Source organism: Paraburkholderia franconis (genome assembly GCF_009362735.1).
GTDB lineage: Bacteria > Pseudomonadota > Gammaproteobacteria > Burkholderiales > Burkholderiaceae > Paraburkholderia > Paraburkholderia franconis.
Window position 1 is genome coordinate 222,224 of record NZ_WHNP01000006.1, and the last position, 55,323, is coordinate 277,546.

Here is a 55,323-nt window from a genome sequence, read left to right on the forward strand (position 1 = left end):
AGCGGGTGGAGAAGTTCGACGCGTCGAACTTCGTGATGTTGGCGATGCCGGACTTGCCTGCGACCAGATTGGCCCAGCCGTCGGCAACATTATTGCCAACAGGCGAAATAAGCCCCAGGCCTGTAACAACAACACGACGACGGCTCACGGTAACCCCTTTTCCATAGATGACAAAACAAAAGCCACGGTCGCCACAGGAAAGCGCCCTGTGAGTCCTGTGGCTGTTAACCTGACGAACGCTGACCTGCGCGCTGACGAATACGCTGACCGATACAGTGGCGCGAGCACCAGAAACTGCATCAGTAAGCGCAATGACGAAAGAGCCGACCGTCGCTGCATCGGCCAGTGCGCCTTGGACGGCGCCGTCGGGCTAGCGCGCATGCGCATGGATGTCGGCGCCTGCCCTGCTTGCGCCGCCCCGCGGCGCGACAGGGCGTCCGCTACGGCGGGCGCTGCGACGTTCGCAGCAGCCGAGGCAACCAGGCGGGCGCGAATGACCTTAGGCCTTGACGTTAGCGCGAGCGTAGTCGATCGCCTGCTGAACCGTCGTGATCTTCTCGGCTTCTTCATCCGGAATTTCCATGCCGAATTCGTCTTCGAGAGCCATCACCAGTTCAACCGTGTCGAGCGAGTCAGCGCCGAGGTCGTTCACGAACGATGCTTCGTTCTTGATTTCCGCTTCGGCAACGCCGAGTTGCTCTGCAACGATCTTCTTGACGCGCTGTTCGATATTGTCCATTACCCCTCCAAGGGAAAAAAGTTCATAAATACAGGTGCGCGCATTTTATCAGGTTTGCATCTGTAGAAAAGCGACGCACAAGGTTGCTGTAAAGCCGTCCTATTGGCGCTTTGAATTGCATCAAGGCGCGGATAGTAACCGAATTTGATTACGACATATACATGCCGCCGTTCACGTGCAACGTCGTGCCGGTGATATAACCGGCCTGCGGCGATGCAAGGAACGCCACGGCGTGTGCGATGTCTTCCGGGCTGCCGAGACGGCCGAGCGGAATCTGCGCCTTCAGTGCCGTCTGCTGCTCTTCGGGGAGCGTCTTCGTCATGTCGGTATCGATGAAGCCCGGCGCGACGCAGTTCACGGTGATGCCGCGGCTGCCAATTTCACGTGCAAGCGCACGCGTCATGCCCGCGACGCCCGCCTTCGCGGCCGCGTAGTTCGCCTGACCGGGATTGCCCGCCGAGCCGACCACCGACGTGATGTTGATGATCCGGCCGCCACGCGCTTTCATCATCGGGCGCAAGACGGCGCGCGACAGACGGAACACGGACTTGAGGTTCGTGTCGATCACGGCGTCCCAGTCTTCGTCCTTCATGCGCATCGCGAGCTGGTCTTGCGTGATGCCCGCATTGTTCACCAGCACGTTGAGCGCGCCGAATTCCTTCACAGTGCCTTCGATCAGCGCTTCCGCCGCTGCCGCATCGTTCACGTTCAGCACGGCGCCGCGGCCGTTCAGACCTTCGGCCTTGAACGCTTCCGTGATCGCATTCGCGCCGCTTTCGCTCGTTGCCGTACCGATCACCGTCGCGCCCTGGCGCGCGAGTTCGATGGCGATTGCACGGCCGATGCCACGCGAAGCGCCCGTCACGATCGCGATCTGTTTATCGAGAGTCTTTTCCATCATTGAATTCCGCAGTGTCCTGCAAATGCAGAGCTATTTGATTCGTTGCCGCCTCGCAAGGCGACGTTCAGGCCGTGACGAGTTTCAGCACTTCGTCGAGCGTTGCCGGATCGACAATCGACGCGCCGGCCAGATTGCCGTCGATACGCCTGGTCAGGCCCGCCAGCACCTTGCCCGGACCGCATTCGACCACGTGCGTGACGCCCTGCTTCGCCATCGACTGCACGCATTCGACCCAGCGCACGGCGCCCGCCGCCTGACGAACCAGCGCATCCTTGATGCCAGCCGGCTCGTTGACCACGGCGACATCGACGTTGTTCACGACGGGGATCGACGGCACCTGCACGTCGACGCTCGACAGATACTCGCGAAGCTGATCCGAAGCGGGCTTGAGCAGCGACGAATGGAACGGCGCGGACACGGGCAGCGGCAGCGCGCGTTTCGCGCCCTTTGCCTTCGCGACCTCGCACGCCTTTTCGACAGCAGCCTTGTGGCCTGCGATCACCACCTGCGCGGGCGCGTTGAAATTGACCGCTTCGACGACGCCCGCCGTCGACGCTTCCTTGCACACTTCGCGCACCGAGTCGTCATCGAGGCCGAGAATCGCGGCCATGCCGCCCTGACCGACGGGCACCGCGTTCTGCATGGCCTGCGCGCGAAAACGCACGAGCGGCACGGCTTCGCGGAATTTCAGCGCGCCGGCTGCGACGAGCGCCGTGTATTCGCCGAGGCTATGGCCGGCGACGATGGCGGGCGCCGGACCACCCGCCGTCTGCCACGCGCGAAAGATCGCGTAGGCAGCGGTCAGCATCACGGGTTGGGTGTTAGTCGTCAGGTTCAGGTCTTCAGCCGGCCCTTCGGCGATCAGTTTGCCGAGGTCCTGGTTGAGCGCGTCGGAGGCTTCCTGGAGGGTTTCGCGCACGATTGCGTGATCGGCGAACGCATTGAGCATCCCGACCGACTGAGAGCCCTGCCCCGGAAAAACGAACGCAAATTTCATATCGTCCCCAATTCGATGAATTCAGTTTGTGCGTGGCGCGCGCAGGCCGGCGCAGCCGCTAAGCGGCGCACAGGCACGGTCGCCCGGTCGTCGTCAGAAGCGGATGACCGACGCGCCCCACGTAAAGCCGCCGCCCACGCCTTCGATCAGCACGTTGTGGCCGCGCTGGATGCGTCCGTCGCGAACCGCGACGTCGAGCGCGAGTGGAATCGACGCCGCCGACGTATTGCCATGTTCGTGCACGGTGACGATCATCCGCTCCTGCGGCAGGCCGAGCTTGCGGCACGTGCTCTGCATGATACGGATATTGGCCTGGTGCGGAATCAGCCAGTCGATCTGCTCGGGCTTGAGATCGGCCTTCTGCAGCGCTTCGATAGCGACCTTTTCGAGCACGTTGACGGCAAGCTTGAACACCGCCTGGCCGTCCATATGCAGGAACGCGCTGCCTTGCACGATGCCGCCATGCACATTGCCCGGCGTGCAGAGAATGTCCGAGTGGCTGCCGTCCGCATGCAGAGCGCTTGCCAGCACGCCCGGCTCGTCCGATGCCTGCAACACGACAGCACCCGCGCCATCGCCGAACAGCACGCACGTGGTGCGGTCGTTGAAATCGAGGATGCGCGAGAACGTTTCAGCACCGACCACCAGCGCAGTACGATGTTGCCCGCTTCGAATGAAGCTGTCAGCCGTCGCAACGGCATAGGCAAAACCTGAGCACACGGCCTGCACATCGAACGCGGCGCCGTTGTTCTTGATGCCCAGCTTCTTCTGCAGCAGACAGGCGGTGCTCGGGAACACGAAGTCCGGCGTCGACGTGGCGACGATGATGAGATCGATCGATTGCGGATCGACGTCGGCGGCTTCGATCGCGCGTTGCGATGCGATCAGCGAGAGTTCGCTCGTCGTGACATCGGGATCGGCGAAGTGGCGCGCATGGATGCCCGTGCGGGCCACGATCCATTCGTCGCTCGTCTCGATGCCCTGCTTCGCGAGACGATCAGCCAGTTCCTGATTGGAAACGCGGTTCGGCGGCAGATAGCTGCCCGTGCCCAGCACGCGGGAGTAGATAGTGGATTGAGCCATTATGCCTTCGGGGATAGTGCGCTGTAGGGCTCGGCCGGCTGGCCAGAAATCGGACCCGCGATCGGGCTCGCCATCTGGCTTGCGGAACCCGCGCCGCCCGCTTCGCGCGTCGCCTGTTCAAGTGAACCCGCGTTCTCCTCCATCGCGCGGGCAAGACGTTCCAGAACGCCATTTTTGACGGCATCATACCCGCGTTTGATTGCCCACTCAAACGCGTAGGCGTCGGCCGAACCGTGACTCTTGATCACGAGCCCGCGCAGGCCGAGGAGCGCCGCGCCGTTGTATTGCCGATGATCGACACGCTTCTTGAAACGCAGCAGCACGGGCAGCGCGAGCAATGCCATCACCTTGGTCATCCATGAACGGCCGAATTCTTCCTTGATGATGTCAGAGAGCATCTGCGCAAGACCTTCTGACGTCTTCAGCGCAACGTTACCGACGAAGCCATCGCAGACGATCACGTCGACGGTGCCTTTGTAGATATCGTTGCCTTCCACGTTGCCGCGGAAGTTCAGCGTGCTGGTGCGCAGAAGCTCGCCTGCGCGCTTGATGGTGTCGTTGCCCTTGATGACCTCTTCGCCGATATTCAGGAGCCCGATGCTCGGGCGCTCCTTGCCTTCGACGGCCGACACCAGCGCGTGTCCCATCTCGGCGAACTGCAGCAGATGCTGCGGCTCGCAGTCGACGTTCGCGCCGAGGTCGAGCATGGTCGTGTAGCCGGTGGGATTGGGCAGCGCGAACGCGATCGCCGGACGTTCGATGCCCGGGAGCGTTTTAAGAACATAACGGGAAACGGCCATCAGCGCGCCGGTGTTGCCGGCGGAGATACAGGCCTGCGCCTCGTCTTCCTTGACGCGATTGAGTGCAACGCGCATCGACGAGTCTTTCTTCTTACGAAGCGCGACTTCAACCGGATCGTCCATTGCGACGATCTCGGATGCAGGTACGACCGTGAGTGCCGGATCGTCCGCCGCCTTCAGCTTTTTCAGCTGCGCTCGAATCGCGCTTTCGATGCCGACGAGCATCAGATGCGCATCGGGATGCGAGCGAACGAAGTTGACAGCAGCGGGAACAGTCACGGACGGCCCGTGGTCGCCTCCCATGCAATCTATCGTGAGCTTTACAGTCATGGAATGCGACGAATTTCAGGCACAAAAAAGCGGCAGTTGAATGCCGCCTTTTCGATGAACCGGGAAAATGTCAAGCGAGCCGATCGCCACGCGAAACGCCAACGCGTTGAACCCCGGATGGGAAATCCCAACTGAGCCCAACTGAGCGCATGCCGGGCGATTAGTCGTTCTTCGTCTTGACGACTTTCTTGCCGCGGTAGTAGCCGTTCGGGCTGACGTGGTGACGCAGATGCACTTCACCCGTGCTCGGCTCGACAGCCAGCGGTGCTGCGTTGAGGAAATCGTGCGAGCGATGCATACCGCGCTTCGACGGCGACTTCTTGTTTTGTTGAACTGCCATGATAACTCCTGAAAATTTTCCGAATTCTAACACAGCCCGATGCGGCAACCGCCATAGGCCGCGTGGCTGAAACCATCGCGCCTGGCGCGCCCTATCGCGCTCCCATGCAACTGTTCAGTGCTTCTTGCCGCCGGACCCGCCCGATTTCAGGCCCTCGAGCACCGCGAAAGGATTTGGCCGCTTCGGTTCTTCACCCTCGCCGACTTCGCCTCTGGCGGCATCTTCGCCTTCCACCTTCGCGGCGTCTTCGCCTTCCTGCCCGCTAGCGCCCGACGCGAGGCTCTCGTGCACTTCAGGACAGACGTCGTGCTTCGGCACGAGCGGCAACGAAAGCAGCAATTCCTCTTCGATCAAGTCGACAAGATCGAACTGGCGTGACCCAACGATCACATCGACTTCATCCTCGTCCAGAGGAAACTCTTCAGCTTCCTCTTCGGCCTTGACGATCCGGTAAGTCGCATCGACGTTGAACGCCTGCTCATACGGAGACAGGCAACGCTGACATTCGAGCCATGCGGCGCCGTGAATCGCGAGCCTCAGATACGGCTGCGGACCCTCGGTGCCATCGTCCTGCAATTCCGGCTGCATCGCCCCTTCGGCTTGCCAGGTGAACGCGGCGTCGCGATCTGGCGCTTCCTCCGGGACTTCGTTTAACATGCGCGGCAGTTGCGAGACGCGCACGGTACCCGCGGCCTGACGTCCACTTCGGGCAAATTCGAACAGGTCGAATTCGCGCGGGTCGACGAGACCAGCAGGTTTGCCAGGATGTTGAGTCATGTGCGCTCCTGCGTCGGCAAGGGTTTTAGCCGGTTAAATCGCCATGCCTTGTTTCTGCCGCCACCGACGTTTGCGTCCGCGTAGCGCGCCATACGGCAAAGCATACCGATGAAAAGCCCAAAATCATATCCGTTTTGTCTTTTCGAGTCAAACACTTAAGACCGACCATGCGAAGGCGTTCGCGCCCGCCTTTTTGCATTCGGTTTTGCCTTCAGATCGAGGTTCCATTTCAGCATGCCGGATTTCCCCAAACGCCCACCCCGCCTGATTCTGGCGTCGAGTTCGCCGTATCGCCGCGAGCTGCTCGAACGCTTGCGCATTCCGTTCGATGTCATTGTGCCCGCCATCGACGAAACGCCGCATGCAGGCGAATCGCCGGAAGCGACGGCGCTGCGTCTCGCGCAAGCCAAGGCGCACGCGGTCGCCAATGGACTCGCCGCCGGCGATCCGGCGCTCGTCATCGGCTCCGACCAGGTCGCGACCTATGACGGGCACCAGATCGGCAAACCCGGCACGCACGAGAAAGCGCTGGCGCAACTGCAAGCCATGCGCGGCCGCGAAGTGCTGTTTCATAGCGCACTCTGTCTGTTCGACAGCCGGTCGGCCACCGCGCAAGCTGCCGACGTGATCACCCGCGTACGGTTTCGCGACCTGCCGGATGCCGCGCTCGACGCATATTTGCGCGCCGAAACGCCCTACGATTGCGCCGGCAGCGCGAAAGCCGAAGGTCTTGGCATTGCGCTCCTCGCAGCCATCGAATCCGACGATCCGACCGCGCTGATCGGCCTGCCGCTGATCGCGCTCACGCGGATGCTGCTCGCCGCGGACTATCCGCTACTGGAGGCGCAATGAGCGGTGTGCTCTATCTGATTCCGAACACACTCGGCGACGGTGACGCCGCCGCGCTCGACGCCGTCCTGCCCGCGCCGGTTCGCGCACGGGCTGCAGCGCTGCACTATTACATAGGCGAAAACGCGAAAACGACGCGCGCATTCCTGAAAAAAGTCGGGACGGAGCGGCCAATCCAGGAAATCGAGATCCGCGAACTGAATGTGAACACGCCGGCCGGCGAGATCGACAAACTGCTCGCGCCCGTCCTGGCGGGAACGGACGCCGGACTAGTGTCGGAAGCGGGTTGCCCGGCCGTCGCGGATCCGGGCGCGCTGCTCGTGAGGCGCGCGCACGAGCGCGGCGTCAAGGTCGTGCCGTTCGTGGGGCCGAGTTCCATCCTGCTTGCGCTGATGGCGTCGGGACTGAACGGCCAGAGCTTTGCGTTTCACGGCTACTTGCCCGTCGACGCCAACGAGCGCGTAAAACGCCTGCGAGACCTGGAGCAGCAGTCGCGCAAAGCCAGGCAGACGCAGATTTTTATCGAAACACCCTATCGAAACCGCGCGCTACTCGATGCGCTGATCGCGACCTGCGCGCCGTCGACGCTGGTCTGCGTCGCCGTCGACCTGACACTGGAAAGCGAAACGATCGTGAGCCGGACGGTCATGGACTGGAAGAAGAAGCCCGCGCCCGATCTGCATAAGCGCCCGGCGATCTTTCTGATTCTGGCGACCTGACTTTGGGAGGATGGTGGCCAAATTCCCGGCCACCGCACTGCCGGCGCGTTATCGAAGGTTCAGCTTTCCTATCGTCGCCATCGCGTGCACGGCGCCGCTGCCGACCGCCGCGCCAAACTTGCGCGCTACGCGATCCGTGATGCTTTCCTTCACCGTGTAATCCACGACGTCCGGCGCCTTGATGATTTCCCGGGCGACGAAATCGGTGTCGCCGAAGCCGTCCGCGAGCCCCAGCTCGACGCTCTTCTCGCCCGTCCAGAACAGACCCGAGAAAATATCGGGCGCGTCTTTCAGCCGGTTGCCGCGGCCCTGCTTAACTGCGTCGATGAACTGCGCGTGGATCTGATCGAGCATCGCCTGCGCATGTTCGTCCATCTTCGGCGTGTCTGGCGAGAACGGATCGAAAAAGCCCTTGTTCTCGCCGGATGTGCGCATCCTGCGCTGGATGCCCAGCTTGTCCATCAGGCCCGTAAAGCCAAAGCCGTCCATCAGCACGCCAATCGAGCCAACGATGCTCGCCCTGTCGACGTAGATCTTGTCGGCGGCCGCCGCAGCGTAGTAACCGCCCGACGCGCACATGTCGCCGACGACGACATACAGCGGAATAGACGGATATTTGGCGCGCAATCGACGAATATCGCGGTAGATGATGCCCGCTTGCACGGGGCTGCCGCCCGGGCTGTTGCAACGCAGGACCACGCCCGCAGTGCCGGCGTCATCGAATGCGCTTTCCAGCGCCGTATCGATATCTTCTGCGTTCGCGTTCGTATCTGCGGAGATCTCGCCGTCGAGTGCGATGAGCGCCGTATGCCGTCCCGTGGTCGCGACCTTCTCGCCGCTGAAATCGAAGATTGCCAATCCGATGAGGACCAGCACACCGAGGAACATGAACCTGAAGAAGATGCGCCAGCGACGGGCGGCGCGCTGCTCCTTGATTGCGGCAAGCGCCACCCGCTCTAGCGCGCCGCGCTCCCAGTTCAGTTCGTCGGCGGCCGCGCCGCGACGGGATTCACGGCCTGCTGCAGCCGGTTCCTGGGGATCGGGAGTGAGATTGTCGGACATGCGTCGCCGCCAGATGGAACGGGGTTTGGAAATGAAGCCGAGAAATCAGGCAGATGCAGGAAGCAGATCGTGGTCCGGGAGCCAGAACACCGCGCGGCCTTCGGGCGTGTCGCGTTCGTCGACCTGCACCGGGCGAAGCCTGCCGCCCCGACACGGACCACCGACGCATTTACCCGTATCCGGCGCGTAAATCGCGCCATGCGTAGCGCACATCAAGTATAAACCGGACGATTCGAAGAACTGCCCCTCGCTCCAGTCCATCTCCATCGGCACGTGCGCGCAGCGGTTCAGATAGCCATACGCGACGCCGTCATAGCGGACGAAGAAGACGACGGCATCGCCGCCCGCGTAGGTCGCGTTGCGGCGGATGCCCATGCCGCCGTCTACGAGTTCCTCGGACGCGCAAATACGCACAGGCTCCAGCACAGCGTCCGTCATGCGTGCTCCCGCAGCCAGCCCGACAGCGAAGCGACGCTGTCCGCGACGTATTTCGGCTCGAGCGCCGCCAGCGAATCGGCGGGATGCGCACCATATGTGACGCCTATTCCCGAAACGCCCGCATTGATGGCCATCTGCAGATCGTGCGTGGTATCGCCGATCATCACCGTGCGCACGGGATCCTGCCCCAGTTCGCGCGTCAGTTCGTGCAGCATGGCGGGGTGCGGCTTCGAGAATGTCTCGTCAGCGCAGCGCGTGCCGTCGAAAAGGCTCGTGAGCCGCATCTGGTCCAGCGCCCGATTCAGCCCGACGCGGCTTTTGCCCGTCGCGATCGCGAGCAGATAGCCTTGATCGCGCAGATCGGCCAGCATTTCGCGCACGCCCGCGAACAGCTCCGTCGTCTGATCCTTCACCAGATAGTGGAAGCGGTAGCGCTCGGCGAGGCGCGGATAGTCGGACGGATCGAGCGTCGGCGCGGCAATCTGCAGCGCGTCGCGCAAGCCGAGCCCGATCACGAAGCTCGCGGCTTCGTCGGCGGGCACGGGCAGGCCGAGGTCGCGGCACGCGGCCTGGATGCTGCGGGTGATGTGGACGGTCGAATCCATCAACGTGCCGTCCCAATCGAAGACGATCAGATCAAATTGCTGCCTAGCCATGCGTTCCCGTCTCGTTTGGTGATTGTCTGCCGTGCGCGTCGTCCTGCGCTTTGCCCTGTTGCGCGCCCATTTGAGCAAGCTGCTCGACGAAGCGCCGGCAGTCGGCGGGCAAAGGCGCCTCGAACTGCAGCGTCTCGCCGGAGGCCGGGTGCGTCAGCTTCAGCCGGTACGCGTGCAGGAACATGCGCTTCAGTCCAGGTTGTGCGTTGGCGCGCGCGAGCGCCTTGTTCAGCGCGAAATCGCCGTATTTTGCGTCACCGACGATCGGCAGCCCGAGATGCGCCAGATGGACGCGAATCTGATGAGTCCGCCCCGTTTTCAGCTCTGCCTCCAGCAACGCGTAGCCGGGCCAACGGTCGACGAGGTTGAAAATAGTGTGCGATGGCAAGCCGTCCGGTTGCACGCGCACTCGCCGCTCGCCATCCGGCAGCAGATACTTGTGAAGCGGCTCCTTCACCGCGCGCCGACGGCCCCAGTCGCTCGCCCATTCGCCGTGCACGCACGCGTAGTAGCGCTTGTCCATCCGGTTTTCGCGGATCTGCTCGTGCAGATCGACGAGCGCCGTGCGTTTTTTCGCCAGCATCAGCACGCCCGACGTCTCGCGATCCAGCCGATGCACCAGTTCGAGAAACTTCGCCTGCGGGCGCGCGGCACGCAACTGCTCGATCACACCGAACGCGACGCCGCTGCCGCCGTGCACCGCGACGCCAGCCGGCTTGTCGATGACGAGCAGATGTTCGTCCTCATAGACGATGTCGAAATGCGCGGACGGCACAGGGGCGTTCACGGCCGGCTCGTCGGCCCGCGCAACTCGCACGGGCGGCACGCGCACCAGATCGCCATGAGCGAGCCGGTATTGCGCGTCGACCCGGCCCTTGTTCACGCGCACTTCGCCGCTGCGCAGAATCCGATAAATATGACTCTTCGGCACGCCTTTACAGACGCGCAACAAGAAGTTGTCGATACGCTGGCCGGCCGCGCTGTCGTCGATTTCGATCATCGACACCTGATCGCTTGCGACCGCGCTCGCGACCGATTTCTGGGATGTTTTGCCTAACTCTTTCATTCTGAATATAATTTGGCCAGCAGTCTGCGGCGGCCGACTATATAAGATCGGCGCATTAAACCGAATCGCGGGTGGATTGTGCAGGTGCAAGCTATAAAGCGCTATTTTACTTGTGCCGGGGGCTGGTTGCTCGCCCTGAAAATGAGATGCAACAAGTTGCACGCACGGATCACGACACGGCAGGGACGGCGCCCACAGGCACGTTCGGTCACTGTCGGCTCCGTCGGTAACGGAATTTTGGTCAAAAAGAATTTGACTGGCGAGCTTCGGCAGCGGACGGCTTTGATGTCTCTGATGTCCCCTTGGCGCGAAGCGGCCGGTGGCGAAAATACGGCGTGCGCCCGAGGCGTCCCGCAGAAAGTGCGGGACATGGCGACGTCAAAATGATGCGAGACACCCCGAGCGGGCGCAGCGCGCGTTGTGAGCGAGCTTCCCCGCTGCGGCAAGACTGCGGCCTTTGAACCTGTTGTCCGGACGCGCGCCCAGCTGGCGCGCCGGCGCACGTGGACAAAGGCGTATGCAAGTCGGCTGCCAGGACCCGCGGCGTGTCGGGCCATTATTTGAAGCCGTGTTCGCATGTGCCCTGCGGCTGCGCGTCCAGTTTCCGTCGGACGGCGCCCATTCAAGGCAATTCTCCCGCCATCTTTCCCGCTCCAGCGTGCTTGTGAAAACACAATAAGGCGCGGCATGCCGCTGCCCTTGCCGCCGGCTGGCCGGATTCGATCCCGCGCGCCGTTGGCTCGGACAGGCAGAGCCGCTCTGGAGCCGTTCAATGAAACGCATGTTGTTCAATGCGACGCAGCAGGAAGAACTGCGCGTCGCCATCGTCGATGGGCAAAAACTCATCGACATCGACATCGAAACTGCCGGGCGCGAACAGCGCAAAGGCAATATCTACAAGGGGATCGTAACGCGCATCGAGCCGTCGCTCGAAGCCTGCTTCGTCAACTACGGTGAAGACCGCCACGGTTTTCTCCCGTTCAAGGAAGTCGCCCGCCAGTATTTCCGCGAAGGCATCGACATGCGCTCGGCGCGCATTCAGGACGCCCTCAAGGAAGGCCAGGAGCTGATCGTCCAGGTTGAGAAGGAAGAACGCGGCAACAAGGGCGCTGCCCTCACCACGTTCATCTCGCTCGCCGGCCGCTACCTCGTGCTGATGCCGAACAATCCGCGCGGCGGCGGTGTATCTCGCCGGATCGAAGGCGACGACCGCCAGGAACTGCGCGAAACGATGGCCCAGCTGCAACTGCCGGAAGGCATGAGCATCATCGCGCGCACGGCGGGCATCGGCCGCAGCGCGGAAGAGCTGCAGTGGGACCTCAACTACCTGATGCAACTGTGGCGCGCGATCGAAGCCGCGTCGCAAAGCGGCACGCAAGGTCAGCCGATGCTGATCTATCTCGAATCGAGCCTCGTCATCCGCGCGATTCGCGACTACTTCCAGCCGGATATCGGCGAAATTCTCATCGACACCACGGAAATCCACGACCAGGCGCGCGCCTTCATGGATATCGTGATGCCGGACAATGTCAACAAGGTGAAGCGGTACCACGACGACGTGCCGCTTTTCTCGCGCTTCCAGATCGAGCACCAGATCGAGACGGCGTACTCGCGCACGGTGCCGCTCCCGTCGGGCGGCGCAATCGTGATCGACCACACGGAAGCGCTCGTCGCGATCGACGTGAACTCGGCGCGCGCCACCAAGGGCGCCGACATCGAGGAAACGGCCACGCGCACGAACCTCGAAGCCGCCGACGAAGTCGCTCGCCAGCTGCGTCTGCGCGACCTGGGCGGCCTGATCGTGATCGACTTCATCGACATGGAGTCGGCGAAGAGCCAGCGCGAAGTGGAGCAGCGTCTGAAGGACGCGCTCAAGCACGACCGCGCGCGCGTCCAGATGGGCAAGATCTCGCGCTTCGGCCTGATGGAACTGTCGCGCCAGCGTCTGCGCCCGGCGCTGTCGGAAGGCAGCCACGTGACGTGCCCACGCTGCAACGGCACGGGCCACATCCGCGACACCGAATCGTCCGCGCTGCAAGTCCTGCGGATCATTCAGGAAGAAGCGATGAAGGAAAACACCGCGGCGATCCACTGCCAGGTGCCCGTCGAAGTCACTGCCTTCCTGCTCAACGAAAAGCGCTCGGAAATCAACAAGATCGAGTCGCGCTTCAAGGTCAACGTCGTGCTGGTGCCGAACAAGCACCTCGACACGCCGCATTACAAGCTCGAGCGTCTGCGTCACGACGATGCGCGCCTCGACGATCCGCGCGCCTCGTGGAAGATGGCCGAAGAAGCCGCGCGCGAACTGGAATCGGAAACGGGCTACAGCAAGCGCGCCGAGGACGTGAAACCGAAGCAGGAAGCGGCTGTGAAGGGCATCACGCCGGAGAAGCCGGCGCCGAGCGCCCCGGTCCGCACGCCGGCACCTGCAGCCCCTGCCTCGGCCGAGATGAAGCCCGCGACGGGCGGCTTCGTCGGCTGGCTGAAGGGTCTGTTCGGCATGCAGCCGGCCGCGCCCGCACCGGCTCCAGCGCCCGTCGAGAAGACGGCGAAGCCGGCGCGCGCCGAACGCACCGAGCGCACGGGCGAGCGCGGCGGCGACCGCAACCGCAACCGTCGCGGCGGCGCAGGCGGCCGCGACTCGGCACGTGGCGAAGGCGCGGCAACGCAAGGCCGTCAGGGTCAGCCGTCGCAGCGTCGCGAGGAACGCGAACCGCGCGAAGCACGTGAACCGCGTGGCGGCCGCGAGCAGCGGGAAGGCCGTGAAGCACGCGAGACGCGTCCGGAACGCGTCGAACGCGGTCAGGAGCGCGCGGAACGCACGGAAGCCGCCGAAAACGCGGCGCGTGGTGAGCGTCAGGAGCGCGGTGAGCGCCGCGAACGTGGCGAGCGCCCGGAACGCGGAGAACGCCGCAAGCCGCAGCAGGAAGCCGCTGAAGCGCTGAACCAGAACGAAGCCCAGGCCGACGTCGCCGCACAGGCACAAGCGAGCCTGACGGGCGGCGCTGCCGCCGCCGAAGAAGCGCGTGACGGCGAAGAGCGTCGTCGCCGCCGCCGCGGTCGCCGCGGTGGCCGTCGCGAGCGCGACGAGGAAGGCGTGAACGTGAATACGGCAGCGGACGTGGCCGAAGCGGAAGGCGAAGCGGCGGCAGCCGCGTCGGCGGAAGCGCCTGTTCGCACGCCGGAGCACACGGGCCGTCATGAAGTGCAGCCTCAAGCAACGGCTCCCGCCGGGCAGGAATCTGCAGAAACCGTGAAGCCGGTCGAAGTCGTCGTGGCAGCTGTCGCGACGGGTGCGGCCGTGGTCAGCGAACTGCATGCGTCGGCCGAAACGCCGTCGCTCGCCGTCGAAAAGGCAGCAAAGGCAGAAGCCGTCGTGCCCGCCGATGAAACTCCCGCTGCGCCGCAGGCAGAACCCCAAGCGGCCACGCCCGCTGAGCCCGCAGCCGTCGAGCCGCAGGAAGCTGCGCCCGTGGCCCCTGCCGAGCCCGCTGTCGAAACCCCTGCGCCCGTTGAAGCCGCCCCGGCGGCCCCGTCCGCAGAGGCGCCCACGCCTGCCGCGGTCGAACCCGTCGCAGCCGAGCCCGTCGCCGAGCCGGTGGCAGCAACGCCTGCTGCTCCCGTCGCGCCCGCTACGGAAGCGGCGCCGCCGGTCGTCGAAGCACCCGTCGCAGCTCAGCCGGAAGTCGAGCCGGTCGCCGAGCCCGTCGCGCATGCGGCCCAACCGGAGCCGCAGCCGGCAGAAGCCGCACCTGTGACGACGGCCGCCGAATCGCACGGCGCCCGCACGAACGGAACGGCATCGGCTGGCCTGTCGGGCGAAGCGCTGAAGTCGATGCTGGAAAGCGCCGGCCTCGTCTGGGTCAACACCGACTCCGACAAGCTGCGCGCCGCCCAGGAAGCCGCCGCGCAAGCCGTCAAGCCGGCGCGCGTGCCGCGCGAGCGCAAGCCGCTCCCGCCCGTGGACACGGCGCCGATGCAGCAGGTCGAGACGGTCAAGCATCCGCAGTAAGCGGTCGCTAACCCAGTCTGCGCGGCAACGCCAGGCACCCGAAAAGCCCGCCTCCAAGGCGGGCTTTTTGTTGCCCGTCGTACCGCTACCGCGCGTTCACCCTACTGTGACCGATAAGGCCTTCCGCTAGAATGAAGACTGATATTTCAGAAACGTCATCATGTCCCGACGCATCATTCCCGTTGCCGATGTCAGTGCCATTCCGAACGTTGCCGGCCCCGCTCGCGTGCCGCGCGGCGAATTGACGGATACGCTGTCGCGCCCGCTGCGCGATCTGCGCATCTCGGTGACGGACCGCTGCAACTTCCGGTGCGTCTACTGCATGCCGCGCGCGGTGTTCAACAAGGACTACCCGTTCCTGCCGCACAGCGCGCTGTTGACGTTCGAGGAAATCGAGCGCATCGCGGCGATTTTCGTTGCACATGGCGTCGGAAAAATCCGCCTGACGGGTGGCGAGCCGCTGCTGCGCAAGAACCTGGAATTTCTGATCGAGCGCCTCGCCCGGATGACGACGGCGGCCGGCAAACCGCTCGATCTCACGCTGACCACCAACGGTTCGCTGCTCGCGCGCAAGGCGCGCAGCCTGAAAGACGCCGGCCTGAACCGCGTGACCGTCAGCCTCGATGCGCTCGACGATGCGCTATTTCGCCGCATGAACGATGCCGATTTCGCGGTGCGCGACGTGCTCGAAGGCATCGACGTCGCGCAATCGGTCGGCCTGACGCCGCTGAAGCTCAACATGGTCGTCAAGCGCGGCACGAACGACGGCGAGATCGTGCCGATGGCGCGGCATTTCAAAGGCTCGGGCGCCGTGCTGCGGTTCATCGAATACATGGACGTCGGCACGTCGAATGGCTGGAACATGACGGAAGTGCTGCCGTCGGCGGAAGTTATCGCGCGGATCAGCGAGCACGACCCGCTGATGCCGCTCGAATCGCACAGCGCGGCCGAAACCGCGCAGCGCTGGGGCTACGCGGACGGCACGGGCGAAATCGGCGTGATCTCGAGCGTGACGCGCGCCTTCTGCGGGACTTGCACGCGAGCGCGGCTCTCGACGGAAGGCAAGGTCTATCTGTGCTTGTTCGCGTCGTCGGGCCACGACCTGCGCGCGCTCGTGCGTAACGGCACGAGCGACGAAGGCATCGCCACCGCCATCGCCAACATCTGGCACGCGCGCGGCGACCGCTACTCGCAACTGCGCGGCAGCGCGAGTGCGACATCGATCGCTTCGGCGGCAGAACGGCGTGTCGAAATGTCGTACATCGGCGGGTGAATCCGCGCACCCTCATGACGGTTTCCCGGGACGACATCACCGGCCTGCTGCTCGCCGGCGGACGCGGCATGCGCATGGGCGGCGCCGACAAGGGCCTGCAGACGCTGCACGGCGAGCCGCTCGCGCTGCATGTGCTCAGGCGTCTCGCGCCGCAGACGGGGCCACTGCTGATCAGCGCGAACCGCCACATGCCGCGCTACGAGGCGCTCGGCGCGCCCTTTCACGCGAAAGTCATCGGCGATACGCTGCCCGATTTTCCCGGCCCGCTCGCCGGTCTGCTCGCGGGTTTGCGCGCGGCGCGCACGCCGTTCGTGCTGTCGGCGCCTTGTGATACGCCGGGCTTGCCCGACGATCTCGCCGAACGCCTCGCGTCCGCGCTCGACACACAACACGCTGACATCGCCACCGTCACCACCACGGACGCCCTGGGCAATACGTCGATCCATCCCGTGTTCGCGCTGCTGCGCACGTCGCTCGCCGACGACCTCGAAGGCTGTCTGCAAGCGGGTGAGCGCAAGGTCCGCACGTGGTACGCGCGCCACAAGGCCGTCGAAGTCGCCTTTCCGGATGAGCGCACGTTTTACAATATCAATTCATTGCAGGAACTTGCCGACCTCGAACGACGTTGAAGGTTTCTGCCGTCATTTGCCGCGATCGCCCGGCCGCCGCACCGCATCCCGTCGCGACGCTCCCCTTTCATGACCACGCTGAACGAAACCTCGAGTTGCGTCGCACAGTACGACGCCCAAGCCTTGCCGGTGTCCGCCGCACAGGCGATCGTCCGCGAATGGGCCACGCCCGTCACCACCATTGAACGGGTCCCGCTGCACGACGCGCTGAACCGCGTGCTCGCGCAGGACATCGTGTCGCCCATCGCCGTGCCCGCGCACGACAACTCCGCGATGGACGGCTACGCGTTCTCCAGCGCTGCGCTCGGCGGCGTGGCGAGTGAGATTGCGTTGAGCGTCGCGGGCAAGGCGCTCGCGGGTCATCCGTTCACTGGCGAGATCGCCGCCACGCAATGCGTGCGCGTGATGACGGGCGCGACGATGCCCCCCGGCTGCGACACTGTCGTGCCGCAAGAGAACGTCGCGCGCGACGACGACACGATCCGTTTCTCCACGCTGACATTGAAGGCGGGCGCGAACCGCCGCCTCGCGGGCGAAGATCTCGCGCGCGGCGCAGTCGCGCTGAAGGCGGGCCGCATCGTGCGCGCATCGGACCTCGGGCTGCTGGCGTCGCTCGGCATCGGCGAGATGCCCGTGCGGCGGCGCCTGCGCGTCGCGTTCTTTTCGACGGGCGACGAGCTGCGCTCGATCGGCCAGCCGCTCGATGCGGGCTGCGTCTACGACAGCAACCGCTATACGCTGTTCGCGATGCTCAAGCGTCTGCATCTCGATCCCATCGATCTCGGCGTGATCCGCGACGAGCCCGCCGCGCTCGAAGACGCGTTGCGCACGGCTGCGGCGAGTGCCGATGTCGTGATAACCTCCGGCGGCGTTTCCGTCGGTGAAGCCGATCTGACCAGGCAGATGCTGCGCGTGCTCGGCGACGTCGCGTTCTGGAGTCTCGCGATGCGCCCGGGCCGACCGCTCGCGTTCGGCCGCATCTGGTCGGGCGGCAAGCCCGGCGTGGGCGAGCCGGCCATATTCTTCGGCTTGCCCGGCAATCCCGTCGCGGTGATGGCGACGTTCTACCAGATCGTGCGCGAAGTGCTGCTGCTGATGTCCGGCGCGAACGTGACCGCGCCTGCACAGGTCCGCGCGGCGTGCCGCCAGCCGATCCGCAAGCGGCCGGGCCGCACCGAGTTCCAGCGCGGCGTCGCCGAACGCGACGCGCAAGGAGAGTGGCACGTCACGCCGACGGGCTCGCAAGGCTCCGGCGTACTCAGTTCGATGAGCGAAGCAAACTGCTTCATCGTGCTTGCCCACGAACAGGCCGACCTCGATCCGGGCGACGCCGTCGACATCATGCTGTTCGACGGCCTCATCTGAGCGAGCACGGCCGGCATGCTTTTCACGCAATCCAATACGACTACGGGTTTGACTTATATGAAAAAACAGATCTCGTTCATTGCACCGGGGCAAACCGCAAAGGCACTGATCCTCGTGTACCTGACGTTCAGCGTGCCGATCGTTCTGCTCGGCGTGCTGGTTGCGTTCATCCGTTACGGGTCGATGGAACTGAGCACGGTGTTCAGCGCGCTGCTGCTTAACGCGATTCTGGGTTTCATCCTGCTGTGGATTGCGTGCCACGCGTACAACTGGGTGGCGTCACGCTTCGGCGGCATTGAAATCCAGCTGAGCGACGTGCCGGAGGAAGCATGATGTCAGCGACGATCCGCGCAGCCACGCCCGCCGACGTCGGCGCGATGCTCGCACTGATGCGCGAACTGGCCGAGTTCGAAAAGCTCACGCATCTGTTCATCGCGACCGAGGAAGGCGTGCACGATGCGCTGTTCGGCGCGCGCCCTTCGGCGGAAGCGCTCGTCGCCGACCGCGACGGCAAGATCATCGGCTACGCGCTCTTCTTCCACAACTACTCGACGTTCCTCGGACGCCGCGGGCTGTATCTCGAAGACCTGTACGTGCAGCCCGCCGAGCGCGGCACGGGTCTGGGCTCAACGATGCTGCGTCATCTGGCGGCATTGGCCGTCGAGCGGCAATGCGGGCGGTTCGAATGGTCGGTGCTGGACTGGAATCAGACCGCCATCGACTTCTATCAGAAGATGGGCGCGACCGTGTTGCCGGACTGGCGCATCGTGCGCGTGACGGGCGACGCGCTCGAACAACTTGCATCGAGCGCGGGCTGATCCGCTGTCTGCATGGCCGTGAATCAGAAATCGCGAATCAGAAATCGATATTGAGAAATCGCGAGGCATAACCGATCCGGCGATGCCTCGCCCGCTTTCCCTCCGTCAAGACTCGTCGGCATCCGCACCGGATAGCGAATCCCCGAGCAGCCCCGCCGCCCGTTCTTCAGGCAACGCCTCCACATCGCGAAGCTTGCGGTTCATCTGGCGCGTGCGCACTTCCGCGGCCTCGATCGATCGCGTGACCGTTTCGAGCTGCGACTTGGTCTTCGCGAGCACGTCGCCGAACTTGCCGAACTCGGTCTTCACGGCGCCCAGCACCTGCCACACTTCGCTCGAACGCTTCTCGATGGCGAGCGTGCGGAATCCCATCTGCAAGCTGTTCAGCAGCGCCGTCAGCGTAGTCGGCCCCGCAATCGTCACGCGATAGTCGCGCTGCAACAGATCGCTGAGCCCCGGACGGCGCAGGATTTCCGCGTACAGCCCTTCCGTCGGCAGGAACAGCAGCGCGAAGTCCGTCGTATGCGGCGGCGACACGTACTTCTCCGCAATCGTCTTCGCTTCCGCGCGAATCCGCCCTTCCAGCGCGCGCGACGCCTCTTCGACCGCGACGGGATCGGCGCGCTCCTGCGCTTCGATCAGACGTTCATAGTCCTCACGCGGAAACTTCGCATCGATAGGCAGCCACACTGGCGTGGCAGCCGCTTCCGGCGACGGTTGACGCCCCGGCAGCTTGATCGCGAACTCGACGCGGTCGTTGCTCTTCGGAATCGTCGCGATGTTCTTTGCGTACTGATCGGACGTCAGGATCTGTTCGAGCAACGCTTCGAGTTGCACTTCGCCCCACGTGCCGCGCGTCTTTACGTTCGTCAGAACCTTCTTCAGATCGCCTACGCCCGCCGCCAGCGTCTGCATTTCGCCGAGACCGCGATGCACCTGTTCGAGACGATCGGACACGAGCTTGAACGATTCGCCGAGCCGCTGCTCGAGCGTTGCGTGCAGCTTTTCGTCGACGGTGCGGCGCATTTCTTCGAGCTTCGTCGCGTTGTTGGTCTCGATGTCCTTCAGACGCTGTTCGATGGTCGTGCGCACTTCCGCGAAGCGCCGGTCGTTCGCTTCCGTGACCTGCGACAGTTGATGCTGCAACGTTTCGCCGAAACGCCTCAACGTCATGCCCTGTTCGTCGCGCGCCTGCTGTGCCTGCTGCTGCAAGCTCTGACGCACGGCGTCGAGCTGTTGCGCGTTGGTCTCGGTGAGCTTGACGAGCTGCTGCGCAAAGCCGTCGATCTTGCCGGCCTGCACCGTCGTCATGCTCGTGAACTGCGATGCGAGCGTTTGCTGGAACTGCGAAAAGCCGCCGCTCAGTTCGGTGCGCGACACGCGCGCGGTTTCGGAAATCTCGCTGCGCAACTCACGTTCGAGCCGCTCGGCCGAGCGCGCCTGCACGGCCGCAGCCGCCTCCAGGCGCTCGCCGAGTTCGGCAAAATGCATCAGCTGGTGCGCATCATTGCTGCCGCGCATCAGCATCACCAGCGCGATCACCAGCGCGACGGCCAGAACGGCGACAGCCGCAATCAACACCATCGTCATGAGCGCGCCTTCCCGATCACGTCAGGGTTGATCGGATTCGGCGGACGCCCTGCGCGCGGACCAACGCCGAGCGCCGCGATCAGATTGTCGGCGGCGAGATTGGCCATCGCGCGACGCGTCGCTTCCGTCGCGCTCGCTATGTGCGGCGTCAGCACGACGTTCGGCACCGTCAGCAACGCCGGATTCACTTGCGGCTCGCCTTCGAACACATCGAGGCCGGCAGCGCCGATGCGCTTCTCGCGCAGCGCAACGGCGAGCGCAGCGTCGTCGACGATGCCGCCGCGCGCGATATTCGTGAGCGTCGCTGTCGGCTTCATCAGCGCGAGTTCGGCAGCGCCGATCGTGTGATGGCTTTGCGCCGTGTACGGCAGCACGAGCACGACGTGATCGGCGCGCCGCAGCAGCTCTTCCTTCGACACGAATTGCGCATTCAGTTCGGCCTCGATCTCGGGCGCGACACGCGAGCGGTTGTGATAGATCACGTTCATGCTGAAGCCGCGCGCGCGACGAGCAAGCGCCTGCCCGATGCGCCCCATGCCGATCACGCCGAGCGTCGAGCCGTAGATATCCGAGCCGAGAAAGCCGTCGTACGACCACTTCTCCCACTTGCCCGCGCGCAGCCAGTGCTCCGATTCCGCGATGCGGCGCGCGGTCGCCATCATCAGCGCCCAGCCGAAATCGGCCGTCGATTCGTTGAGCACGTCGGGCGTGTTCGTGCCGAGCACGTTCGCCGCGTTGAACGCCGCCATGTCGAAGTTGTTGTAGCCGACGGCCATGTTCGACACCACGCGCAGTTTCGGCGCCGCGCGGAGCACGGACGTGTCGATGATGTCGCCCGCCGTCAGCGCACCGTCCTTGTCGGCGATCCGGCGCTTCAGTTCGTCGGTGGGGAGCACGTCACCGTCGTTCCAGTCGACTTCGAAGTGCTGCTTGAGCCGCTCGATCACATCCGGAAAGATGGGACGCGCAACCAGGACCTTTTGCATTGCCATTCTCCGAGTATCAGCCCGCGACGCGCGGATGTCGGCGCGCGCGGCGTTAAAAGAATATCCACGATGTCGCGATGAACAACGGTATCAGCACGACGCCCGACCACGCGAGGTACGCGAAAAAGCTGGGCATCCGCACGCCGCGCGATTCGGCGATCGCCTTGACCATGAAATTGGGCGCGTTGCCGATATAGCTGTTCGCGCCCATGAACACCGCGCCCGCTGAAATGGCGCTGAGCGTCGACGCGCCCGTAGCCATCAGTGTGTGCGCATCGCCGCCCGCGAGATTGAAGAACACGAGGTACGTCGGCGCGTTGTCCAGGAACGACGACAGCAGACCCGTCGCCCAGAAGTACATCGCGTCGCGCGGCTGGCCGGCCGTGTCGTTCACGAGATGCACGATACCGCTGAACGCGCCCGCCTCGCCCGCGCGCAACATCATGATGACGGGCGCGATCGTTACGAAGATGCCCGCGAAAAGCTTGCCGACCTCTTCGATGGGCGCCCAGTTGAACGCGTTGCCCTCGCGCGCGGCGCGCGGTGTCACGATCAGCGACAGCACCGTCAGCGCGATCAGCGCCACGTCGCGCACGACATTCTGCAACGCGACGTGCGTGCCCGCCACATCGAACGTGATGCCGGGCGTCCAGATGCCGCTCATCAGCACGAGCGCGATCACCAGCGCAAGCAGCACGAAGTTGATCTTGCCTTCGATGCCGATGGTCGGCGTGTCGGGCGACGGGTCGACGGGAAGCACTTCTTCGCACCGCCGGAAATAGAACGAATCCAGCGCGTAGAACACGACTAGCAGCACGGCGCAGACGAACAGCATCGGCAGCGCGAGATGGACCGTCGTCCAGAAAAAACCGACGCCGTTCAGAAAGCCGAGAAATAACGGCGGATCGCCCAGCGGCGACAGCGAGCCGCCCACGTTTGCAACCAGAAAGATGAAGAACACGACGACATGCACGACGTGCTTGCGATTGTCGTTCGCGCGCAGCAGTGGCCGGATCAGCAGCATCGCCGCGCCCGTCGTGCCCATGATGCTGGCGAGCGCCGTGCCGAGCGCGAGCAGCGCCGTATTCAGACGCGGCGTGCCGTGCAGGTTGCCCGTCACGCAGATGCCGCCCGCGACGGTATAGAGCGCTGTCAGCAGCACGATGAACGGCACGTATTCGTCGAGCAACGCGTGGATCAACGTGCCGAACGCGGCCGACGAACCGAACGCGAACGCAAACGGCGCGAGGAACGCGATGCCCCACGCCGCCGAGACCTTGCCGTAGTGGTGATGCCAGAGCTTCGGCGCGGCGAGCGGAAGCACGGCGATCGACAGCAGGATGCCCGCGAACGGCACGCTCCACCACGCGGAAAGCGATGCGCCATTTACTGTGGACGCCGATGCCGCAAGCGGCCAGCACGACAGCGCGAACGCGATGGCCAGACCCACAATCCACGCGGGCTTCGGCCGGTTCGTCACCGCTCGCGCGTCGCGGCCGTGCAGGTGCGGAACATCAAGCGCCACGCACGACAATCGCATGCACGCGATAAGGACCGTGCGCACCGAGCACGATGGTTTGTTCGATATCGCCCGTACGCGACGGGCCGGAGACGAAGTTGACCGCGCGCGGCAGCTCGCCGCGTTCGCTGCGGATCAGGTTGAACGCCTCTTCGTGACCGGCGACGATGCGCGACGCCGGCACGATCGCAATGTGCGTCTCCGGCAGCAAGCCCGCCGATGCATACGTCTGCGGACCCGACAGCAGCACCAGCGTGCCCGTTTCAGCCGTCGCGCAGAAACAGCCCGTAATGCCGACGCGGTCTTCGTCCTTCGGCTTGCGGAATTCGACTTCGATGCCCGAACCGGTCCACGGCAACGCTTCGAGCGTCTGCCATGCAATGGCGTGGGTCGGAAGATTCAGTTCGGTGAGGTAGCGATGCGCGGCAGCGGGCACGTCGGAGAGCGACTCGACGGTGTCGACGGTGGTCGCCATCTTCTTGGCCTGCTCGATGAAACGCGCGACGAGATCGGCTGGCATCGGCGGACGCGGACCTTGCGGACGACTTGCGAGATACGCTTGCGCCGTCTCGCGCTCGGACGCGGCAGGCTCGGGCTCACGCCCTTGCGCTGCGCGAATGCGCGCCAGGATGTTGCGACGGGCGGTCGATGTATCCATGAGCCATATCCTCGTGCCGGTGATCGTGTCGATCTTGTTGAATGCGCAAACGGATTGCGCGTGCACTGCGCACATTGACCCACGAATTATACCGGCCGCCCTGTGCGCGAACACCTGGCCGAACGGCTAATGGCGGCGCTCGCGTGAAGCGCCGACAATAGCCTTCATGCGCTTCGATGCACCTGGCAGCACAACCATGAAGCGTGACGATGCGCGTTACTTGCCGACTTCGTCCTCGGCCGGCTGCTCGATGCCGAACACTTGCCGGAGATAAGCGAGATACGCCTTGTCTTCGCACATGTTCTTGCCCGGCGAGTCCGACAGTTTCGCCACCGGCTGGCCGTTGCACTTGACCATCTTGATGACGATCTGCAGCGGGTTGTAGCCGAGGTCGTTGGTCAGATTCGTGCCGACGCCGAACGCGAGCTTGCAGCGGCCGCGGAAGCGTTCATACAGCTGCAGCACCTTCGGAATGTCGAGCGCATCGGAGAACACAAGCACCTTCGTGCGCGGGTCGCAACGGTTCGCTTCGTAGTGGGCGATAAGGCGCTCGCCCCAGTCGAACGGGTCGCCGGAATCGTGGCGCGCGCCATCGAAGAGCTTGCAGAAGTACATGTCGAAATCACGGAGGAACGCCTTCATGCCATACACGTCCGACAACGCAATACCGAGGTCGCCGCGATATTCCTTCGCCCACATCTCGAAGCCGTAGATCTGCGAATCGCGCAGACGCGGACCGAGCGCCTGGCAGGCCTGCAGGTATTCGTGCGCCATCGTGCCGAGCGGCGTGAGGCCGTGCTTCATCGCGTAGAACACGTTGCTCGTGCCCGCGAACTGCTCGCGCAGGCCGTCCTTGAGCGTGAGGATCACCTCTTCGTGCCAGCGCCCGGAGAAGCGGCGACGCGTGCCGTAATCGGCGATCTTGCAGTCGGCAAACTCGGGGCGCGCGCCGAGGAGCTGGATCTTGTCGCGCAGGCGCTCGCGTCCTTCGCTGTAGTCAGGCTGCTGCTGCGTGTTGCGGAAATACACTTCGTTGATGATCGCGAGCACGGGAATTTCGAAGAGGATCGTATGCAGCCACGGCCCCTTGATGTAGATGTCGATTTCCCCGTTGCCTTTCGGCGAAGGCGTGATCGAAATGTACTTCTCGTTCAGATGGAAGAGCGCGAGGAAGTCGATGAAATCGCTCTTGATGAAGCGCATCTGGCGCAGATACTCGAGTTCGCCTTCATTGAACCGAAGCCCGCAGAGCTCGCGCACTTCGCGGCGGATCTCGTCGACGTACGGCACGAGGTCGACGTTCGGCGTGCGGCAGCGAAACTTGTATTCGACATTGGCGGCCGGGAAGAGATGCAGCACCACCTGCATCATCGTGAACTTGTACAGGTCGGTATCGAGCAGCGAAGTAATGATCATGATCTTGCAAACCGGGACTGCATAAAAACGGAAGACGTCAGGCCTCGCGCGCCCTCGCCCTTTTTCGTACGCCGTATATGCTGCGAGCCTCGCGCAAAACGGGCGGGCTCGCGAAGACGCTGTCGCATGTTACCCGAATGCGCGCCGTCCGTTGCTCCACTACGCCACGGCCGGCGGGCACGGCAAGGCGCGTTCGACGCAAATCCGCCCGCCATAAACTAATCACCAAACGATATAAAAGCCTTGGCGGCGATCGCGTATGCACTACTTGACGTTACGTTACAATAACGCTTTTGGCGTCTTGCCATCTCCCCACTACCAAAAGATATCGTTTGCAGGAGTTGCCTGAATGACTCACGTTGTGACCGAAAGCTGCATCAAGTGCCGCTATACCGACTGCGTCGATGTGTGCCCGGTGGACTGCTTTCGCGAAGGTCCCAACTTCCTCGCGATTGACCCGGACGAGTGCATCGACTGTGCTGTGTGCGTTGCGGAGTGCCCGGTGAATGCGATCTACGCCGAAGAAGACGTGCCTGGCGACCAGCAGCACTTCACCCCGTTGAACGCCGAACTGGCGAAGGCATGGCCGAGCATCACGAAGACCAAGGCGCCGCTGCCCGAAGCCGACGAATTCAAGGACGTGAAGGATAAGCTCTCGCTGCTCGAGCGTTGATCGCCGCAGCAGACCTGTCGCTCCCGCCCGGATCGGTCGAACTATACTGAGATGAATCAGGGGTATTGACAGCTTCTGCTTCACCTCCTACAATTTCCCTTCTCTGCTGTTGTTGTTCCCCGATAGCTCAGTCGGTAGAGCGCCGGACTGTTAATCCGTAGGTCCCTGGTTCGAGCCCAGGTCGGGGAGCCAAGAATTGCAAAGGCCCGTTAACCAAGACGGGCTTTTTCATGTAGTGACACGTTGTATTGCTGTTCCCCGATAGCTCAGTCGGTAGAGCGCCGGACTGTTAATCCGTAGGTCCCTGGTTCGAGCCCAGGTCGGGGAGCCAAAATTCGAAGGCCCGCATCCGTGCGGGCCTTTTCTTTTTCTGCGATCGTTTTTCTACGGTCCTTTCCCGGCGCGCCCTTCTTCGACGATGCGACGAATCCGGTTTCCGTCGCGCTGGCGCTTACGGCCACGGTCCGCACACGCAACCAGGTTACGATGACGCACTCACGGGCGTTCGCCCCGGCTGCCGTCACATTTCTTCCGGTCACCTGATGAAAATTGCTCCGCACTGCGCACGTGTCGCGCGCGCCGTCATCTTCGCCACATCCGCCGCTTTCGCCACATTCGCGTCTGCACCGCTCGCGCACGCGGAGGAAGTCGCGAGCGTCAATACGAACTTTCATATCACCGGTTCGGATCGCGTGGTCGTCGAGGCCTATGACGATCCCGCCGTGCAGGGCGTCACCTGCTACGTGTCGCGGGCGCGGACGGGCGGCATCAAAGGGACGCTGGGCATCGCCGAAGATCCGACCGAGGCGTCGATTGCATGCCGTCAGGTCGGCCCCGTCAAGATTCCCGAACCGCTGCGGCAACAGGCCGACGTATTCACGGAACGGATGTCGCTGATCTTCAAGACACTGCACGTCGTGCGGGTCGTCGACACGAAGCGCAACACGCTCGTCTATCTGACCTACAGCGACCGCGTCACGACGGGCAGCGCGAAAAACAGCGTCACAGCCGTGCCGATGCCCGCCGGCACGACGATTCCCGTCCGCTGACACAGCGGCCCGCAACACGCGATGCGCGGTAAACTGGCAGGTCCACCCGGACATCGATCATGACTTCGACCCGCTTCCGCGATAACGCCCGCTACTGGCGCACGCCGCTTTTGCCCGGCGCGGACCTGCTGACAGCCGAATACCACGATCACGAGTTCACGCCGCACTGGCACGATGCGTACACGATCCCTGTGATCGAAGCGGGCGCGGAGACCTATCGGTATCAAGGTTCGCATTACGTCGCCGAGGCGGGCAGCGTGCCCGTGATCAACCCGGGCGAAGTGCACACCGGCTCCCGGGCAATCGACGAAGGCTGGCGCTACCGCGTGCTGTACGCGCCCGTCGAGTTCATCCACGCGCTCGCCGAAGACATCGCAGGCCGCGCGCAGCCGTTGCCTTGGTTCGACGCCGACGTGATCCGCGATCCGGACCTCGCCGTTCGGCTCGCTCGGGCGCACCGGTTGCTCGAATCGAACGACGATGCCCTCGCCGCCGAAACGGCCATGCTCGACGCGCTGTCGACGCTGCTCGTCCGCTACGGCCGCACCCGCGCCGACGCCCCGCAGCACGGCCCCGCCGATACCCGCGTGGCCACGATGAAGGAACAGCTCACGGGCGACCTTGCCGCGCCGCTCAAGCTCGCCGAACTGGCCGATGCCGTCGGGCTGTCGCCGTTTCACGCGGCGCGCCTCTTCACGCGCGCGACGGGGCTGCCGCCGCACGCGTGGCGCAACCAGATCCGTTTGCAGCGCTCGCTAGCGCCATTGCGCGCGGGCGCGTCGGTGGCCGACGTCGCGGCGGCGAATGGCTTCACCGATCAAAGTCACTTCACGCGCCATTTTCGCCGCATGTTCGGCGTGCCGCCGGGGCGCTGGCAGTCGTCCTGATACGGCCGTACACGCGAACGCACAACGCGAACGCGCGCAAGTCGACTCGCACCGCTAAAATCCCGCGCCACATCCACGCGTCCGAGAGCCACCCGGGAGCCAGGCGAAACGCGAGCGCAAACGCAAGCCCGAACGGCGAGCCGCAAACGCAAGCCCAAGCGCAAGAACGTACAAGCCGGCCCGCCCCTCGCCCGGCTATGCTCGGCCGTATCGAGGAGAAAAGATTGACTCACCCTGCACAACCCACTCACCGGCTCAAGGAACTGATGGCGGGCGCGCGCGACACGCTCCCGATGGTCATCGGCTCGGCGCCGTTCGGCGTCATCTTCGGGACGCTTGTCGCATCTGGCCCGCTGCATCTGTGGCACGGCCAGTTCATGTCGCTGATCGTATTCGCCGGCTCGGCGCAGTTCATCGCGCTCGGTCTGATTGCGGGCCATGCGAGCTACGCCGTCGTCTGGGCGACGACGCTCGTCGTGAACGCCCGCCACGTCCTCTACAGCGCGACGCTCGCGCCGTATGTGTCGCACCTGCCGTCGCGCTGGCGCTGGGCGCTCGGCGGCCTGCTCACCGACGAAGTGTTCGCCGTCGCGTGGGCGCATTACCGGCTGCATCCGCCCGGCTCGGTCGGACCGTACTACTTCCTGGGTTCGGGCCTGTCGATGTACGCCAACTGGCAGGGCTGGACGCTCGTCGGCCTGCTGTTCGGCGCGGCGTTCCCCGGCCTGCAGTCGCTCGGACTCGACTTCGCGATGGTCGCGACGTTCATCGCGATCGTCGTGCCGCAACTCGTCGCCGTGCGTTATCTGGCCGCAGCAGCCACGGCCGGCGCGCTCGCGTTCTTCTGGCAGGACTGGCCGTACAAGCTCGGCCTGTTGGGCGCCGTATTCGCGGGCGTCGCGGTCGGCGTGCTGCTGTCGTTGCCGGCGCTGCAGCGCACCCGCGCGGCGGAGGCTTCGCAATGAACTACGTGCTGTTGATTCTCGGCATGGCCGTCATCACGTGGCTGATCCGCGCCGCCGTGTTCGTGTTCGGCGACCGCATCGTGTTTCCGCCGCTCGTGCGCACCGCGCTCGGCTTCGTGCCCGTCACCGTGCTGACAGCGATCATCGTGCCGATGGCCGTCTCGCCGCACGGCGCGCAAGCCGAATTGACCTGGCGCAACCCGCAACTCGTCGGCGCGCTCGCCGCCGTTGCCGTCAGCGCGCTCACGCGCCGGCCGCTGCTGACCATTGCCGTCGGCCTCGCCGTCTTCTTCCTGTGGCAGGGCGTCGTCCTGAAGTGACCTCACCGCCGCATGCGCGCCGTTTACCGGGACGGCGCGCGCCCTCAAGTTCCCTTTCAATCCGCCGATAAACACTCGTGGCCCGCGAACCAGGCTGCGTCTGCCGACGCACTGCCGGCACGCCGGACTGAACCGCGCCGGACATCGGTGCCGCCAACGAAACGGGGTGGCGGCACAGAGGCGAGCGCCTCGACGGCGTCTGCGTGGTCGACGAAACGGGATAAGACATGGGTCAGATTACCCTTCACATCAAGGACGAAACGCTCGCATCCTTGCGAAAGGATTTTGAGGCGTTCGTGCGGGTCTCGCTCAAGCTGGACCCGCAGTTCGCGACGCCGTCGTTCGAGGATTTTCTGCGCGCCAAGCTCCTCGACAACATGGTGCCGCTGACCGAGCACGCCGTGCAGCGGATGCTGCAGGGCGGTCAGTACGCATGGGCGAAGCGCACGCTGGACAAGGAGTTTCCGGACGTCGTGGCGATCCTGATGAAGCAGGCGAACGAGTTCGGCTTCGGCTTCGCGGCGCGCTCCGAGTGGACGCCGGAAGAGCTGGCCAAGCAGAGCCGCGAATGGGCGGCCGCGATCGTCAAGGAAGCGGAAGGCGCGCCTTCGCTGGTCGACCCGCTTGCCGCGCAGATCAAGTCGGCGGCACAGGACATCCAGGCGCTCGAAGAAGTGATGCAGACGCCCGCGTGGCGTCTCGCCGAATCGCTGCGCCAGCGGGTCTACGAGGCGAAGGTCGCGTGCGAGACGAGCGTCGGCAGCGCGGCGCGCGAAAAGCTAGGCGAACTGCGCGGCCTGTTGCGCCTGGGCATTTCGCACGGCTCGTTCCAGAAGCAGGAAGCACAGCAGATCATGGAGTATCTGCGGCTCCTGAAACCGGAGATTTTCGTCGAAGAGCCGTACGACGTATTCACACGACTCGCGGCGTGGCTGCGCAACTTCTTCATGCCGCCGCCCAGGCCGCAGCAACAACAGCGGCAGTCACGCTAGACGGCGTCGACGCCGCGCGCGCCATCCACGCTTCACCCGCATCGCGGCAAGCTCAGCCCCACATCTTTCTGAGCTTCGCCGCGATTTCTATTTTGGCCTGCGCGGCGGCCGCGAGCCCCGCGGGCGTCGGCGCCGCCACGACGGGCGCGGGCGGCCACGCATGCGAGTCGAACAGCGGCAACAGATGCGGCGCAATGAAGCGCGTGCGCGACGCCCACACATGCCGGTCGCCGAGATGCGTCTGGTTGTGCACGTAGAACCGCTGCGGCATCACGATGTGCAGGTCTTCCTTCGCCCGCGTCATCGCGACGTACAGCAGGCGCCGCTCCTCGTCGATTTCCTCTTCGCTGCCCGTGCCGAGATCGGACGGAATGCAGCCGTCGACGCCATTGAGCACGAACACGTTGCGCCACTCCTGCCCTTTCGCCGAATGGATGGTGGACAGGATCAGATAATCCTCGTCGATCAGCGGAACGCCGGATTCGTCGCTGGTGGCATCGGGCGGATCGAGCGTCAGCTCCGTCAGGAAGCGCTCGCGCGACGCATAGGTGCCCGCGATGCTCTCCATCTGCACGAGATCGGCCTGGCGGATCGACGCGTCCTCGTGATTGCGTTCGAGATGCGGCTCGTACCAGCGGCGCACCATCTCGAACTCGGCGGGCCACGGCGTCTGCCGCGCGCAGACCGACGACATCAGTGCGACGAACGGATGCCAGTCTTCAAGCGCGCGCGCCGGCGGCGCGAAGGCGGCGAGCGCGTTGGCCGTGCAATGCGAAACGCCGTGCGCGGCATCCGGCGTGCCGCTGCCCGAGCCGCCCGAGCGGATCGCGTCGGCGCGCGAGGCAATGTCGTCGAGCACGCGCGCGGCCGTCGCGGGCCCGACGCCGGGCAGCAACTGCACGACGCGAAAACCAGCGACGCGATCGCGCGGATTCTCGGCCCAGCGCAGCACGGCGAGCACGTCCTTTACATGGACGGAATCGAGAAACTTCAGGCCGCCGAACTTCACGAAAGGAATATTGCGCCGCGTCAGCTCGATTTCGAGCGCGGCGCTGTGATGCGCGGCGCGGAACAGCACGGCCTGCGCCTTCAGCTTCATGCCCGCCTCGCGCGCCGCCAGCACCTGCTCGACGATGTAGCGCGCCTGGTCGGCGTCGTCGGCGACTGTGACGAGATGCGGGCGCTGCGCCGACGCCTTGTCGGTCCAGAGATTCTTCGTGTAGCGCTCGCTGGCGAGGCCGATCACCGCATTCGACGCTTCGAGGATCGGCTGCGTCGAACGGTAGTTGCGTTCGAGCGTGACCTGCTTCGCGGGCGGATCGAAGTGCGTCGGGAAATCGAGGATGTTGCGCACCGTCGCGCCGCGAAACGAATAGATCGATTGCGCGTCGTCGCCGACCACGGTCAGCCCGAGTCCGTCGGGCTTCAGCGCGAGCAGGATCGACGCCTGCAGCCGGTTGGTGTCCTGATACTCGTCGACGAGCACGTGATCGAAGCGGCCGGACAGATCGGCGGCGATCACGGGCTCGGCCGCCATGTGCGACCAGTAGAGCAGCAGATCGTCATAGTCGAGCACGCTCTGCTTTTGCTTCGCGTCGACGTAGGCGGCAAAGAGCGCGCGCAGATCGGCCTCCCACTCGCGGCACCACGGAAACGCGCCATTGAGCACATCGGCCAGTGAAGCGCCCGTGTTGACGACGCGCGAATAGATCGCGAAGCACGCCGACTTCGACGGAAAGCGCTTTTCCTTCGCCGAGAAGCCGAGTTCGTGGCGCACGAGATTCATCAGATCGGCGGAGTCTTCGCGGTCGTTGATCGTAAAGGTTGGCGACAGGCCGATCAGATCCGCGTACTCGCGCAACAGCCGCGCGCCGACGCTATGAAACGTGCCCGACCATGTCAGCCCTTGCGCCAGCGCCGCGCGCGTGCCGAGCGCCGCACCGGCGATGCGGGTCACGCGCCGGGTCATTTCGAGCGCGGCGCGGCGCGAAAATGTGAGCAGCAGAATGCGGCGCGGATCGACGCCCTTGACGACGAGATTCGCGACGCGATGCGCGAGCGTATTGGTCTTGCCCGACCCCGCGCCCGCGATGACGAGCAGCGCACCCGCTGGACGCGCAACGTCTTCCGTGCCGTATTCGACGGCTTCGCGCTGGGCTTCGTTGAGCTTCGCGAGCCAGTCGGCGGTAGCCGAAGGCTCGGGCGAGCCTGTCGCGGCTGACGACGATGAAGACTGGGAATCGGCGACGGAAAGCACGATCGGCGGGTCGGAGAGTGAAGGCGACGCATACTGTATATCCATACAACCCGCTAGGACAAGCGCCCCATTTTTCCGCGCGAACGCCGCGTGTCGAGCGTCAGACAAACAGCGCAAGAAACAGGCGCCAAACAGAAAAAAGCCCGGCGCACCGGGCTTTCGCTCCGAACGGTGTGATGCCGTCCGGAGAATCCAGGCGAGGAACGCCGCTCACTCGTGCTTCGCGTCCTTCACCCTGGCTTTGGCGTTGGCCTTGTCGGCATCGGCTTGCGCGTCGGCCTTCTTCTTGTCGGCCTTCGCCTGCGCGATCTCCGACTTCTTGTCGGCCTTGGCCTGTTCCTTCACGGCCTTGCTGTCGGCGTGCGTCGTCGGATCGGTGGCGGGATCGTGCGTCTGCGCAACGGCGAGCGTCGTCATGCTGCCCGCGATCAGCGCCGCCGCCAATAGTGCGCCCATGGTTCTGTTCATCTTCTTCATGATCGGTGTCCTCCCTTTTCGAACGTCGAAACAGTCAAGGCCTGCGTCAGCCTTAGTTCCGTCTCAGATACGCCTCAGTTATGCGATTCACCCGACGCTGCCGCGCCCGCCGACTGGCCCTGCATCTCGGACTTCAGTTCGTTCGATGCGGCCGCCCTGTCAGCCTTTTTGTTCAACCTGGCATCGCGGACCTGGTTCGTGTACTCGTCCTTGGCCGCCTTTTGCTGCTCCTTCATCTGCGCCTTCGATGTCTTCTTTTGCGCGCGATATTCCGCGTTCGCCTCGGCGTCCGCGTTGCGCTTCTGAACGAGCGGGTCAGTCGAACCCGGCGCGGTCAGATTCTGCGGCGCGGGCGCCGGCATCTGGACGCCTTGCGCAGCGGGTGCCTCGGCGGGCGCCTGCGTCTGGACCTGAGCCTGGCCGGACAGGCCTGCAACCGGTTGAGCAGGCGTCTGGGCGAATGCGGCCGTCGACGCAAACGCAGTCAGGGCGGTACCGATCAGGAGCGTACGAAGCTGGGTCATGGTTATCCTCTCTGAAGGTTGTCAGTGTCGGCATGCGGGCGTCGTGTGGCTGCCGATCGGCGGCGACGCGCCCGCGCTGTTCGCCCATTGCAAAATGCAGCAGGCTATTCCACAGACCGGGCATTCGCGAGTGAAGTTCGCCAAAAAAGGCCGCTGTTACTCAACGTTTCATTTCATGACAACGTAATAACATCTGCTTGCACTTGCCCGGTCCGACGCCACGCGCTCGCTATGGGGCGCCGCGCGCGACGCGATGGCTTATCATGCGAAGCGCTTTTTCCGACGCGCTTTTTTCCCACGCGCTTTCTCCCACGATTTCGCCGATGCCCCGTCCATCGCAACCGACATGCCCAACCTCGATTTCACACTGACTGGCGATTACGTCGAACTCCACAATCTGCTGAAGATTACTGGCCTCGCGGACAGCGGCGGATCGGCGAAAGTGATCGTCGCGTCGGGAGCCGTCACCGTCGACGGACGGGTCGAAACGCGCAAAACCTGCAAAATCCGCGCGGGCCAGGTCGTGCTGCTCGGCGATACGCGGATCGCCGTCCACGAGGAGTGACGCGCGCACGCGTCGGCCGCGAGGCCGCATGACTATGCAGGCCGCATGCGGGCGCTCGAAAACCGCACCAAAAATGTGCCTGTTCATCGACAGCGCCGCGTTCCCGCAATAAGCTGTCCGCTTGCACAGAAAAAATATCCCGCGCGCGCTTCACCCGTTCCCCGCCTGATCCGGCCAACCGGTTTGGCGCGCGTTTCGCGCTTTCGCGCATCCAGCACCCGGAACCATGAATCCAACCGGAATGTCCCGCGCGCTCAGCGGGCCGCCCACACTTTCGCGCCACGCCGCCGATACGGCGCGCCTTGCCGCGCCGCTCGCCATCGCGCAGCTTTCGCAAATGGCGATGAGCGTCACCGATACCGTCCTGCTCGGCTCGCTCGGCCCCGACGCGCTCGCGGCAGGTGGCCTCGGCGCTAACCTGTTCTTCGTCGTCGTGACGCTGCTGCAAGGTGTGCTGACTTCCGTGAGCGTGAGCGTGTCGCATGCGCGCGGCGCGCAGGCCGAGCACCGCGTGCCGCATATCTACTGGACGGGCTTTCTGCTGTCGCTGCTGCTGGCGGTGCCCGCGTTCGTGCTGCTGTCGTTCGCCGCGCCCATCCTGACGGCCTTCGGCGAGCCGGCGCTGCTTGCGCACAACGTCGGCGAATACTGTGCAGTGCTGCGCTGGGGCGCGCCCGGCAGCCTGATCGGCATTGGCCTGATGCGCTCGTTCCTGCCCGCGATCGGCGCGGCGCGGCGGCTGCTCTGGGTGTCGATCGGCGGCGTGTTCGTCAACGCGTTCCTGAACTACGGGCTGATCCACGGCGCGTACGGGCTGCCGCGCCTCGGCTTCCTCGGCTCGGCGGGCGCGACGACGATTACCGTGTGGCTCACCGCGCTCACGCTGATGGGGCTGCTGCATCTGCGCCCGCGCTTCCGGCATTTCGTGACGGCCACGCGCCCCGACGTGCCGCTGATGGGCGAGCTGTTCGGCATCGGCTGGCCGGTGGCGATCACGTACGGCGTCGAATCGACGCTCTTTCTCGCGACGGGCCTGATGGTCGGCCTGCTCGGCGAATCGCAACTGGCGGCGCACCAGATCGCGCTGAACGTCGCGTCGGTGGCGTTCATGGTGCCGCTCGCGATCGGCCAGGCAGCGAACGTGCGCGTCGGCTTCTGGTCGGGCGCGGGGCAGCCGCTTGCCGCGCGCCATGCGGGCTTCGTCGCGCTCGGGCTCGGCGTGGGCTTCATGAGCCTGTCGGGCTTGCTGCTGATCACGGCGCCGCACTTCATCGTCGGGCTGTATCTGCATCTCGACGATCCCGCCAACGCGCCGACCGTCGCGCTCGCGAGTTCGCTGCTGGGCGTGGCCGCTATTTTCCAGATCGTCGACGGCATGCAGACGGTCGGCTCCGGCTGTCTGCGCGGACTGAAGGACACGCGCATTCCGATGATCGCGGCCGCGTTCGGCTATTGGGGAATCGGCTTCCCGACGGGCTATACGCTCGCGTTTCACTTCGGGCTCGGCGCGCGCGGCCTGTGGTGGGGACTCGCGGCAGGGCTCGCCAGCGTCGCGCTGCTGATGACGCTGCGCTTTCACAAGATGAGCCGGCACGCAATGAACCGACGAGAGCCTGCGTCGGCGAACTGAGCGCGGACGCCGGGACCTCGCGTGCCATGCGAACGCGCGCACGCATTCTTCGCGACGCGCCCTCTCGCGGGCGCGCTCAATCGCAAGCACCGCGCTGCCTCATGTCGAGGCTGCACGCTCGCGCGCCCTTCGCGCTTTTGTGTTGCGCGCGCAACCAACCGCGCGTCGAACCTGACCGCCACAGGTAAAATGCCACGCCTGGCTGCCGCCTGTCAGCCCAGCGCGCGACCCGCGCTGCGCAGCGGCCGCCTTCCCGTCCCCACAAGGGCACGCTCCGGCTCGCGTCCGACCACCCGACGCCGTATCGCACGACCCGCCTCCATGCTGCCCGGCCGCCCGCATGCTCCGCCGCAGCGCCCCCGTGCCGCGCGCACGCGTGATCCCGCGCGTGGCGGCATCGGCTCAAACCATCAGAAGACAACACAAGAGGACTGCCTTTCATGCTTGCCCGCGTCACCCGTCTCTTCCCGCTGTGGGCCGTGCTGGCCTCGCTCGCCGCCTACTTCTCGCCGTCGTCTGTGACGGGCATCGCGCCGCATGTGACGACGCTGCTCACGATCATCATGCTGTCGATGGGCGTCACGCTGTCGATCGACGACTTCCGCCGCGTGTTCACGCGTCCCGCGCCCGTGATCGCCGGCATCGTGCTGCACTATCTCGTGATGCCACTCGCCGCATGGGTGATCGCGAAGGCCCTGCGCATGCCGCCCGATCTGACGGCGGGCATGGTGCTGGTCGGCAGCGTCGCGAGCGGCACCGCATCGAACGTGATGATCTATCTGGCGCGCGGCGACGTCGCGCTGTCGGTCACGATCAGCGCGCTGTCGACGCTCGTCGGCGTATTCGCGACGCCGCTGCTCACGCGCCTGTATGTCGATGCGTCGATTGCCGTCGACGTGCACGGCATGCTGATGAGCATCCTGCAGATCGTCGCGCTGCCGATCGCCATCGGCCTCGTCGTCAACCATCTGTTCGGCAAGCTCGTGCGCAAGGTCGAGCCCGTGTTGCCGCTCGTGTCGATGGTGTCGATCCTGCTGATCATCGCGGCCGTGGTCGGCGGCACGCAGAAGAGCATTGCGTCGGTCGGGCTCGTGGTCATGCTGGGCGTGGTGCTGCACAACGGCATCGGGTTGCTCGGCGGCTATTGGGGCGGCCGTCTGCTCGGCTTCGACGAAGCCGTCTGCCGCACGCTCGCGATCGAAGTAGGGATGCAGAACTCCGGCCTCGCCGCAACGCTCGGCAAGCTCTACTTCACGCCGATCGCCGCGTTGCCCGGCGCGCTGTTTTCCGTGTGGCACAACCTGTCCGGATCGATGCTGGCGGGGCACTGGGCAGGCCGCCCCGCTAAAGGCTCGACGCACAATCAGGAGACAGGCGCGCTGGCGAGCGAACGCGTCTGACGCCGCTTCAGCCTTTCTCGCGTAACACGCCGCGCGCCGATGCGACGCGCGCGGCGCGTCCCCTCAACGAACTTCCCCGCTGCAAGCGGCCGCGCGCAAACCCGGGCACGCGCGTTGCGTGTCCCTTACCGACCCTCATTACGGTTTCCCCGTAAAATATTTTCAGGCGAAACCGCGACGCCGCGACGACCATCAGTGCCGATCAAGTGGAGGAACAAGCGTGTCGGCCTATAACACCAACGACGCAGCCGCATTGCAGCATCACGAAGAGCAACGCACCATCCGCATCTCGCTTAACGCGCCACGTCCGATGCTGACGCGCGCGTTCGCGCTCATCGTCGCGGCCACGCTGCTGGCCGCTTGCGCGACGCGCCCGCCCGCCACCGCATTCGACCGCCCCGTCACGCACGCATTGCCCTCGACGGAAAGCACGACGCTCTCCGCGGCGCTCGCCGCGTCCGAACGCGCGCATCCGGGCCAGTCGGGCTTTCGCGTGCTGTCCAACGGCACGGAAGCGCTGCAGATGCGCATCGCGCTCGCGCGCGCGGCGACGAAGACGCTCGACATGCAGTACTACATCGCCGAAGAGGACACGACGGGCAAGCTGCTGCTCGCCGCCGCGCTCTATGCGGCGGATCACGGCGTGCGTGTGCGGATGCTCGTCGACGACCTGAACTTCAAGGACATCGACCGCGTGATGGCCGCGCTGAACACGCACGACAACATCGAGATCCGCGTGTTCAACCCGTTCGGCAGCGCGCAATCGAGCTTCTATGAGCGCAGCGAGAACTTCTTCACGCAGGTCGGCGCGTTCACGCGGCGCATGCACAACAAGGCGATGATCACCGACAACCAGATCGCGATCGTCGGCGGCCGCAATCTCGGCGACGAATACTTCAGCGCGAGTCCGACGCTGCAGTTCCGCGATATCGACGTGCTCGCGGCCGGCCCGATCACGGCCGATATCTCGGCGAGCTTCGACAGGTTCTGGAACGACAGCAACTCGTATCCGCTGCGCGCGCTGAACAAGCAGAAGTTCGATCCGCACGATCTCGACCAGATGCGCGACGAGTTGCGCGCGCACTGGCGCACCAACGCGGACCCGTACAACGCGAAGCCGCTGAACGCGACACCGCTCGCATCGCAGATCGCCAGTGGCGAACTCGGGCTCATCTGGGCGCCCGCCGAATTCAAGGTCGATTCGCCTGAAAAAATGCGTCTGCCCGTCGATCAGTACAAGAGCCCGCCGATGATGCGCCTCGTCGAACTGATGCGCGACGCGCAAAAGGAATTCCTCGTCACGTCGCCGTATTTCGTGCCGCACGAGGCGGGCGTCGATGCGCTCGGCAAGCTCGTGCAGCGCGGCGTGACCGTCAAGGTGCTGACGAATTCGCTCGCGGCCACCGACGCCGTCGCCGTGCAGGCCGGCTATAGCCCGTATCGCGTGCCGTTGCTCGAACGCGGCGTGCAGCTCTACGAGTTCAAGCCGACGCAAGACGAGAACCAGCCGGAGACGGGCCTGTTCGGTTCGCGTTCGAGAGCCAGTCTGCACGCCAAGTCCTACGTGATCGATCGCAAGACGCTCGTGATCGGCTCGATGAATCTCGATCCGCGTTCCGCGCATCTGAACACGGAGCTCGCGCTCGTGATCCACAGCGCGCCCATTGCCGAAGACGTCGCGCGGCTCTTCGACCGTGCGACGTCGCCTGCCGTCAGCTATCGCGTGACGCTCGCGACGCCGTCGGAACTGGCCGCGCTGAAGTCTTCGGCGACGCCGCAATCGCAACTCATCTGGACCGACGAGGAAAACGGCCTGATTCACCAATACAACCTCGATCCCGGCGCGGGCTTTTACCGCAATGTGCTGACGGGTCTATTCTTGTTGCTGCCGGTCGATGATCAGTTGTGAAGCGCTGCCTTTTCCGGAAAGCCATCCAGTCACCAGTCAAGCGGAGTACAACATGACCGAAGATGTACGCATGGAACGCGATACGTTCGGCGAAATCGCCGTGCCGGGCGCGAAGCTGTGGGGTGCGCAAACGCAGCGCTCGCTGCAGAACTTCAAGATCTCGACGGAGAAGCAGTCGCCCGAGCTGATCACGGCGCTCGCGATCATCAAGCGCGCCGCCGCCGAAGTGAACCTGGGCCTGGGCGTGCTCGACGCGACCAGGGCGAAGGCGATCATGGCCGCCGCCGACGAGATCGTCGAAGGCCGGCACGCCGATGAATTTCCGCTCGCCGTCTGGCAAACGGGCTCCGGCACGCAGAGCAACATGAACCTCAACGAGGTGATCGCGAACCGCGCGAGCGAGCTGATGGGCGGCGAGCGCGGCGAAGCGCGCCTTGTGCATCCGAACGACGACGTGAATCGCGGGCAATCGTCGAACGACGTGTTTCCGACCGCGATGCACGTGGCGGCCGCTGTCGGCATCGCGAAACATCTGCTGCCCGCGCTGAAGACGCTGCGCGATACGCTCGACAAGAAAGCGAAAGCATTCGCCAATGTCGTGAAGATCGGCCGCACGCATTTGCAGGACGCGACGCCGCTCACGCTCGGCCAGGAATTCTCGGGCTATGTCGCGCAGCTCGACCAGTGCGCGAAACATATCGAATCGGTGTTGCCGCATCTGTACGAACTCGCGCAGGGCGGCACGGCCGTCGGCACCGGGTTGAACGCGCATCCGCAGTTCGCGGACCAGGTCGCGGCGGCGATCGGCAAGCTGACGGGCCTGCCTTTCGTGTCCGCGCCGAACAAGTTCGAGGTGATGGCAGCCGCCGATGCGCTCGTGTTCGCGCACGGCGCGCTGAAGACGCTCGCGGCAAGCATGACGAAGATCGCCAACGACATCCGCTGGCTCGCAAGCGGCCCGCGCTGCGGCCTGGGTGAACTGTCGATTCCCGAAAACGAGCCGGGCAGCTCGATCATGCCGGGCAAGGTGAACCCGACTCAATCCGAAGCGGTGACGATGCTGTGCTGCCAGGTGTTCGGCAACGATGTGGCCGTCAACATGGGCGGCGCGAGCGGCAACTTCGAGCTGAACGTGTTCCGGCCGATGATCGCGCATAACGTGCTGCAGTCCGTGCGCCTGCTTGCCGACGGCATGCAGAGCTTCAACGACAACTGCGCGGTCGGCATCGAGCCGAACCGCGAGCGAATCGACCAGTTGCTGAACGAATCGCTGATGCTCGTGACGGCGCTCAATCCGCACATCGGCTACGACAAGGCCGCGCAGATCGCGAAGAAGGCGCACAAGGAAGGCACCACGCTGAAGGCCGCGGCGCTCGCGCTCGGTCATCTGACGGAGCAGCAGTTCGACGAATGGGTGCGGCCGCACGATATGGTCGGCGACACGAAGCGTTAAAGCCTTTCGTTAAAGCCCTTCGCTAAAGCCCTTCGCTAAAGCCCTTTACTGCCGCCCTTTACTGCAAGCCCGCGATGCTCTCTTCGCAAACGCGAAGAGGGCATCCGGTGATACTGCACGTCAGACCTTGCCCTGCGCAACTTCCTCGGGCTTCAGATCGACGATCGCATCGAGTGCGGCTTTCACGTCCATTGCGTACTTCGCGAGACGCTTCTGCTCGTCGGTTTGCGGCACGAACGACGGCACGGACACAGGAGTTCCGTTCTCGTTGACGGCGACCATCACAACGAGACAGTCCGTGGTTTGCAGCAGCTCGCCGCCCTTCGGATCGCCCGCATGCACCGACACATGGATATGCATGCTGGTGCGCCCCGTCGCGACGACGCGCGCGCGCAGTTCGACCAGATTGCCGACGTGAATCGGCCGGCGAAAACGGATATTGCCGACGCTGACCGTCACGCAATATCGGCCCGACCAGACGGCCGCGCACGCGTACGCGGTTTCGTCGATCCATTTCATCAACGCACCGCCATGGACCTTGCCACCGAAGTTGACCGACGTCGGTTCGGCGAGGAATCGGAACGTGGTTTCTGAACGATCTAGCGGCGCTGCGGACGGCGTGCTCATCTTGACTCCGGTCAAACAAACTATCGAAAGGAGCCGATTATACGAGGGCAATAAGACGGCCGCTGTGCTATCCGGCGCTGCTTATGGCTTGCACTGCGCAACATTGCTTTGCATGGCGCGTAACTGCGGCCGGCGCGGCGCGCCGCCGCAACTCAGCGCAGCGCCGACGAGAAACGCTCGCGGTAGTCGAGCGGCAGCACGCCGAAGCTGCGCATGAACGCGCGCCGCAAGTTCTGCTCGCTGCCGAAGCCGCAATCCAGCGCGATCCGCTTCAGCGGCCGGCGCGATTCGGCAAGCGCCCGCGACGCCGCTTCGAGCCGCAATGCCGAAACGGTCTTCGCGGGCGTGCGGCCCACTTCGTCGACATAGCGGCGCGCGAAGGTGCGCGGACTCATGCGCGCCTCTTCCGCGAGCCGCTCGACGGACAGGTCGCCGTTCAGGTTCGACGCGATCCAGCCGTGCAAACCGTCGAACGCGCCGCCCGCCGACGCTTGCGCCGCCAGCGCCGCGCTGTACTGCGACTGCCCGCCCGGGCGCTTGACGAACACGACGAGCCGCCGCGCGACCTGCATCGCGACGGGATGCCCGTAGTCCTCCTGAATCAGCGCAAGCGCGAGATCGATGCCCGCCGTCACGCCCGCCGACGTCCACACGGCCCGGCCGCCAACGCCCGGCAACGGCTCGCGGATGAAGATCGGCTCGGCGTCGACACGTACGCGCGGAAAACGCTCGGCGAGGCGAACGGCGTCGCGCCAGTGCGTCGTCGCGCGGCGCCCGTCGAGCACACCCGCCGCGGCCAGATAGAACGCGCCCGTGCACACCGAGCACACGCGCCTCACCTGCGGCGCGCGCCGCGCGATCCAGTCGATCAGCGCCGGCTGCAATGCGCGGCCGTCGTCGACGGGAATGCCGGGGATGATCAGCGTGTCGATCGGCTCGCCGTCGAGCGCGTCGAGGCGCTGCGTGATGACGGGCAAGCCGGGAAAGGTGTCGAGCTCGCCGCCGTCGATCGATGCGACCGTCGTGCGGTACGCGACGCGCTCGGGCGATCCGGGCAACACTCCAGGCAACACGCGCCGCGCGTCGCGCACCGTCAGCTCCGCGCGATGGAATGCTTCGAGTGGGCCGCATGCGTCAAGCAGCACGAGTTCGGGCGCAACGGCGAACACGATGTGACGAACTTGCGGCGCGGGCGCGTCGTGTGCCAGCGCGCGCATCTCTTCGTGATCGGTGGCGTTCGAAGCGTGGATCATCGTGAGTCCTCTATCGTCGACATCGACGGAATCCGTTCACATGCTCGACGCGGGCAGCGCGCGCCTTTGCGACCACGCGAAGGCCAGCGTCGCCAGCGCGGCGAGCGCGAGGAACGGAAAAATCGCTGCGTTGATGGCCGCCCAGCCGAAATGCGCGAGCATCTGGCCCGCGCAGAGCGAGCCAAGCGCCGAGAACGCGAAGGTCGTGAATTCGCTCGTCGCCTGGGTCTTCGCCCGCTCGGACGACCGGTACGATTGCGCGAGCAGCGTCGTGCCGCCGACGAACATCAGGTTCCAGCCGACACCCAGGCACGCGAGCGCTGCGTAGAAGTGCGGCAGATCGGTCGAGCGCAGCGCGAGCACGCCGCATAGCGCCGACAGCACGATGCCCGCCCCGATCACGCGCAGCACGCCGAAGCGCGCGATCAGGCGCGCCGAAAAGAACGACGGTGCAAACATGCCGACCAGATGCCACTGGATGATCTGCGCGCCGTCGCCGATCGAGTGTCCGCACGCGACGGCGGCAATCGGCGTCGCGGTCATCACGAACATCATCACCGCGTAGCCGAGCGCGTTGTTCGCGAGCGCGGCCACGAAGATCGGCTGGCGGATGATCGCGCGCCAAGGCCGGGCCGGCTCCCGTTTCGCCGCGACGTCCGCATGCGGCGCGGCATCGCGATACAGCGCGGCGACGAGCGCCATCGACAGCAGCGCGAGCACTGTCACGAGCGCATACGAGCCGGCAAACGCGACGGGCGCGAGCCAGTCCTTGCTCCACGCGGCCAGCGCCGGACCGAGTACGGCCGCGACGACGCCGCCCGTCAGCACGGTCGAGATCGCGCGGCTCTTGGTTTCGGCGGAAACGGCGTCTGCGGCGGCGAGCCGATAGTACTGCGCGAAGGCCTGAAATACGCCGACGGTGGCCGTGCCCACGCAGAACGCCCAGAAGCTGTGGTGAAAGATCGCGTACACGGAAACCGCGCCGCCCGCCGCGCCGACGCCCGCGCCGAGCATGAAGCCCGCGCGCCGGCCGACGCGCGCCATCAGGAACGACGCGCACACGGTCGTCAGCGCGGCGGCGACGGTGATCAGCGAGAACGGCAGCGTGGCGAGCGACTTGTCGTCGGCAAGCGTGTAGCCGACGAGGCCCGTCAGCGTCAGATCGATCGACACCGACGACGTGTAGAGCGCCTGGCAAATGGCCAGCACACGCGCGGCGCGGCGGCCATGCGGATCGGCGCGGCCCGTGGCGCGGCTGTGGACATCGGAAGCGGCGGAAGGTGACGGCATCGGTGGCCTCGCGGCGGGTGACGAATGCGCACATCGTCACATCGGTCGCCTTGGCAGAAAGGCCAATGATGCATCAATTTCTGCCACGCCGCGCATGCCCTCGTCGGCGCATCCGTAGCGACCGCGCCGCCGGAGGCGTCAGTTGTGGACGGTGACGCCTTTGTCGATCGTGCCGTACATCGTGATGCTGCCCGATCCGGCCGACGACGGGCCCGCCCCGCCCTGCGCGCATGCGCTGCACAGGACCAAGGCCGCGACCACGGAGAAGAGGATTTTCATGACTGCGTCGTTCGCTCGAAAACTGGAGAAAGCGCTCCGATTCTAGCCTGGCGCCCTGTGCGCCCGCAGATCGACGGGGTGCGGCGGCGCACGCGACAGTTCACGGCACGCTGAAACATCGAATGCGCATCGCGGGTAGAGTGAAGCCATGACCCGATTGGCTACGAGCGCTTTGCATGGGGCGGGAGTAAGCGCTCAACCCCAACTCTAGTCCGCCGCTTTGCATCGGACCCGAGTAAGTGCTCTGCATGGGGCTGGAGTAAGTGCTAAAGCGCTAATTCGGGTCGACAGGAGATCCACATGGCTGCACTGCTTCCTTCGGAACCGAATTACTTTCCGGGCCTGAGCCGTATCGGCGCGCTGCTCGCCGACCCGGGCCGCGCCGCGATGCTGTGGGCGCTGATGGACGGCACCGCGCGTCCCGCAGGCGAACTGACGCTGATTGCGGGGCTTTCGCCGTCGGCGGCGAGTGCGCACCTCGCGAGACTCACCGACGGCGGACTGCTTGCGCTCGAAGTGCGCGGGCGGCATCGCTATTTTCGCATCGCGTCGGCGGAGATCGCCGCGACCATCGAGGCGCTCGCCAACGTCGCCGAAGCCACGGCGCCGCAGCGCCCCGTGCCGCGTCCGGCGCGCACCGTGCCCGTCGACATGCGCTACGCGCGCACCTGCTACGACCATATGGCGGGCGAACTGGCCGTGCGCGTCTACGAACGGCTGGTCGGCGGCGACCTGCTGACCGTCTACGGCGATTCACTCGACGCGACGCCCAAAGGCGCAGCGCTCCTCGCCGACTGGGGTATCGACGTCACGCGACAGCGTACGCGTCGCCGGCGTTTCGCCTGCACCTGCCCCGACTGGAGCGAGCGCAGGCCGCATCTGGGCGGCGCGCTCGGCGCGGCGCTGCTCGAGTCGTGGTCGTCGAAGGGCTGGGTCGAGCGCGCCGAGCGGCCGCGAATCCTGCGCGTGACGCCCTCCGGCCATCGTCATTTCGACGCGTTTTTGGCGCATTGACGAGCGATTCGTCTGACAAGCCATTTGACGGGACAACTTTTGTTACAGCGCCACCGGAGTGGCTTACAAATGAGACCGCCTTGAAACAGGCGCCACGGGTAGAGTGATTTCGCAGGGTGCCGCGCCGCGCGCACCCGATGGAGCGACAACCATGAAAACACTCACCACACCAGGCCGAAATTCCGGCACCGCCGACGATTCGGCGCACCGCGCGATGCAGCGTTCGTCTCTCGTCGCGCTCGCCGTCGCGGGCGCGCTGGCGACGCTCGCGATGCAGACAGCGTGGTCGCAGGAAGCGCCGCCGCCCGCGAACGTCGCGCAATCCGCGCCGCAATCGGCACCTCAATCGATGCCGGATAGCGACCCGCCCGGACGCGTCGCGCGCCTGAACTACATGGCGGGCACGGTCACGACGGAGCCCGCGGGCGCGTCCGACTGGTCGTATGCGCAAGCCAACCGGCCGCTCACGACGGGCGACCATCTGTGGAACGACAAAAACGCGCGCTCGGAACTGCACATCGGCTCGACGGCCGTGCGCATGGGCCAGCAAACCAGCCTCGACATCCTCAATCTCGACGACAACAGCACGCAGCTAAAGGTCGCGCAAGGCACACTGTCGACACACGTGCGCGCGATCGCGCCGGGCTCGTCGTATGAGATCGACACCCCGAATCTCGCGCTGGGCGTCGACGGGCCAGGCGACTATCGCGTCGATGTCGCACCCGACGGCAGCAGCACGACGGTCACGGTGCGCAGAGGCAGTGCGACTGTCTACGGCGACAACGGCCAGGTGACCGTCGCCGCTGGGCAGCAGATCACCTTCGCGGGCACGAGCCTGGAGCAGACGGCCGATAACGGCGCGCCCGGCGCCGACCCGTTCGACCAGTGGACGGCCAGCCGCGATGCCGCCGAAGACCGCTCGGTTTCGGCGCGCTATGTATCGCGCGAAATGCCCGGTTATCAGGACCTCGACGCGAACGGCACGTGGCGCAGCACGCCACAATACGGCGAAGTGTGGATGCCGAATGAGGAGCCCGCAGGATGGGCGCCTTATCGCGACGGCCACTGGGTCTGGCAAGCGCCGTGGGGCTGGACGTGGGTCGACGACGCGCCGTGGGGTTTCGCGCCTTACCACTATGGCCGCTGGGCCTATGTCGACGATACGTGGGCGTGGGTGCCGGGGCCCGTCGTCGTCAGCGAGCCGCCCGTGTACGCGCCCGCTCTCGTCGCGTTCGTCGGCGATGGCGGCGGCAGCGACTGGAGCGTCAATCTGGCGATCGGCGGCGTCGCGGCGGCGGGGGTCGCGTGGTTCGCGCTCGGCCCCGGCGAGCCGTGGCATCCGCACTGGGGCCGCGATCACGACTGGAGCCCGCGCTATTACGAGCGCGTGAACAACACGGTCATCGTCAACAACCGCGTCGATATTCATAACAACGTCCGCAACACGTACATCAACTACCGCGCGCCAGGCGCCGTCACGGGAATGCCCGCAACGGCATTCGTCCACGGACAGCCGACGAATCATTTCGGACAGCGCGTCGATCCCGCGCAGTGGCGCAATGCGCGCTTCAATGCCGGCGCGCCGAATCTCGCCCCCGTCAGGCAGAGCTTCGGACCGGGGATGCGCAACGCGGCCTACCGGCCGCCGGCGAACGTGATGGCGCGGCCCGTCGTCGGCACGCGCAATCCTGGCGTGCCCGCGGCGTTCCACGACAGGCTCGCGCAGAACTTCGCCCAAGGCGGGCACGGGCGCGTGCCGGGCGCGGGCGAGCCGATGGTGCGGACTTCCGTGCCCGCGCACTTCGGCGGACAGACGCTCAATGGCAACGGCCCCGTCGCGAACGTGCGGGTGGTGCGCTCGCGCGTGCCGGGCCAGATGCCCGGCGCGATGCCGGGCGCGCCGATCGCGGGTGCGCCGGGCGGACAGCGGCCGGGTGGCGAGCCGCAAATGAGCGCACCGCAGCATGGCGTGCCGGGTCAACCGGGGCGCGGTTTTGCGTCGGGGCCGATGGCTGGCCAACGAGCCGAGCGGCCCGGACAACCCGTTCAGCCGGGCAATGGCGTGCCGCGTCCTCCGCAATTCACGGGCGGCCATCAGATGAACGGCATGCAGCCGCAGCCGGGTCAGCCGGGAGGCGCGCAGCGTCAGGATCTGGCTGCCGCCCAGCAGCGTGAGCCCGCGTGGACGCAGCATCATGCGCCGATGGCCCAGCAACGCGGCAACCCGCAGTCCGGTGCAGCGCAGCCGCAGGGTCCCGCGATGCAGCAGAACGGTCAAGCGATACAGCAGCACGAACGGGCGCCACGGCCGGCGAACGGTTTCGCTGGCGCCGCGCAGGGTCAGCCGCAACACGGGCCGGAGATGCGCGCGCAGCCGACGCCGGCTCCGGTGCAACAGGCGCAGCAACAGGGACGCGAGGCATTTCGTCCGCAGAATCAGCCCCAGGTTCAGGCGCGTCCGGAGTTCCATCCGCAGCAACAGGCGCGTCCGGAATTTCACCCGCAACCGCAGCCGCAACAGCAACAGCAACAGCAGGCACGCCAGGCGCTCCGTCCGCAGCCACAACCGCGACCGGAGTTCCACCCGCAGCCGCAACAGCAACAGCAACAGCAGACACGCCAGGCGCTCCGTCCGCAGCCACAACCGCGACCGGAGTTCCACCCGCAACCGCAGCCGCAACAACAGGCACGCCAGGAGTTCCATCCGCAGCCGCAACCGCGTCCGGAATTTCATCCGCAACCGCAGCCGCAACAACAGCCGCGTCCGGAATTCCATCCGCCGCCGCAGGCGCAGCAGCCGCATCCGCAGCCTCAACCGCAGCCGCAGCCTCATCAGGAACAGCGCGCGACGGGCGGCGGAGGCCACGAAGAGCATCATCGCGGCTGAGTCCCGGCAGCACCGGCAGTCGAGGCAATCGCGCCGCGCCACAAACGGAAACGCCCACCGCAATTGCGGTGGGCGTTTTCACATCAGGGATACGATGCGCCGGAATACCGGCTACGCGTCAGATCGCCATCGGCGCTGTCAGCGGTTCGTGGTGCCGGTAGCCGACCAGCGAGAAATCGGAGGGTTCGATCTTCTCCAGCCACTCGGGCTCGTAGACGCCCGTCTTCGCGAACTCGGGCACGCGCTCGGCAATCGCGAGCGTCGGGCTTTCGTAGGGCTCGCGCGTCAGCTGCTGTTGCAGCATGTCGAGCTGGTTCTCGTAGATGTGCGCGTCGCCGATGAAATACGTGAACCAGCGCGGCGTATAACCCGTCAGCCGGCCGACGAGATGCAGCAGCGCCGCGCCTTCCGTCAGGTTGAACGGCGTGCCGAGCCCGACGTCGTTGCTGCGGATGTACAGGCACAGCGAAATCTCGCGCTTCGACACGTACGGCAGAAACTGATACAGCAGATGGCAAGCCGGCAGCGCAATTTCCTCGAGCACGGCCGGATTCCAGGCGTGAAACAAAATCCGCCGGTCGGAAGGGTTGTTGACGATCGTGTCGAGGCACTGGCGGATCTGGTCGATCGCCTTGTACAGCACCACCTTGCGCACGCCGCCCTCCTCGAACTCGGTGACGGGCGTGTAGCCGCGCGACGCCGCATCTTCGAGACGGGCGCTCGCCGTCGTGTCGAGCACCTTATAGGCGGGCCACTGGCGCCATTGGACGCCGTAGACATCGCCCAGATCGTCGGGGCCTTGCCGGTAAGGGTTCGCGAGCCACTGCGCGTTTTCGTTCGCGTTGCCGTCCCAGACCTTGCAGCCGAGCGCGCGAAAATCGGCTGCGCTACGCGATGCGCGCAAAAAGCCGATCAGCTCGCCGATCGCCGACTTGAAAGCGAGCCTTTTCGTCGTCACGGCGGGGAAACCCTGCTGCAGATCGAAGCGCAACATCGCCCCCGGCATGCTGATCGTGCGGATGCCGGTGCGGTTTTCCTGCCAGTTGCCGGTATCGAGGATCGTGCGGACGAGGTCGAGGTATTGTTTCATGCGGATTCCTTCGGCCGTGCGCCTAGCGCACCGGAGGTTTTTGGGAAACTCCGATTCTAGCAAGCCGCGTGAAGCCCGGTGCTGGCGCCGCTTCCCGCGCGACGCGTGCTGCCGGCATGTCCTTCGCCGCGCGTGGAAAGCGGCGTAAAGAGCCGGCAACGCAACCGGAAACGGGAAAGGGCCCGTCCAAAGCAAAGAAGCCCGGCCAATCGGCCGGGCTTCCCGATGTCTCGTCGCGAACAGACGTCAGAGATGCGGCATCGTCGACGGCAACTCCGCCGCGTGCTGCGCGAGCGGTTCGCTTTCCATATGCCGCATGCCGTGCGAGCACAGCAAACGGTACAGCGTCACGCGCGAAATGCCGAGTTCCTGTGCCGCGTCGCCGAGACGCCCGCGATGGCGCAGCAGCGCCAGCTCGATCGCCTGCCTTTCGGCTGCCTCGCGCGCCTGCGCGAGCGAGACGGGAACGATCTCGACGTATTCCGCGAGTTCGAGATCGCGCGCCGTGATCGCGCGGCCCTCCGACATCACGATCGCGCGCCGCACGCGGTTGATCAGCTCGCGCACGTTGCCCGGCCAGCTGTAGTTGTGGAGCGCCGCGATCGCATCGGGCGCGAAGCCGCGCAGCCGGCGGCTCGCATCTTTCCTGAAACGCTCGAGCATATGCCGCGCGAGCAGCTCGATGTCCTTGCCGCGCGCGCGCAGCGGCGGCTCGTCGATCTGCAGCACGCACAGGCGGTGATACAGGTCCGAGCGGAACCGCCCTTCGATCATTGCCGTGTTCATGTCGACGTGAGTCGCGGAGATGATCCGCACGTCCACCTCGATCGCGCCGTGTCCGCCGAGCCGTTCGACCTTGCGCTCCTGCAGAAAACGCAGCAGGCTCGCCTGGCTTTCGAGCGGCAAATCGCCGATTTCGTCGAGGAACAGCGTGCCGCCGTTCGCCGCTTCCACGCGGCCGATCTTGCGCTGGTTCGCGCCCGTGAACGCGCCGCGCTCGTAGCCGAAAAGCTCCGACTGCAGCAGATGCGGCGGAATCGCGCCGCAGTTGATCGGAATGAACGGCGCGTTGCGGCGCGCCGAGCGCTCGTGGATAGCGACGGCCGTCAGTTCCTTGCCGGTGCCCGATTCACCGGAAATGAAGACGGGCGCGTCCGTCATCGCGACCTTGCGGATCGAGCGGAAGAGCGCGAGCATCGCGTCGCACGAACCGACCATCTCGCCCTCGGAACCGCCCGGCGATGCGTCATTCGACGCCGGCTCGCCGAGCGAGACCATTCCATATGCATGCCCGACCGAATCGACGATCCGGTCGCCCGAGTAAGGCACGGTCACATAATCGAAACAGTAGTCGCGCACGAGCCGACGCAAGGCGGCGTCCTGCAGCTGGCCGGCCATCGTGGTCGCGACCCAGCCGACGTTGGGCATCGTCAGGCAGGACTCGAATGCAGCGATTTCATGCTGCTGGAAGCAGCTCGACAGGTCGAGCAGACCGCCCGCCGCCATCCCCGCACGCACAGCGCGGCGCGCATCCCGCGCCGAGCCGACGACTTCGACGTGCCAGCCGCGCTCATGAAAACGCGTGTTCAACTCAGCGCTGGGATCTCTTGATACGTATATCAGTTGCCGTGTGGCGGATTCCATTATTCAGATCCTCTCGTCAACGAACGTTAAGGATGACGGCATGTGCTGATCTGGATTTAGCTTTCAGGCACGCCTATTCGCACGGGATTCGCAAACGGCGAAAACCGAACGGCCATTCCATTCCGTACGGACAGCTGATCCCCGAAAACGGCGCGTGTATTGAAACGGCCCAGTAGTGGGCTTTTTAAAATCGTGTGCTGTGGATGAGAGCTTACTATACGCGCGAGCCGTCGAAAACAAATATGCGAATTAAATCGTCAGACCTTGCGCGGCAAGGGTTTGCGGCTGCAAGGCAATCTCATTAGGACCCGATTAATTCACCTGGAAGCGCATTCACCCTACTTTTTTATCAACGTGCTCCCGTGGCGTTGCATTTAACGCACCGATTTGAAATAAGCGTGTTTTTTTGGGCGAGGTTTCAGACCTGAAACGTTTACGGCCGATTTTCAGCAACGGGCGCCGGATCGATTTTGGGCGGACCAATCGCATCAATGGGTTCGCACGGATGGCACACGTTTCGCTAAATCTCCCGCACCAAGGAGAGACATCATGCGACTCGTTTTCGGCATCGACTCGAGCCCGATCCGGCGACTGCCAGCCAGCGCCGCCCTGTGCGTCGCGCTCGCTCTCGTCGCGCTCCCGGCAGGCGTGAACGCGCAGGAATCCGTCACCGCGGAACCGCTCGCGACGGCAGCGCATCCCGCGCCCGATTCCGCGGATGAAACGTTTGCGACCACCACCAATGCCAGTACGGAACCGGAAGCAGCGACGGAAGACGAGTCGACTCGCGCGCAGGTAATCGACGAGCCTGACGACGGCACGCCGACGAGCAACGTCGCGCTCGACGACCAGGTGCTGTCGCGCCAGCGTGGCGGAGCGGCAGGCATGGTGATGGTCGCGGCGGCGCCGCAGCTGACACGCGGCAATGCCGTGACGCTGTGGGACGAGATCGCGCCGCCGTCGCCGCTGCCCATCCCCGTCGACGCCGCACGCGCCGCGCAAGGCAACGTAGCGAACTACCAGCGCAAGTAGGAAACGCAGCAATGCAGCAGCCGTAGCACAAAAAGCGCATCGAAGAGCATGCAAAGTGTTTCGGACTCCGTATCGGGAGCACGCAAAATGATCGCTTCATTCGCGACGCTGTACAGCCGCGCAACGCGCGCGACAACCCTGGCTGCACTCGTCGGCGCATCCGCCGCCGGCTTCGCGGGCGTCGCAGCCGCGCAGGTCGTGAATCCCGGCGATATCGTCGTCGAGAGGGAGATCACGCCGCGCATCGCATATGACTCGGTGCCGAGGGACCAGGACCCCGTGACCTCGCGCGTCTCGACGTTCCCCGCCAACACCTTCAACCCGACGATGGCGCAAGTCGCCTCGGACGCCGACCTGACCAACGCGCACGGCTCGACGGGTCTCGACAGGAACGTTGCCGGCAACGCGGGCCTCCAGGCCGTCACTCGCATCCTGACGGGCAGCACCACGAACAACAACGTCGCGCTCAACTCCGGCGGCATCGGGCAACCGGCGCCGGGGCTCGGCGGCAGCATCTCGGCGTCGGTGACGGGCGCGCTCGCGCCGCTCTCGACGGCGCTGGGCGGCGCGCTCGGAGGGCTCAACAAATGACCGCGCTGTTTCGTTCGCCATTGCCGGTCCGGCGCATTCCGGCGCGCGCCGGTATCGCGGCCTTCGTGCTCGTCGGGCTCGTAGCAATGCACGCCGCGTGCGCGCAACAGATGCCGCAGCAGATGCCACAGCAGACAGCCCGCGTGACGGGCGACGCGGGCATCGCGACGGGCGCCGGCGTCGGCGCGACGGGCGCGCTCACGGTGAACCAGGCGGCTGGCCTGAACAACGCGCAGCTCAATCAGTTGACGATCTCGAACGGCGACGCCGCCGGCAACGACAACACCAGCGTCCAGAGCGCCGGCGCGCGGGCCCGCGTGCCGAGCGCGCGCGCGTCGATCGAAGGCAATGCATTTTCGAATACGTCCGGAGCGGTGATGGTGAACCAGTCTGCGGGCGCAGGGAATCTCCAGCGCAACAGCGTGCAGCTCGGCACTGCGGCGCCTGGGGTCGAGGCTGTCTCGGATGGCGTGCTGTCCGCGGCGGCCGCGAAGAACGGCGGTCAGGGTCAAGCGATCGGGGTTCAGACCGTGCGCGAGACCAGCATCTCCAACGACGCCTTCAAGAGCGTCAACGGAATCGTGCAGATCAACCAGACTGCCGGCGCCGGTAATGCCACGGCAAACAGTTTTGTGCTCCGTCCCCCGGCGGGCACTCTTTTCTAATTGACCACAACGAGTATCGGAGCGAAACATGAAGCGCACTCTCATTGCAGCAGCCGTCCTCGCAGCCGCTTCCTCCAGCGCCTTCGCGAGCCCGCTGAAGAACCCGTTCATCTTCAATGCGACGCTGGTGGGCGAAGCCGTCGGCATCGAAGGATTCGTCACGCTGTTCGGCTGCGTGGGCGTCTCCAGCACGGCGGGCGCCGTCGTCAACAACACGCAGCATGCGTACGCAAACGCATCGCTGAGCCCGAACGCGCAAACGTACACGTCGGGCAGCGTCACGACGCGTATCAACAACAGCTACGACTCCGTGAAGGGCGGCGGCCACGCGTGGGCCTCGGTGTCGACGTCGCACTCGTCGTCGGCGTACGCCGCGCAGGGCTATCAGGCGTCGTCGCACTACGCGTACGGCGACCAGAGCAGCTCGATCAAGGGCGGCGGCTTCGAGTTCAGCGCGCAGGCGGCCGAGATCAACGGCAGCTTCAGCCATGACAGCCAGAACGCCGGCGGCCATATCTCCGCAGGCGGCCATGCAGGCGGCAGCTATCAGTACGCTTCGTTCAACACCCCGCACTTCGGCTTCGGCGAAGCGCATGTGCAAGGTGGCTTCTCCGCCGGCTACCACGAGTCCAGCTACAGCAACAGCAACCACCTGTCGGGTGCGTTCGGCGCGGTGGAAGGCTCTGGCCAGGGCAAGGTGTGGGGCTTCAAGGCCGATCAGGGTTCCGGCTATCGCGCGTATGGCGAGCAGTCGAGCGGCTATGAAGTCGAAAAGTCGAACAGCCACGACAGCGTAGCGGCGCAATGGGGCTTCAGCTCGACGGTAGACAGGACAGATGTCGACGTGTACGGCTCGGTCACCGAGCACATCAACACGCAGAAGGCGGGCAACCTGACGGCGACGACGGGCGCGAACGCCGCGCAGAACGTCAGCGGCAACATCGGCGTGAACATCGCGGAAGGCGTGAACAACGCGCAGAGCAACGACGCCGCGCTCGCTTCCGTCGATGCCGGGAATGTGTTCGGCAACGCACAGGTCTTCAACGACCAGAGCTCGGGTGGCCGCGCGAACATCAACAACTTCAAGGTGAACGCATCGGTCGGCGACAACTCGCTGCAGTACGCATCGGGCAACGTCGGCGTGAACGTCGCGTCGGGTATCAGCAACGTGCAGAACAACAGCATGGCCGCTTCGACGTCGACGGTCTCGCGCAACCATGCCAGCGCGGCAATGGTCGCGACGGATGAATCGTCGCAGTCGGCGGGCGTGTCGTTCTACGGTTCGTTCGAAGGCACGGCGATGCTCGGCGCAGGCGCGCTGAGCCACGCAACCGGCAACATCGGCGTGAACATCGCGGGCGGCGCGGGCAACGTGCAGCACAACGGCCTCGCGATCGCTTCGATGAACACGAGCCACTAACGAAGCAGCCATAAGGGGAATGCGCCGGTGGCCTGACCAGCTGCCGGCGCGACCTGGCAGCAACGATGTTGCGTGGGATCAGGGCACGCATGCGACGGGAGCGGGCACCAAAGCTCCAATCCCGCCGACATGCCGACTCTGGTCGCGCGCTGTGCTTGGGACCCGAGTAAGTGCTCCGCATGGGGCTGGCGTCAGTGCTAAAGCACGCACTCCAGCCGACAGCTGAAGCGCCCAACCCGGGTCGACAGGAGACCAGCATGTCCCGGTTCGACCGGTATCCGGCGTTTCGACTCGCCGATGCCGCCGTTGCGTTCGCAACTTGCGCGATGTGTGCGACAAGCCACGCACAGGCGAGCATCGACACGTCTACCCTCGCAGGAGTTCCGCTAACCAAAACGGTGCATTCGATGAGGGAGCTCCGGTACCGCCATATCGTCAGCCAGCAGTTCGACTACAGCTGCGGCGCGGCGGCGCTCGCGACCCTCCTCAAGTACGGCTACGGAATCGACATCCCCGAGACGGAGCTGATCCGCCGGATGATGGTGTTCTCCACGCCGGAAGTAGCGGTCAAGAACGGCTTCTCGATGCTCGACATGAAGAAGTTCGTCGAGACGATCGGGTTGCGCGGGCGAGGCTTCAGGGTCAACACGGACGCGCTGTATCACCTCCAGATCCCCGTCATGGTTCTGATGAACATCGACGGCTACGAGCACTTCGTGATCGTCAAGCACGCGCAGGACGGTCGCATCTTCATCGCGGACCCCGCCCTCGGCAATCGCATCCTGCTCGAGGAGGACTTCGCGAAGACATGGAATGGGCTTGTGTTCGCAGTCGTCGGGAAACCGTTCAGGAAGGATTCCCCGCTGTTGCAGGACAACGAGTCGCTGGCGCTGCGTTTGCGCGAGCGCGCGCTCACCAACGGGACGGCCGCGACTCCCTTTGTCGAATATGGCTTGATCAAGGCAGACCTGTTCTGACCACCCATGAAGCACTCCCTCTCTCAGCCCGGCCGCACGTGTCTCGCGATTTTGCTTGCCACGACGTGCGGCCTCGCGACCAGCGCCTACGCCTCGGACCTGACGACGTTCCGCGACGTGGCGCCGGCCGCTATCCAGTGGCAAAGCGTCGGGGACGATGTGCTCGCCCAGCAGACCGGAAAAGGCGCGGGCGGACAGATGATCTCCGGTTTCGTATTGAACGTGCTTTCGCAATGGCAGTTGCCGAACGGCGCCAATGCGCTCGCGCAAGGCAGTCTCTCCGTCGCGCGCGATGCGGCGAACGCGCTGACGGCCAACGTCAACACGCTCGCGAGCGTCACCGACGGCCACGGCAATCCGGGCGCGAACCCGAATGCCCACGCGGGCGGCGGACAAAGCATCTCCGTCAACGGCGTATCGCAGGTGACGC

At 65.1% G+C, this 55,323-nt stretch carries 54 protein-coding genes and 2 tRNA genes (2 of these 56 only partly in view); 30 read left to right on the plus strand and 26 right to left on the minus strand.

Annotated features, from left to right (window positions below):
• From fabF to GCT13_RS09265, 8 genes are all read right to left on the minus strand, one after another.
• Positions 1-148: the start of a beta-ketoacyl-ACP synthase II gene (gene fabF, locus GCT13_RS09225; protein WP_321574263.1), read on the minus strand. The gene continues 1,091 nt to the left of window position 1, outside the view; 148 of the gene's 1,239 nt are visible here — the first part of the coding sequence; it begins with the start codon at positions 146-148; the stop codon falls past the left edge of the window.
• A 351-nt stretch (positions 149-499) separates the two neighbouring features.
• Positions 500-739, minus strand: a complete 240-nt coding sequence (gene acpP / locus GCT13_RS09230) for an acyl carrier protein (RefSeq protein ID WP_004197638.1) — start codon at positions 737-739, stop codon at positions 500-502.
• A gap of 148 nt (positions 740-887) precedes the next feature.
• On the minus strand, positions 888-1,637 hold the full coding sequence (gene fabG, locus GCT13_RS09235; RefSeq protein ID WP_152757153.1) for a 3-oxoacyl-ACP reductase FabG: 750 nt from the start codon (positions 1,635-1,637) through the stop codon (positions 888-890).
• Positions 1,638-1,704: 67 nt separating this feature from the next.
• Positions 1,705-2,637, minus strand: coding sequence for an ACP S-malonyltransferase (gene fabD / locus GCT13_RS09240; protein ID WP_152757155.1), 933 nt, complete (start codon positions 2,635-2,637; stop codon positions 1,705-1,707).
• Positions 2,638-2,730: 93 nt separating this feature from the next.
• Positions 2,731-3,720 carry a beta-ketoacyl-ACP synthase III gene (locus GCT13_RS09245; protein WP_152757157.1) on the minus strand — a complete coding sequence of 330 codons (990 nt, stop codon included), beginning with the start codon at positions 3,718-3,720 and terminating at the stop codon, positions 2,731-2,733.
• Entirely contained in the window at positions 3,720-4,850 is a 1,131-nt protein-coding gene (gene plsX / locus GCT13_RS09250; protein WP_152757159.1) for a phosphate acyltransferase PlsX, read from the minus strand. The genes GCT13_RS09245 and plsX overlap by 1 nt, the downstream gene beginning before the upstream one ends.
• Before the next feature lie 160 nt (positions 4,851-5,010).
• Positions 5,011-5,190 (minus strand): 50S ribosomal protein L32, encoded by a 180-nt coding sequence (rpmF, locus tag GCT13_RS09260; RefSeq protein ID WP_007741736.1) that lies wholly within the window; start codon positions 5,188-5,190, stop codon positions 5,011-5,013.
• Positions 5,191-5,304: 114 nt separating this feature from the next.
• Entirely contained in the window at positions 5,305-5,967 is a 663-nt protein-coding gene (locus tag GCT13_RS09265; RefSeq protein ID WP_152757163.1) for a DUF177 domain-containing protein, read from the minus strand.
• Positions 5,968-6,201: 234 nt separating this feature from the next.
• On the opposite strand from GCT13_RS09265, the gene GCT13_RS09270 reads away from it, so the two are divergent.
• The gene (locus tag GCT13_RS09270) at positions 6,202-6,819 is read left to right on the plus strand and encodes a Maf-like protein (RefSeq protein WP_152757165.1); all 618 of its coding nucleotides are present in this window, start codon (positions 6,202-6,204) and stop codon (positions 6,817-6,819) included.
• Complete coding sequence (locus tag GCT13_RS09275) at positions 6,816-7,535, plus strand: SAM-dependent methyltransferase (protein ID WP_152757167.1); 720 nt, start codon at positions 6,816-6,818, stop codon at positions 7,533-7,535. Before GCT13_RS09270 ends, GCT13_RS09275 begins: the two co-directional genes overlap by 4 nt.
• A 48-nt stretch (positions 7,536-7,583) precedes the next feature.
• Here GCT13_RS09275 and GCT13_RS09280 read toward each other — a convergent pair whose 3' ends face one another.
• Genes GCT13_RS09280 through GCT13_RS09295 form a run of 4 tightly spaced genes read right to left on the minus strand, consistent with a single transcriptional unit; the run spans position 7,584 to position 10,757 of the window.
• Entirely contained in the window at positions 7,584-8,597 is a 1,014-nt protein-coding gene (locus GCT13_RS09280) for a S49 family peptidase (protein WP_152757169.1), read from the minus strand.
• A 45-nt stretch (positions 8,598-8,642) separates the two neighbouring features.
• On the minus strand, positions 8,643-9,035 hold the full coding sequence (locus GCT13_RS09285; RefSeq protein WP_152757171.1) for a Rieske (2Fe-2S) protein: 393 nt from the start codon (positions 9,033-9,035) through the stop codon (positions 8,643-8,645).
• Positions 9,032-9,691, minus strand: a complete 660-nt coding sequence (locus tag GCT13_RS09290) for an HAD-IA family hydrolase (protein ID WP_152757173.1) — start codon at positions 9,689-9,691, stop codon at positions 9,032-9,034. Before GCT13_RS09290 ends, GCT13_RS09285 begins: the two co-directional genes overlap by 4 nt.
• Positions 9,684-10,757, minus strand: coding sequence for an RluA family pseudouridine synthase (locus GCT13_RS09295; protein ID WP_152757175.1), 1,074 nt, complete (start codon positions 10,755-10,757; stop codon positions 9,684-9,686). Before GCT13_RS09295 ends, GCT13_RS09290 begins: the two co-directional genes overlap by 8 nt.
• 772 nt (positions 10,758-11,529) lie before the next feature.
• On the opposite strand from GCT13_RS09295, the gene GCT13_RS09300 reads away from it, so the two are divergent.
• The 6 genes from GCT13_RS09300 (at position 11,530) to GCT13_RS09325 (ending at position 18,854) form a co-directional block, all read left to right on the plus strand.
• On the plus strand, positions 11,530-14,769 hold the full coding sequence (locus GCT13_RS09300; protein WP_152757177.1) for an Rne/Rng family ribonuclease: 3,240 nt from the start codon (positions 11,530-11,532) through the stop codon (positions 14,767-14,769).
• A 160-nt stretch (positions 14,770-14,929) separates the two neighbouring features.
• Positions 14,930-16,042 carry a GTP 3',8-cyclase MoaA gene (gene moaA / locus GCT13_RS09305; protein ID WP_152757179.1) on the plus strand — a complete coding sequence of 371 codons (1,113 nt, stop codon included), beginning with the start codon at positions 14,930-14,932 and terminating at the stop codon, positions 16,040-16,042.
• A gap of 14 nt (positions 16,043-16,056) precedes the next feature.
• Entirely contained in the window at positions 16,057-16,671 is a 615-nt protein-coding gene (gene mobA / locus GCT13_RS09310) for a molybdenum cofactor guanylyltransferase MobA (protein WP_152757181.1), read from the plus strand.
• A 69-nt stretch (positions 16,672-16,740) separates the two neighbouring features.
• On the plus strand, positions 16,741-18,036 hold the full coding sequence (moeA, locus tag GCT13_RS09315; RefSeq protein ID WP_152757183.1) for a molybdopterin molybdotransferase MoeA: 1,296 nt from the start codon (positions 16,741-16,743) through the stop codon (positions 18,034-18,036).
• A 57-nt stretch (positions 18,037-18,093) separates the two neighbouring features.
• The gene (locus tag GCT13_RS09320; protein WP_152757185.1) at positions 18,094-18,369 is read left to right on the plus strand and encodes a hypothetical protein; all 276 of its coding nucleotides are present in this window, start codon (positions 18,094-18,096) and stop codon (positions 18,367-18,369) included.
• Positions 18,369-18,854, plus strand: a complete 486-nt coding sequence (locus tag GCT13_RS09325; protein WP_152757320.1) for a GNAT family N-acetyltransferase — start codon at positions 18,369-18,371, stop codon at positions 18,852-18,854. The genes GCT13_RS09320 and GCT13_RS09325 overlap by 1 nt, the downstream gene beginning before the upstream one ends.
• Positions 18,855-18,959: 105 nt before the next feature.
• Here the strand turns inward: GCT13_RS09325 and GCT13_RS09330 are convergent, their stop codons facing one another.
• From GCT13_RS09330 to pncB, 5 genes are all read right to left on the minus strand, one after another.
• Positions 18,960-20,444: a DNA recombination protein RmuC gene (locus GCT13_RS09330; protein ID WP_152757187.1), complete on the minus strand. Its 1,485-nt coding sequence runs from the start codon at positions 20,442-20,444 to the stop codon at positions 18,960-18,962.
• Entirely contained in the window at positions 20,441-21,430 is a 990-nt protein-coding gene (locus tag GCT13_RS09335) for a 2-hydroxyacid dehydrogenase (RefSeq protein ID WP_152757189.1), read from the minus strand. The genes GCT13_RS09330 and GCT13_RS09335 overlap by 4 nt, the downstream gene beginning before the upstream one ends.
• A gap of 52 nt (positions 21,431-21,482) precedes the next feature.
• Positions 21,483-22,970 (minus strand): sodium:proton antiporter, encoded by a 1,488-nt coding sequence (locus GCT13_RS09340; protein WP_152757191.1) that lies wholly within the window; start codon positions 22,968-22,970, stop codon positions 21,483-21,485.
• On the minus strand, positions 22,945-23,607 hold the full coding sequence (locus GCT13_RS09345; protein ID WP_152757193.1) for a LutC/YkgG family protein: 663 nt from the start codon (positions 23,605-23,607) through the stop codon (positions 22,945-22,947). Before GCT13_RS09345 ends, GCT13_RS09340 begins: the two co-directional genes overlap by 26 nt.
• A gap of 216 nt (positions 23,608-23,823) precedes the next feature.
• On the minus strand, positions 23,824-25,023 hold the full coding sequence (gene pncB, locus GCT13_RS09350) for a nicotinate phosphoribosyltransferase (RefSeq protein WP_152757195.1): 1,200 nt from the start codon (positions 25,021-25,023) through the stop codon (positions 23,824-23,826).
• Between the two features lie 349 nt (positions 25,024-25,372).
• Here pncB and fdxA point away from each other — a divergent pair, with 349 nt between their 5' ends.
• The 8 genes from fdxA to GCT13_RS09395 all read left to right on the plus strand — a co-directional run bounded on the left by fdxA (position 25,373) and on the right by GCT13_RS09395 (position 29,909).
• A complete protein-coding gene (gene fdxA / locus GCT13_RS09360; RefSeq protein WP_087733530.1) occupies positions 25,373-25,696 on the plus strand; it encodes a ferredoxin FdxA in 324 nt (107 codons plus the stop codon).
• 116 nt (positions 25,697-25,812) lie between these two features.
• Positions 25,813-25,888 (plus strand) — tRNA-Asn (locus GCT13_RS09365).
• A 63-nt stretch (positions 25,889-25,951) separates the two neighbouring features.
• Positions 25,952-26,027 (plus strand) — tRNA-Asn (locus GCT13_RS09370).
• A gap of 211 nt (positions 26,028-26,238) precedes the next feature.
• Positions 26,239-26,745: a CreA family protein gene (locus GCT13_RS09375; protein ID WP_152757197.1), complete on the plus strand. Its 507-nt coding sequence runs from the start codon at positions 26,239-26,241 to the stop codon at positions 26,743-26,745.
• A gap of 59 nt (positions 26,746-26,804) precedes the next feature.
• Complete coding sequence (locus tag GCT13_RS09380) at positions 26,805-27,632, plus strand: AraC family transcriptional regulator (protein ID WP_152757199.1); 828 nt, start codon at positions 26,805-26,807, stop codon at positions 27,630-27,632.
• Between the two features lie 197 nt (positions 27,633-27,829).
• A complete protein-coding gene (locus GCT13_RS09385) occupies positions 27,830-28,597 on the plus strand; it encodes an AzlC family ABC transporter permease (RefSeq protein ID WP_193727618.1) in 768 nt (255 codons plus the stop codon).
• Positions 28,594-28,917 (plus strand): AzlD domain-containing protein, encoded by a 324-nt coding sequence (locus GCT13_RS09390; protein ID WP_152757203.1) that lies wholly within the window; start codon positions 28,594-28,596, stop codon positions 28,915-28,917. The genes GCT13_RS09385 and GCT13_RS09390 overlap by 4 nt, the downstream gene beginning before the upstream one ends.
• A 227-nt stretch (positions 28,918-29,144) precedes the next feature.
• Entirely contained in the window at positions 29,145-29,909 is a 765-nt protein-coding gene (locus tag GCT13_RS09395; protein WP_090867020.1) for a DUF4088 family protein, read from the plus strand.
• Positions 29,910-29,961: 52 nt separating this feature from the next.
• Here GCT13_RS09395 and GCT13_RS09400 read toward each other — a convergent pair whose 3' ends face one another.
• The 3 genes from GCT13_RS09400 to GCT13_RS09410 all read right to left on the minus strand — a co-directional run bounded on the left by GCT13_RS09400 (position 29,962) and on the right by GCT13_RS09410 (position 33,167).
• Positions 29,962-32,211, minus strand: a complete 2,250-nt coding sequence (locus GCT13_RS09400; RefSeq protein ID WP_152757204.1) for an ATP-dependent helicase — start codon at positions 32,209-32,211, stop codon at positions 29,962-29,964.
• Positions 32,212-32,376: 165 nt separating this feature from the next.
• Positions 32,377-32,643, minus strand: coding sequence for a hypothetical protein (locus tag GCT13_RS09405; protein WP_152757206.1), 267 nt, complete (start codon positions 32,641-32,643; stop codon positions 32,377-32,379).
• Positions 32,644-32,717: 74 nt separating this feature from the next.
• Positions 32,718-33,167, minus strand: coding sequence for a hypothetical protein (locus tag GCT13_RS09410; protein ID WP_152757208.1), 450 nt, complete (start codon positions 33,165-33,167; stop codon positions 32,718-32,720).
• On the opposite strand from GCT13_RS09410, the gene GCT13_RS09415 reads away from it, so the two are divergent.
• The 6 genes from GCT13_RS09415 to fumC all read left to right on the plus strand — a co-directional run bounded on the left by GCT13_RS09415 (position 33,166) and on the right by fumC (position 40,124).
• A complete protein-coding gene (locus GCT13_RS09415; RefSeq protein ID WP_152757210.1) occupies positions 33,166-33,354 on the plus strand; it encodes a hypothetical protein in 189 nt (62 codons plus the stop codon). The genes GCT13_RS09410 and GCT13_RS09415 overlap by 2 nt on opposite strands.
• Before the next feature lie 159 nt (positions 33,355-33,513).
• Complete coding sequence (locus tag GCT13_RS09420) at positions 33,514-33,732, plus strand: RNA-binding S4 domain-containing protein (RefSeq protein WP_152757212.1); 219 nt, start codon at positions 33,514-33,516, stop codon at positions 33,730-33,732.
• Positions 33,733-33,958: 226 nt separating this feature from the next.
• Entirely contained in the window at positions 33,959-35,362 is a 1,404-nt protein-coding gene (locus GCT13_RS09425; protein WP_152757214.1) for an MATE family efflux transporter, read from the plus strand.
• A 440-nt stretch (positions 35,363-35,802) separates the two neighbouring features.
• Positions 35,803-36,762 (plus strand): ketopantoate/pantoate/pantothenate transporter PanS, encoded by a 960-nt coding sequence (gene panS, locus GCT13_RS09430; protein WP_152757216.1) that lies wholly within the window; start codon positions 35,803-35,805, stop codon positions 36,760-36,762.
• Positions 36,763-36,982: 220 nt separating this feature from the next.
• The gene (locus GCT13_RS09435; RefSeq protein ID WP_407670764.1) at positions 36,983-38,671 is read left to right on the plus strand and encodes a phospholipase D family protein; all 1,689 of its coding nucleotides are present in this window, start codon (positions 36,983-36,985) and stop codon (positions 38,669-38,671) included.
• A gap of 52 nt (positions 38,672-38,723) precedes the next feature.
• On the plus strand, positions 38,724-40,124 hold the full coding sequence (fumC, locus tag GCT13_RS09440; protein ID WP_152757218.1) for a class II fumarate hydratase: 1,401 nt from the start codon (positions 38,724-38,726) through the stop codon (positions 40,122-40,124).
• Between the two features lie 120 nt (positions 40,125-40,244).
• Here the strand turns inward: fumC and GCT13_RS09445 are convergent, their stop codons facing one another.
• The 4 genes from GCT13_RS09445 to GCT13_RS48265 all read right to left on the minus strand — a co-directional run bounded on the left by GCT13_RS09445 (position 40,245) and on the right by GCT13_RS48265 (position 43,573).
• Positions 40,245-40,751 carry an acyl-CoA thioesterase gene (locus tag GCT13_RS09445; RefSeq protein WP_152757220.1) on the minus strand — a complete coding sequence of 169 codons (507 nt, stop codon included), beginning with the start codon at positions 40,749-40,751 and terminating at the stop codon, positions 40,245-40,247.
• Between the two features lie 152 nt (positions 40,752-40,903).
• A complete protein-coding gene (locus tag GCT13_RS09450) occupies positions 40,904-41,968 on the minus strand; it encodes a GlxA family transcriptional regulator (protein ID WP_152757324.1) in 1,065 nt (354 codons plus the stop codon).
• Between the two features lie 72 nt (positions 41,969-42,040).
• A complete protein-coding gene (locus GCT13_RS09455) occupies positions 42,041-43,294 on the minus strand; it encodes an MFS transporter (RefSeq protein WP_152757222.1) in 1,254 nt (417 codons plus the stop codon).
• 138 nt (positions 43,295-43,432) lie between these two features.
• Complete coding sequence (locus GCT13_RS48265; RefSeq protein ID WP_193727619.1) at positions 43,433-43,573, minus strand: hypothetical protein; 141 nt, start codon at positions 43,571-43,573, stop codon at positions 43,433-43,435.
• Positions 43,574-43,873: 300 nt separating this feature from the next.
• On the opposite strand from GCT13_RS48265, the gene GCT13_RS09460 reads away from it, so the two are divergent.
• Both GCT13_RS09460 and GCT13_RS09465 read left to right on the plus strand, forming a co-directional pair.
• Positions 43,874-44,587, plus strand: a complete 714-nt coding sequence (locus GCT13_RS09460; RefSeq protein ID WP_152757224.1) for an ArsR/SmtB family transcription factor — start codon at positions 43,874-43,876, stop codon at positions 44,585-44,587.
• A gap of 151 nt (positions 44,588-44,738) precedes the next feature.
• Positions 44,739-47,474, plus strand: coding sequence for a DUF6600 domain-containing protein (locus GCT13_RS09465; protein ID WP_227746767.1), 2,736 nt, complete (start codon positions 44,739-44,741; stop codon positions 47,472-47,474).
• Between the two features lie 118 nt (positions 47,475-47,592).
• Here GCT13_RS09465 and GCT13_RS09470 read toward each other — a convergent pair whose 3' ends face one another.
• Positions 47,593-48,564 (minus strand): thymidylate synthase, encoded by a 972-nt coding sequence (locus tag GCT13_RS09470; protein ID WP_152757226.1) that lies wholly within the window; start codon positions 48,562-48,564, stop codon positions 47,593-47,595.
• Positions 48,565-48,810: 246 nt separating this feature from the next.
• Positions 48,811-50,208 carry a sigma-54 dependent transcriptional regulator gene (locus GCT13_RS09475; RefSeq protein ID WP_152757228.1) on the minus strand — a complete coding sequence of 466 codons (1,398 nt, stop codon included), beginning with the start codon at positions 50,206-50,208 and terminating at the stop codon, positions 48,811-48,813.
• A 549-nt stretch (positions 50,209-50,757) separates the two neighbouring features.
• Here GCT13_RS09475 and GCT13_RS09480 point away from each other — a divergent pair.
• The 6 genes from GCT13_RS09480 to GCT13_RS09505 all read left to right on the plus strand — a co-directional run.
• Positions 50,758-51,240, plus strand: a complete 483-nt coding sequence (locus GCT13_RS09480) for a hypothetical protein (RefSeq protein ID WP_152757230.1) — start codon at positions 50,758-50,760, stop codon at positions 51,238-51,240.
• A gap of 87 nt (positions 51,241-51,327) precedes the next feature.
• On the plus strand, positions 51,328-51,831 hold the full coding sequence (locus tag GCT13_RS09485; RefSeq protein WP_152757232.1) for a hypothetical protein: 504 nt from the start codon (positions 51,328-51,330) through the stop codon (positions 51,829-51,831).
• Between the two features lie 110 nt (positions 51,832-51,941).
• On the plus strand, positions 51,942-52,496 hold the full coding sequence (locus GCT13_RS09490; protein WP_227746774.1) for a hypothetical protein: 555 nt from the start codon (positions 51,942-51,944) through the stop codon (positions 52,494-52,496).
• 28 nt (positions 52,497-52,524) lie between these two features.
• The gene (locus GCT13_RS09495; protein WP_152757234.1) at positions 52,525-53,916 is read left to right on the plus strand and encodes a hypothetical protein; all 1,392 of its coding nucleotides are present in this window, start codon (positions 52,525-52,527) and stop codon (positions 53,914-53,916) included.
• A 257-nt stretch (positions 53,917-54,173) separates the two neighbouring features.
• Complete coding sequence (locus tag GCT13_RS09500) at positions 54,174-54,893, plus strand: C39 family peptidase (protein WP_152757236.1); 720 nt, start codon at positions 54,174-54,176, stop codon at positions 54,891-54,893.
• Positions 54,894-54,899: 6 nt separating this feature from the next.
• Positions 54,900-55,323: the 5' portion of a peptidase C39 gene (locus GCT13_RS09505; RefSeq protein WP_152757238.1), read on the plus strand. 383 nt of this gene lie beyond the right edge of the window; only the first 424 of its 807 coding nucleotides appear in the window; the start codon lies at positions 54,900-54,902; its stop codon lies off the right edge, out of view.

What these genes read in the sequence shown, in the direction of transcription:
- GCT13_RS09415 (WP_152757210.1), top strand. Translation starts at nt 33,166, where the DNA reads ATGGTTATCCTCTCTGAAGGTTGTCAGTGTCGGCATGCGGGCGTCGTG.
- GCT13_RS09445 (WP_152757220.1), bottom strand. Translation starts at nt 40,751, where the DNA reads ATGAGCACGCCGTCCGCAGCGCCGCTAGATCGTTCAGAAACCACGTTC.
- GCT13_RS09410 (WP_152757208.1), bottom strand. Translation starts at nt 33,167, where the DNA reads ATGACCCAGCTTCGTACGCTCCTGATCGGTACCGCCCTGACTGCGTTT.
- GCT13_RS09285 (WP_152757171.1), bottom strand. Translation starts at nt 9,035, where the DNA reads ATGACGGACGCTGTGCTGGAGCCTGTGCGTATTTGCGCGTCCGAGGAA.
- GCT13_RS09335 (WP_152757189.1), bottom strand. Translation starts at nt 21,430, where the DNA reads ATGCAAAAGGTCCTGGTTGCGCGTCCCATCTTTCCGGATGTGATCGAG.
- GCT13_RS09245 (WP_152757157.1), bottom strand. Translation starts at nt 3,720, where the DNA reads ATGGCTCAATCCACTATCTACTCCCGCGTGCTGGGCACGGGCAGCTAT.
- panS (WP_152757216.1), top strand. Translation starts at nt 35,803, where the DNA reads ATGCTTGCCCGCGTCACCCGTCTCTTCCCGCTGTGGGCCGTGCTGGCC.
- GCT13_RS09465 (WP_227746767.1), top strand. Translation starts at nt 44,739, where the DNA reads ATGAAAACACTCACCACACCAGGCCGAAATTCCGGCACCGCCGACGAT.
- GCT13_RS09265 (WP_152757163.1), bottom strand. Translation starts at nt 5,967, where the DNA reads ATGACTCAACATCCTGGCAAACCTGCTGGTCTCGTCGACCCGCGCGAA.
- GCT13_RS09325 (WP_152757320.1), top strand. Translation starts at nt 18,369, where the DNA reads ATGTCAGCGACGATCCGCGCAGCCACGCCCGCCGACGTCGGCGCGATG.
- fabG (WP_152757153.1), bottom strand. Translation starts at nt 1,637, where the DNA reads ATGGAAAAGACTCTCGATAAACAGATCGCGATCGTGACGGGCGCTTCG.
- GCT13_RS09395 (WP_090867020.1), top strand. Translation starts at nt 29,145, where the DNA reads ATGGGTCAGATTACCCTTCACATCAAGGACGAAACGCTCGCATCCTTG.
- acpP (WP_004197638.1), bottom strand. Translation starts at nt 739, where the DNA reads ATGGACAATATCGAACAGCGCGTCAAGAAGATCGTTGCAGAGCAACTC.
- GCT13_RS09390 (WP_152757203.1), top strand. Translation starts at nt 28,594, where the DNA reads ATGAACTACGTGCTGTTGATTCTCGGCATGGCCGTCATCACGTGGCTG.
- GCT13_RS09470 (WP_152757226.1), bottom strand. Translation starts at nt 48,564, where the DNA reads ATGAAACAATACCTCGACCTCGTCCGCACGATCCTCGATACCGGCAAC.
- rpmF (WP_007741736.1), bottom strand. Translation starts at nt 5,190, where the DNA reads ATGGCAGTTCAACAAAACAAGAAGTCGCCGTCGAAGCGCGGTATGCAT.
- GCT13_RS09385 (WP_193727618.1), top strand. Translation starts at nt 27,830, where the DNA reads ATGCTCGGCCGTATCGAGGAGAAAAGATTGACTCACCCTGCACAACCC.
- GCT13_RS09295 (WP_152757175.1), bottom strand. Translation starts at nt 10,757, where the DNA reads ATGAAAGAGTTAGGCAAAACATCCCAGAAATCGGTCGCGAGCGCGGTC.
- GCT13_RS09320 (WP_152757185.1), top strand. Translation starts at nt 18,094, where the DNA reads ATGAAAAAACAGATCTCGTTCATTGCACCGGGGCAAACCGCAAAGGCA.
- GCT13_RS09300 (WP_152757177.1), top strand. Translation starts at nt 11,530, where the DNA reads ATGAAACGCATGTTGTTCAATGCGACGCAGCAGGAAGAACTGCGCGTC.
- GCT13_RS09455 (WP_152757222.1), bottom strand. Translation starts at nt 43,294, where the DNA reads ATGCCGTCACCTTCCGCCGCTTCCGATGTCCACAGCCGCGCCACGGGC.
- GCT13_RS09290 (WP_152757173.1), bottom strand. Translation starts at nt 9,691, where the DNA reads ATGGCTAGGCAGCAATTTGATCTGATCGTCTTCGATTGGGACGGCACG.
- GCT13_RS09405 (WP_152757206.1), bottom strand. Translation starts at nt 32,643, where the DNA reads ATGAAGAAGATGAACAGAACCATGGGCGCACTATTGGCGGCGGCGCTG.
- GCT13_RS09275 (WP_152757167.1), top strand. Translation starts at nt 6,816, where the DNA reads ATGAGCGGTGTGCTCTATCTGATTCCGAACACACTCGGCGACGGTGAC.
- mobA (WP_152757181.1), top strand. Translation starts at nt 16,057, where the DNA reads ATGACGGTTTCCCGGGACGACATCACCGGCCTGCTGCTCGCCGGCGGA.
- GCT13_RS09270 (WP_152757165.1), top strand. Translation starts at nt 6,202, where the DNA reads ATGCCGGATTTCCCCAAACGCCCACCCCGCCTGATTCTGGCGTCGAGT.
- pncB (WP_152757195.1), bottom strand. Translation starts at nt 25,023, where the DNA reads ATGATCATTACTTCGCTGCTCGATACCGACCTGTACAAGTTCACGATG.
- GCT13_RS09475 (WP_152757228.1), bottom strand. Translation starts at nt 50,208, where the DNA reads ATGGAATCCGCCACACGGCAACTGATATACGTATCAAGAGATCCCAGC.
- GCT13_RS09425 (WP_152757214.1), top strand. Translation starts at nt 33,959, where the DNA reads ATGAATCCAACCGGAATGTCCCGCGCGCTCAGCGGGCCGCCCACACTT.
- GCT13_RS09480 (WP_152757230.1), top strand. Translation starts at nt 50,758, where the DNA reads ATGCGACTCGTTTTCGGCATCGACTCGAGCCCGATCCGGCGACTGCCA.
- GCT13_RS09380 (WP_152757199.1), top strand. Translation starts at nt 26,805, where the DNA reads ATGACTTCGACCCGCTTCCGCGATAACGCCCGCTACTGGCGCACGCCG.
- GCT13_RS09495 (WP_152757234.1), top strand. Translation starts at nt 52,525, where the DNA reads ATGAAGCGCACTCTCATTGCAGCAGCCGTCCTCGCAGCCGCTTCCTCC.
- plsX (WP_152757159.1), bottom strand. Translation starts at nt 4,850, where the DNA reads ATGACTGTAAAGCTCACGATAGATTGCATGGGAGGCGACCACGGGCCG.
- GCT13_RS09330 (WP_152757187.1), bottom strand. Translation starts at nt 20,444, where the DNA reads ATGACGATGGTGTTGATTGCGGCTGTCGCCGTTCTGGCCGTCGCGCTG.
- GCT13_RS09420 (WP_152757212.1), top strand. Translation starts at nt 33,514, where the DNA reads ATGCCCAACCTCGATTTCACACTGACTGGCGATTACGTCGAACTCCAC.
- GCT13_RS09345 (WP_152757193.1), bottom strand. Translation starts at nt 23,607, where the DNA reads ATGGATACATCGACCGCCCGTCGCAACATCCTGGCGCGCATTCGCGCA.
- GCT13_RS09485 (WP_152757232.1), top strand. Translation starts at nt 51,328, where the DNA reads ATGATCGCTTCATTCGCGACGCTGTACAGCCGCGCAACGCGCGCGACA.
- GCT13_RS09450 (WP_152757324.1), bottom strand. Translation starts at nt 41,968, where the DNA reads ATGCGCGCGCTGGCACACGACGCGCCCGCGCCGCAAGTTCGTCACATC.
- moaA (WP_152757179.1), top strand. Translation starts at nt 14,930, where the DNA reads ATGTCCCGACGCATCATTCCCGTTGCCGATGTCAGTGCCATTCCGAAC.
- fdxA (WP_087733530.1), top strand. Translation starts at nt 25,373, where the DNA reads ATGACTCACGTTGTGACCGAAAGCTGCATCAAGTGCCGCTATACCGAC.
- fabD (WP_152757155.1), bottom strand. Translation starts at nt 2,637, where the DNA reads ATGAAATTTGCGTTCGTTTTTCCGGGGCAGGGCTCTCAGTCGGTCGGG.
- GCT13_RS09375 (WP_152757197.1), top strand. Translation starts at nt 26,239, where the DNA reads ATGAAAATTGCTCCGCACTGCGCACGTGTCGCGCGCGCCGTCATCTTC.
- fumC (WP_152757218.1), top strand. Translation starts at nt 38,724, where the DNA reads ATGACCGAAGATGTACGCATGGAACGCGATACGTTCGGCGAAATCGCC.
- GCT13_RS09490 (WP_227746774.1), top strand. Translation starts at nt 51,942, where the DNA reads ATGCCGCAGCAGATGCCACAGCAGACAGCCCGCGTGACGGGCGACGCG.
- moeA (WP_152757183.1), top strand. Translation starts at nt 16,741, where the DNA reads ATGACCACGCTGAACGAAACCTCGAGTTGCGTCGCACAGTACGACGCC.
- GCT13_RS09500 (WP_152757236.1), top strand. Translation starts at nt 54,174, where the DNA reads ATGTCCCGGTTCGACCGGTATCCGGCGTTTCGACTCGCCGATGCCGCC.
- GCT13_RS09340 (WP_152757191.1), bottom strand. Translation starts at nt 22,970, where the DNA reads ATGCGATTGTCGTGCGTGGCGCTTGATGTTCCGCACCTGCACGGCCGC.
- GCT13_RS48265 (WP_193727619.1), bottom strand. Translation starts at nt 43,573, where the DNA reads ATGAAAATCCTCTTCTCCGTGGTCGCGGCCTTGGTCCTGTGCAGCGCA.
- GCT13_RS09400 (WP_152757204.1), bottom strand. Translation starts at nt 32,211, where the DNA reads ATGGATATACAGTATGCGTCGCCTTCACTCTCCGACCCGCCGATCGTG.
- GCT13_RS09460 (WP_152757224.1), top strand. Translation starts at nt 43,874, where the DNA reads ATGGCTGCACTGCTTCCTTCGGAACCGAATTACTTTCCGGGCCTGAGC.
- GCT13_RS09280 (WP_152757169.1), bottom strand. Translation starts at nt 8,597, where the DNA reads ATGTCCGACAATCTCACTCCCGATCCCCAGGAACCGGCTGCAGCAGGC.